Below are 55,724 nucleotides of genomic sequence, written 5' to 3' on the forward strand. Positions count from 1 at the left end.
CCTGTCAACGGTGTCTCGGGACATCACACCTCCGGGTACGTCACCAGCCGAACCTGCAGGGCCGCCACCTCGCCCTCGGGGTCGCGCAGGACGAGGCCCGCGTTCACCGTGTGGAGGAACGCCGTCGCGAAGCCCTCGTCGCCGAGGCCGTCCGTGTAGGCCCGGTCGACGAGGTCGCGCAGGCCTCCGAGCTCGAGGTGCACCACCTCGACGAGGCCGCCACCGACGTGGAGGTGGTCCTCCGGGCCCCACGCGGTCTCCTCGCGGACCTCACCTCCGTCGGCGAGAGGTGCGAGGGCGGCAGCGCGCTCGGGCCCGGGTGCGACCGAGCCCCGGTGGACGGCATACAGGTCGGTGTCGGAGCGAGCGTCGTCGACGCCGGTGGCGCGCGAGCCACCGAGGAAGACCGCCACCACGGAGTCGAGCCCGAGGAGCGCGTCGGCCAGCCGTTCGTCGTTCGGGCTGTCCAACCGGCCGTCCCGCTGTCCGTCCCGCTGTTTGTCTGCGTCGCCTCGAGTCATGGCGCCGAGCGTAGGGACGGCGGTCGCCTCCCGTCCCAGGGGTTTCTCACGCAGCGGGACGGAACCCCGGAAGCGACTGCCCGAGCCAGGTGAGCGCCTGCGGGACGTAGGGCAGGAACACCGAGACGCGGTGCCCACCGGTCTTCAGCATGACCGTCGTCACCGACAACGGCGGGCGGGCCTCGTGCAGGAACTGGGCCGTCGTCGGGTAGGCGAGCGAGTCGGACTTGCTCGCCATCACCCACATGGCGAGGGCCGGAGGGTTGGTGCGAGCCGTGTGGACGAGGTCGTAGCCGCGCGCGGCCGCCGAGCCCGCCGTGATCGGGTCGTAGGAGCGGGAGAAGTCCGGCCGGAAGTAGCCCTCGAAGACGATCGACGCCCCGAAGATGTCCGGGTGGCGCACGCCGAGCATCGCGGAGCACCAGCCGCCGAAGGAGTAGCCCATGACCGCCCACGACGACCGCGTCGTCTGGGCGCGGAAGTGGCCGACGACCCAGCTCGGGATGTCGCGGGCCAACCACGTCTCGTCCAGGGGACCGGAGAGCGCCGGCGCGTCCACGCACTCGGTGTCGAGCGAGCCGGGGTTGTTGATCTGGGGCATCACGACGATGGACGGCGCGATCTGGTGCGAGGCGATGAGCGCGTCCATCGTCTGGTCGATGTGGATCATCCCGAGGTAGGCGTCGGGGTGCCCTGGGTATCCGTGCAGTCCCATGATCACGGGGTACCGCTTCGGCGAGCTCGGGTCGTAGCCCGGCGGGAGGTAGACGATGACCGCTCCTCGTATGCCGCTGCGGGGCCCCATCACCGTGTAGCGCTGGATGCGCTGCCCGGGCGAGGGCAGGGGCGGCAGCACCGTGGGCGCGTGCAGCTCCGTCAGGCCGGCGCCGTGCACCTTCGCGTCGACGGCCTGGCGCGCCGTCCCACCGTTGTGCATCGACGTCGTGGTGGCGTTGGCTCCGAGAAGGTCGCTCCAGCTGATGTAGAACAGGTACTGGTCGTTGAGGACCGCCGCCGAGAGGATGACGACGGTGAGGCTGAGCGCGATCGCCTCGGCCCCCCGCGCTGCGATGCCGACCCAGCGCCGCCTCGCGCGCGGCAGGCCCAGGACGAGCACGAGGAAGAGGATGATGGCGACCGCCGCCAGTACGGCGAGGAGCGCGCCGCTCGTCAGCTCCATGGTTCCTCCTCGACGTGGGCGCTGATGGCGCCCGCGGTGTCCTGTCTGCGAGGTTAGGCAGGCAGCTTGTGAGGTTCGCGGACGGATGCTGGGAGTTGCCGGGGCCGTTCCTGAGCGCGGGTCGAGGTCACCCTGAGCCCAGTCCGAGGGCCCCGTCCCCGCCCGCGGCCTGGCCCCCGATGTGCGGAACCGTTCCGCGTCCCGTCGCAACGGAATAGGCTCTGATGTCGAAAGCAACCGACGGGTGGTCGGCCCCAGGCAGCGGGGGCCGGCCGCCCGTCGGCATGTTCCGCCCCTGCCCTCGTCCCTGAAGACCGTCGCCCGGACGGCCGGGCCGGAGTCCCCGCCCCTTCTGGTCCGCGGGTTCGTCGCGCGTGCCCGCCCGGCGGCATACTCACGGGGTGAAGAACCTCAACGAGCGGATCCCGCGGGACCCCGATCCCGACGCCCTCTACGAGGTGTTCACCGAGTGGACCTCCGAGCGGGGGCTCACGCTCTACCCGCACCAGGAGGAGGCCTTCCTCGAGGTCCTGAGCGGCAGCAACGTCATCCTCGCGACGCCGACGGGCTCGGGGAAGTCGCTCGTCGCGACCGCCGCCCACTTCACGGCGCTCGCCGAGGATCGTGTCAGCTTCTACACCGCACCGATCAAGGCGCTCGTATCGGAGAAGTTCTTCGCGCTCTGCGAGCAGTTCGGCGCCGACAACGTCGGGATGATCACCGGTGACGCGACGGTCAACGGCGACGCCCCGATCATCTGCTGCACGGCGGAGATCCTCGCCAACCTCGCCCTGCGCGAGGGCCCGGCCGCCGACATCGGGCTCGTCATCATGGACGAGTTCCACTTCTACTCCGAGCCCGACCGCGGCTGGGCGTGGCAGGTGCCGATCCTCGAGCTGCCGCAGGCGCAGTTCGTCCTCATGTCGGCGACCCTCGGCGACGTCACGATGTTCCGCGATGACCTCACCCGCCGGACCGGCCGCTCGACGGCCGTCATCGCCGGCACGGAGCGCCCGGTCCCCCTCGAGTTCTCGTATGCCGTGACGCCCCTCCACGAGACGATCGAGGAGCTGCTCGAGAAGGACCGCGCGCCGATCTACGTCGTCCACTTCACGCAGGCGGCCGCGCTCGAGCGGGCGCAGAGTCTCATGGGCGTCAAGATCACGAGCCGCGAGGAACGCGACGCGATCGCCGAGCGGATCGGCGGGTTCCGCTTCGGGGCCGGCTTCGGGCGGACCCTCTCGCGCCTCGTCCGGCACGGCATCGGCGTCCACCACGCGGGCATGCTGCCCAAGTACCGTCGCCTCGTCGAGCAGCTCGCGCAGGACGGCCTGCTCAAGGTGATCTGCGGCACCGACACGCTCGGCGTCGGCATCAACGTCCCCATCCGAACCGTCCTGCTCACCGGCCTGACGAAGTTCGACGGGACGAAGCAGCGCACGCTCAAGGCGCGCGAGTTCCACCAGATCGTCGGCCGGGCCGGCCGCGCCGGGTTCGACGCACGCGGCTGGGTCGTCGCCCAGGCCCCGGAGCACGTCATCGACAACCTCCGCGCCGTCGAGAAGGCCGGCGACGACCCCAAGAAGCAGAAGAAGATCCCGCGCAAGAAGGCGCCGGAGGGGTTCGTCGGCTGGTCCGAGGAGACCTTCGAGCGGCTCATCGCGGCCGAGCCCGAGCCGCTCCAGCCGCGGATGCGGGTGTCGCACTCGATGCTCGTCAACCTCCTTGCCCGAGAAGGCAACCCGGTCGCCCACGCAGTGCGGCTCCTGTCCGACAACCATCACGAGGCCAAGGACCAGCGGCGCCTCCAGCGGCACGCACTCGTCCTCGCGAAGGAGCTCATCACCTCCGGCGTCGTCGAGCGGCTCCCCACGGCCGAGGCGTCGGGGCGGCGCCACGCCCTCACGATCGACCTCCAGCGCGACTTCGCCCTCAACCAGCCGCTCGCGCCCTTCGCGCTCGCCGTCATGGACACCCTCGACCCCGACTCCGACACCTACGCCCGCGACATCGTCTCCGTCATCGAGGCGATCCTCGAGGACCCCCGCCAGGTTCTCTGGGCCCAGGAGTTCAAGGCCCGGGGCGAGGCCGTCGCCGCGATGAAGCTCGACGGGATCGAGTACGAGGAGCGGATGGAGCGGCTCGAGGAGGTCACGTGGCCCAAGCCGTTGGCCGACCTCCTCGAGGTGACGCTCACGGCATACCGCCAGACCCACCCGTGGCTCTCGGCGGACGCGCTCTCGCCGAAGTCCGTCGTCCGCGAGATGTACGAGCGTGGCATGACGTTCAACGAGTTCGTCTCCGCCTACGGGCTGTCGCGGTCGGAAGGGCTGCTGCTGCGCTACCTCACCGACGCCTATCGGACCCTGCGCCACACGGTGCCCGAGTCGGCGCGCACCGAGGAGCTCGAGGACATCATCGAGTGGCTCGGCGAGCTCGTCCGCCAGACCGACTCGAGCCTGCTCGACGAGTGGGAGGATCTCGTCAACCCGTCCGAGGCGCTCGCTCACCAGGCCGAGGTCGCGCCGCCGGCACGTCCGCTCACCGCCAACGAGCGCGCCTTCACCGTCATGATCCGCAACGCGATGTTCCACCGGGTCGAGCTCGCGTCGCGCGACCAGTGGGAGTCGCTTGGGGAGCTCGAGGCCCGGGTCGCCGAGCTGACCGACCCGCCCCGCAAGGTCGTCATGGACGCCGACGCGTGGAACGACGCCCTCGGCGCCTACTACGACGACCACGACGCCATCGCGACCGACCAGGAGGCCCGCTCCCCCGCGCTGCTCCAGGTCGAGAAGACCCCGACCGAGTGGCGGCTGCGCCAGGTCGTCGTCGACCCCGACGGCGACAAGGACTGGGGCATCGTCGCGACCGTCGACCTGCCGGCGAGCGACGAGGTCGGCGCGGCCGTCCTCACCGTGACCGGATTCGAGCGGCTCGGTGGGTGACCTTCCCGGCTCGGAGACGTTCGTCGCGACTCCCGACCGCGGCGGCAACGGCACCGGGGTGCTCGTCCTCTCGGGGTCGAGCGGACGGGTGGAGCGGGACCGCGCGGAGCTGCTCGCCGCCGCCGGGGTCGCCGCCCTGACCTACCGCTGGTTCGGCGGCTCGGATGGCCCCGATGGCATCTGCGAGCACCCCCTCGAGTCGTTCTCCTGGGCCGTGGAACGCCTTGCGGCGCAGTGCGACCGGGTCGTCCTCATGGGCGCCTCCAAGACGGCTGAGGCCTTCCTCCTATATGCCGCTGACGACCCTCGCGTCGACGCCGTCGTCGCGCTCGCGCCGAGTCACGTCGCGTGGGCCAACGTCGGCCCGGGGGCGGACGGTGCGGTGCGCCCGTGCCGGTCGTCATGGAGCCGTGGCGGGGTGCCGGTGCCCTTCGTCCCCTATGACGACGACATCGCCGTCGACACCGACCCACCGGCCTTCGAACCGGTCTACCGGGGCAGCCTGCGCACCTTCGCCGACCGGGTCGAGGCGGCACGGATTCCGGTCGAGCGGTTCTTCGGCGACGTGCTGCTCGTCGCCGGCGGTGACGACCGGGTCTGGCCGGCGCTCGACTTCGCTCGGGAGATCCAGGCCCGGCGAGCGGCATACGACCTGCCGACGACGCTGGTGACGCATCCCGGGGCGGGACACCGCGTGATCCTGCCCGGAGAGTCCGTGGCCGAAGGTGGGATGCGGATGGCGCGGGGCGGCACCGAGGCGGCCGACCGCGAGCTGGGCCGGCTCGCCTGGCCGCTCGTGCGACGCGTCCTCGATCTGAACTCCTGAGCCATTACGCCTGACCCCTGAGACCGCCCAGCCCCACCACCACACCAACTCCGCCCCGGCGGACTCGGCGGGCTCTCCGAGGCCCGAACCAACGCAACAACTCCGCCCCGGCGAAGAAGCAGGGTGCCGAGCCGTGAGGCGAGGCCCCGAAACGGGTATGCGTCCGGAGGGCCACGGATGCACCGTGGGCTGAGAGGATCGCGGGCATGGACACGTCGGACGTCAAGCAGATCTCGCGGCAGGCCAGCAACAACCCAGCACTCGAGACCCTCGCGCGGGTGGGTTACGCCGTCAACGGGGTCCTCCACATCATGATCGGCCTCATCGCGCTCCAGCTCGCGTGGGCCGCCTCCTCGACGAGCGCAGACCAGACCGGTGCTCTCGGGGCCCTCTCCGACAACACGTTCGGCCGGATCACGCTGTGGGTCGCGGTCATCGGCTGGCTCGGCCTCGCCGTCTGGCAGATCACCGATGCGATCTCCGGCTCGTTCGAGACGAGCGACCGGCTCAAGGCCGCAGCCAAGGCCGTCCTCTACCTCGCACTCTCGTGGACGGCGTTCCGGTTCGCGCAGGGCACGAAGTCGTCGGGCAAGCAGCAGACGACCGACTTCACGGCATCCCTCATGTCGAAGCCCTTCGGGGTGTGGCTCGTCGGGCTGGTGGGCCTGGTCATCATCGGCGTCGGCGTCTACCACGTCGTCAAGGGCTGGAAGCAGACGTTCCTGCGCGACCTCGAGACCCACCCGGGCGACTTCATTGTCAAGGCGGGTCGGTTCGGCTACATCGCGAAGGGCGTCGCCCTGGCGATCGTCGGCGGCCTCTTCGTCCTCGCCGCGATCCGCCACAAGCCGAGCGAGTCGCGGGGGCTCGACGGCGCCCTGCGCAACCTCCTCGGCGCGCCGGCAGGGCAGCTGCTCCTGACGCTCGTCGCGGTCGGGCTCATCGCGTTCGGTGTCTACTGCTTCGGCCGCGCGCGCCACGCGGAGGTCTGAGCGCACTCTGCCCTCGGGTCACGGCCCGGCGACACCGCGCGAGGCGGTGTCGCCGGGCCGCGCGGCTCGGGTGCAGGTGTCCGAGCGCCCTACGTCACTGCCCAGGATTGGTGAGCAGTGCCGTAGCGCGCGGCAGGCCCGCTCCCGGGGCCCTTACGTCACTGCCCAGCGTTGTTGGGCAGTGACGTAGCGCGCGGGGTGGGCCTACCCGCCTCCGCTGCCGCCCGAGCCGAAGCCGGCGACGAGGTTGATCGTGGCGGCGATGACGACCGTGCCGTAGAGGTAGGCGAGCATCGTGTGACCGAGGACGATGCGACGGATGTCCGAGGTCTTGAGGTCCGTGTCGGAGACCTGGTAGGCCATCCCGAGGTTGAACGAGAAGTAGGCGAAGTCCGAGAAGGTCGGGTCCTCGTCCTGGTTGAAGTCGATCGGCGGCCTGGGGCTCGCGTAATAGACCCGGGCGTAGCGCAGCAGGTAGACGGTGTGGACACAGAGCCAGCCCACCGCGACCGCGACGACGCCGATGAGGGCATCCACGACCTGCGCCGTCCCTTTGGCCGTGCTGCCGATGAGGAGGGCACCGACTCCGCAGAGGCTCGCGAGTCCCACGAGGATGACGACGACGTCGTACCAGGCAGCGTCACCGTCGCGACCAGCGACCTTCTCCCTCGTGGACGGCGCGTCATGGCGCATGACGTGCCTGAGCAGGGGCAGGGCGAAGACGAGGCCTCCCACGATGAACCCCGCGAGGCCGTGGGTGAGCGGCTCTCCCGCCTGGCCGAGCGGAAGCGCGAATCCGGCGATCATGCCGACGACGAGGGCGACTGCGAGCCGCCGGCGGATGGTGGGCACGTTCGGACGCTACTCCGCGTCGATCGGACCGCGCTGGACGCTCGCCGAACGCCAGCCGAGAGCGCGCCGGACGCGCGCCGGGTGTCGGCCACCGCGCCGACCCGGCCGTGGTCGGCAGGACCACCGATCGGGTATGTCGATCGGTGGTCGCGCATCCCCGTTGCCGCCCGCCCCGACCCTAGGATCCGAGACATGGCCGACCTTGCCGCACCCGTGCGCCGCAGCCTCACCGTCGTCGTCAACCCGACGAAGGTCGAGGAGCTCGACGCCGCCAAGAAGGTCGTCGCCGACGCGTGCGCCCTCCACGGCTGGGAGTCCCCCCGCTGGATCGAGACCACGGCGGAGGAGACCGGCGAGAAGCAGGGGCGCGAGGCCGTCGAGTCCGGCGCCGACGTCGTCGCGTCCCTGGGAGGCGACGGCACCGTCCGCGCCGTCGCCTCGGCGCTCGTCGGGACCGAGGTCGCCCTGGGGCTCCTCCCCGGTGGCACCGGCAACCTCCTCGCGCGCAACCTCGACCTGCCCATCGACACGCTCGAGAACGCCGTCGAGGCGCTCCTGACCGGCTCCGAGCGGCGCATCGACGTCGGTTACGCCGCAGTGGGGGAGCAGCCCGAGGAGGTCTTCCTCGTCATGACCGGCCTCGGTCTCGACGGCGAGATCATGGCCGGCACCAGCGAGAAGGTGAAGGCGGCCGTCGGCTGGGGCGCCTATGTCCTCGCTGCCGCGGGCAAGGTCTTCAGCCGTGGCTTCTCCGTCACGGTCGAGGGGGGCAGCGAGATCCCGCTCCGGCGGCACGCCCGCACTGTGGTCATCGGCAACTGTGGCACTCTTCAAGGCGGCATCGAGCTCCTGCCCGACGCGCAGCTCGACGACGGCCTCCTCGACGGCGTCATCATCGCGCCGAAGGGCGCCCTCGGCTGGGGCTCCGTCCTCGTCGACGTCGCGACCCGACACCGCGCCGGACACCGCCGCCTCGACCGGCTCAAGGGCGCACGTCTCCGGATCAGGGCAGCGGAGGCAGTCGAGGTCGAGATCGACGGCGACCCCATCGGCGAGCACCGCGAGCTCTCCGTGCGCGTCGAGCCCCGGTCACTGGTGGTGCGCGTTGGCTGAGGAGATCGCCCGGCAGGACCCAGCGGCATACGGCCCGACTCGTGCGGCGCAAGCCGAGGAGGGTCAGCGCGCCCGCGAGCAGGCGACGTCCGGCAGCAGCCGGTGGCGACGGATGCGCAAGGCGATCGGCTTCGGCCTGCTCTTCGCCGTTCCGGTGACGGCGCTCGCCTTCGTCGTGCGCGAGAAGCTCCTGCCGGTGATCGAGATCGACCAACGGGCGATCATCGCTGCCACCGACGTGACGCGGGCCAACCCCGGGCTCCGCACCGCCCTGCTCGTCTGGCAGGAGATGACCCAGCCGAGGTGGCTCTACATCCTCGCCACCCTCCTGTGTGTCTGGGTCTGGCGACGCTACGGCCTCACGAGCCGGGCGATCTGGGCGTTCGTCACGATGATGGTGGCCTGGAACCTCCAGCTCGTCCTCAAGGAGGTCGTCCGGCGCGCCCGACCCGTCGTCAGCGACCCGGTGTCCCACGCTCCGGGCTACAGCTTCCCGTCGGGTCACGCGGCCAACGTCGCGGCCGTCGCCACGGCTGTCATCCTGCTCGTCTGGCCGATCTGCTCGCCGCGGGCGCGCGGCGTGGTCATCGGCGTCAGCGCGGGGGTCGTCCTGGTCACGATGCTCGACCGGGTCTTCCTCGGCGTCCACTTCCCGTCCGACGTCGTCGGCGGACTCATGTTCGGAGTCGGGCTCGTCACGGCTTCGTACCTCGGCTACGTCGGATGGAACCCCGCCCGACCCAACGACACCCCTCCCCCCGAGGGGCACTCCGGCCCCGAATCGTCGAAAGGCCTCAGGTGAACCATCCCGTCCTGCACCGTTACGAGATCGACCCAACCCGGCCCGCCATCGGGTCCGCCCTGCGCGACCTCGGCCTGCGCGTCGCCGCACCCGCCGTCGTGCTCTTCGCCATCATCACCGGTCTCGGCTTCCTCATCGTCGGGCCGCTCGGTGACCTCAAGTCCGAGACCTCCGTCAACAAGACGCTCCAGGACACCCGGAGCGCCACGTGGGACGCCGTGACCGCCGTGTGGTCGCACATCGGCAACACCGAGATCATCATCGGCGTCTGCGTCATCGTCGTCGCCATCCTGTGGTGGCGGACCAAGCAGTGGTGGTATGCCGTCATCCCCGCCATCGCGATCGCGACCCAGGCGAGCGTCTTCGTCGCGGCGACCACCGTCGTCGGACGCGACCGGCCGCAGGTTCCGCACCTCGACCCGGCACCGCCCACGTCGAGCTACCCGAGCGGGCATGTCGGCGCCTCAACCGCGCTCTACGTCACCTTCGCACTCATGGCGCAGCGGATCGAGCGAGCCTGGCTGCGGCAGGTCGTCACGGTCGTCTGCCTCGTCGTGCCGTTCCTCGTCGCCTACGCCCGCCTCTACCGGGGCATGCACCACCTGTCGGACGTGCTCGTCGGCATGCTCAACGGGCTCGTCTGCGTGGTCCTGGCCTGGCTGTGGCTGCGACGTGACACCAGCCGCTCGGGTGCCGGCGTCAAAGCCGCCCGCACCGACCAGGTCGCCGAGCCGCGCTGAGGCTCACCCCGCGCCCCGCGCCCTACGGCACTGCCCAACCATTGTGGGCAGTGCCGTAGGGCTGTCATTCGATGCCGAGGCGCTGCTTCTCGTCCGCGACCCACAGCCGGATGAGTCCCTCGAAATGGGCGAGGAACACGTCGTGCTCGTGGGCCGGGTACGTCGTGACGACGGTCGAGTTGAGCAGGTGGTGGAAGGCCTCCGACTGGACCCACTCGAGGACCGCGCGGTCGAGGTGCGGCAGGTGGTGCTCGCACCAGGCCCAGTAGGCCTCGGTCTCGAAGTACTCGTCGGCGAGGGCGAGGTACGCGTCGAGCTTCGCCGCCTCGGAGAGGTCGTCCCGGTCGGCGATGTCGAAGTAGCGACGCATGGTGAGGTCGAGAGGAGGCCGCCGTCCGGTCACGAGGCAGTAGGCCGACCACCGCACGAGCGCCTTGATCGCCCACGGGAAGTAGTAGTGCAGCGAGGTCACCGCCACGTCCGGACAGGCGTTCGCATAGTCGATCGGGTAGACGTCATCACCCGTCACGAGCATCTCGGCCGAGTTGAACTCCCATCCGAACATCGCGTTGACGATCCGGCTGATCGCCGCGACCTGGTGGCCCGCCGAGGGCGACAGGAAACCGTGCGACACGGCATACCGGTTGTGCATCGGCTGCTCGGGACGGAAGTCCATGACCATCGTCTCGGGGCCGATCGACAGAGCCCGCGCGAAGTGCTCGTAGTCGACCGTCGACTGCAGGTGCATGAGCATCTCGCCGGAGTCGTCATACGCCCTGACGAGGTCGTGCTCGTCGTTGATGCGTGAGACGCCGCGCCAGCCTCCGCCGTCGAACGGCTTCATGTAGAGCGGGTAGCCGAGCCGGTTGGCGATCGTCTTGAGGTCGAAGGGGCGGTTGTACTTCGCCGACGTGTACGCCCACCGGACGTTGTCGACCGGGTTCTTGTACGGGACGAGCCACGTGTCGGGCACCTTGAGCCCCAGCCGCATGAGCGCGCAGTAGGCGCTGTGCTTCTCCATCGACTGGAACGTGAAGGGGCTGTTGAGCAGGTAGGTGTCGTTCATGAGAGCGGCCTTCTTGAGCCACTCGCGCGGGTGGTAGTACCAGTGCGCGAGCCGGTCGATGACGAGCTCGGTCCGCACCGGCTGGCGCAGGTCGAACGGCTCGATCGTGAGTCGCTCGCTCGTCAGCTCGTGGGTCACGCCGTCGTCGGACGTGATCGGCCCGACGAGGGCGAGGAGCTGCTCGAAAGCCTGCGGCCAGTCCTCCTCCGCCCCGAGCAGCAGCCCGATGAGATGGGTCCGGGTCGTCACCGGGGCCGTGTCGGACATCGTGCGTCTCCTACCTGGGTGAGGGGGTCAGCCGTCTGCGCTGATCCTTGCAGGACTTGCGCCTCCTGTCGCCGGATCGCACCCTGCCGAGAAGGCCGAGACCGAGCGTCGAGCTGGGCGGCATACGGCTCCCCATGCCGTATGCCGCCGTCCCCCGGTCTCGCAGTCGACTCCCCGACGACGGCGGCTCAGTCCGTCACGTCAGCGGCGCCGGCGACGCCCTTGGCGGACGCGTCCACATCCCCGAGGTGGAGCACGAGCTGCGTGCCCGCCGGTGCAGACTGGACGAGCCGCAGGCGCGCGAGCGCCGGGTGGGCGTCGAGCAGCCGGGCGCCGTTCGCGAGCGAGCGCAGGGCTGCCGTCTCAGCCCGGGCCAGCTCGAGCTGGGCCGCGCCCCGCTGCCGGGCCTGCACGAGCTCGGCGGCGGCGCCCCGCACCTCGGGCGGGAGGATGACGTCCTTGACGACGACCTCCGCGACGGCGATACCGACCGACGAGGCGACGGCGGCGGTCGCCGCAGTGATCTCCTCCCGCGGCAGCGCCGTCCCCCGCGTGACCAGCTCGTCGGCGGTGATGCGCGCGAGCGCCTCACGGAGCGCGACCTGCCCGGCCAGGTAGACACGGGCGACCGGGTCGTCCGAGACCTCGACGAAGGCGACCGGCTCGGCGACGGACCAGCGAACCGCCGCCGTCACCTTCGTGGAGATGCCGTCGGCGGTCAGCACCTCCTGCGGCGAGAGCGTCAGCAGGTGCTCGCGAAGGTCGACGCGGACGATCTTCGTGCGCCAGCCACGCCGGTGCCGTCCCGGCGTCAGGACCTGCTCGAGGAGCCCGCGGCGGTAGCGCAGGGCACACTCGCGCGGGCCGACGGTGACGGTGAGGACGGACATCGGGACGACCTCCTTCTGGGGCTGGGCGTACGACGGGCGGCGCACGCTGGGATCGGACGGTGGTGCGGTGGTGCGGTGGTGCGAGCGGCGCCGACCGGCGACGACCCCGGCGGGGGCCCGGACAAGCCGGACCCGCTGGCGAGGGACGACGACACCCGGCCGGCGCCGCTCCAGGGAGTTGAACCCCTCGGCGCCCGAGAGCGCCTTTTCCTGTCTGCTGTACAGGCAGCTGCACCTCGGGTGGGGACGACACGCAGGACCGGCTGTGGCACGCCACGCAGGCTGCTGACCCCACCTCTGTGCGGGACCAAGGATGGAACGAACGGAATGCGCCCGTCCACCGACTTTGTGGTGATGTCTGCCAGGAGACGGCCGAGGCTCCACAGACCCTGTTGACGTCCGGCTCCTGAGCCCTGCTGCCTCTGCTGCCTCTGCTGCCTCTGGTGCGAGACTGGTCCGGGTGAGCTCCCGACTCGTCGACATCACCGAGAGCCTGCTCCCCGTGCTTGGCCCCGCTACCGAGCTGCCCGAGGTCGCGTGGTCCGGCCCGCGGACATGGTGGGCCGGCCCGCTCGACGTCGAGGGCCTGGCGGCCGCGAGCGTCACCCTCGCCTCGGCCGCCGCGACCCGGCTCGCCGAGCGCCGCGGGAACCCTGTGCTGCTCGGGACCACGGCCGATCTCCTCGCCGCGAACTTCGGCTCGCTGGACCACCTGCGCATCGACGGGCGGGCCCCCGTCGGCTTCGCTCCCCTGTCCGGCTACTTCGAGACGGCGGACGGATGGGTCCGGTTGCACGGCAACTACCCGCACCATGCCGCAGCACTGGGCGAAGCACTCGGGGTCGGCGACCGCGACAGCCTCGCCGTCGTCCTGCGGGACCTGTCGGCCCTCGACGTGGAGCGCCGGGTGCGCGCCGCGGGCGGCATCGCGGGTGCGCTGCGGAGACCCGCTGCCTGGCGGACGAGCGAGCCGGCCCGGGCGGTCGACGCCTCCCCGTGGATCGCCGTCGACCTGCATCCCCGCCAGCGCCCACTGCCAGCTGCGAGCGGAAGCCCGCTGAGCGGCATACGCGTCCTCGACCTGACCCGCGTCATCGCGGGTCCGACCGGCTCCCGGCTGCTCGCCCTCCTGGGGGCCGACGTGCTGCGCGTGGACCCACCGCAGCTGCCGGAGCTGCTCGACCAGCACCTCGACACCGGGTTCGGCAAGCGCAGTGCCGTCGCGGACCTTCGCGACCCGGCCGTCGCCGCGCGCCTCCACGAGCTGCTCGACGGGGCCGATGTCCTCCTCACGGGGTATCGCCCCGGCGCGCTCGGAGGCCTCGGCCTCGACCCGGCGAGCCTGGCCGAGCGGCACCCGGACGTCGTCCACGTCAGCCTCTCGGCATGGGGCGAGACCGGGCCGTGGGGCAGCGAGCGGGGCTTCGACAGCATCGTGCAGTCGGTCACGGGGATCGGGCACGTCTACGGATCGAGTGACGGCACAGGGCGCTTCGTGCCTGGCGCGCTGCCGGTCCAGGCGCTCGACCACGCAACCGGGTACGGCATGGCGGCCGCGGCCATGGCGATGCTCGCGTCCGGGCAGGCCGGCACGGCGTCTCTCAGCCTGGCGCGCACGGCACACGTCCTCCTCGACGCCGGGCCGCTGCCGGGCGCGACCGCAGCGACTCTCGATGTCGACCTCGTGACGACGCCCTCGACCCACGGCCTGCTCGTGCACGCGCCGGCCCCGGTCACGCTCGACGGCGTGTCCATCCCGCAGCAGGCTCCGGGTGCCTACGGCCGGGCCGACCTCGCCTGGCTCACGCCCTCGGCGTCCTGATCCGCGCCGCGGCTGCGTTGCCGTGGACCTCCGTGGCGTGGACGACGGCGAGGAACACCGCGGCGACGGCGGCCGTGACGCCGCAGATCGCCCAGACGACGAGGTAGCCGCCGAGGGACGCATGGGCCGTCGCCTCGGAGTCGACCGAGCCGGTCGAGGCGAGCGCGATCGCGAAGACGCTCGAGGCGAAGGCGCCGCCGATCGTCTTCGTCGTGTTCGTCATCCCCGTCGTCAGCCCCGTGTGGGTCGGCGGGGCGGCGGCCGCTGCCGCAGCGGGCAGCCCCGCGACGAGCGCTCCCGAGCCGAGGCCGGCGATGACCATGTTCGTCAGTGTCTGGGCGAGCGAGCCGTGGAACGGCAGGAACAGCAGGTAGCCGATGGCGACGAGGACGGCCGCGCCGACCATCGCGACTCTGGTCCCGGTGCGCCGCCCGACGAGGTGCAGCAGGAGGGCCCCGGCGGCGAGCGACAGGACGTAGGCCCCGATGATGATCGACACCTTCCCGGCCGAGGCGCCGAGCCCGTAGCCCGTCACGGCCGGGTCGGTGCGGGCGAAGGTCGACAGCGGGATCTGCGCGCCGAGGACCGAGACGCCGAAGAGGAACGCCGTCGCCTGGACCGGCCACTGCCCGCGGCCGCCGAGGATGCGCAGGTCGACGAGGGGCTCGGGGTGGGCGAGCTCGACCCGGGCGAACGGCACGAAGGCCAGCGCCCCCGCCACGACGAGGACCCACGGCCACGCACTCCCCGGCCCGAGGACGCGGAGCATGACGAGCCCGGCCATGACGAGCCCGAGCGCGAGGGTGATGAGCCCGAAGCCGCGCCAGTCGATCGAGCCCGAGGCGAGCGCCGGCGACTCCTCGACGCCGAACCAGATCGCCACGAGGGCCAGAGTGACGACGACGGCCGGCAGGGCCAGCAGCGCGGTCATGCCGAGCGACTCGGCGAGCGCACCGCTCGTCAGCGCACCGACGATCACGCCGACCTCGAGCCCGGCGACGAGCAGGCCCGCGGCGCCCCGGACCCGGGACTCCTCGCCGCGGGTCCGCCGGTGGATGATGGCGACCTCCATCGGCAGCCACACGACGTAGAAGCCCTGCAGGGCCCACGCGACGAGGAACGTCCCGAAGGTCGGGGCGAACGCGACCCCCCAGGACGCGACCGCCGTGACGACGGTCGACAGGAGCAGCACCTTGCGGTGACCGATGAGGTCGCCGAGCCGCGCGAGCAGGGGCACGACGAGCGCCGAGACGATGAGCTGCGCCGCCTCGAACCAGTTGACGTCGGCGTCCTTGATCGACAGGTGCCGGGCGATGTCGGTGAAGATCGGCGTGTAGTAGCCCTGCAGGACGCCGCTCGCGAGCTCGACGCAGACGAGGAAGCCGACGATCTTCGTGATCGGGCTGCGGACGACGGCCATCGCGGCGTCGCCGAGGACCGGGGTGTGGACGGGGTCGGCGCTCACGGGGTCGGCGCTCACGGGGTCGGTGCCCACGGGGTCGGTGCTCACGGGTCAGAGCCTCTCGATGAGTCGGCGGTACCAGCTGACGGCATCGCGCAGGTCGTCGACGCCGATCCGCTCGTCGACGCCGTGGATCGCGCCGCGCTGGGCCTCGGTCATCCGGATCGGCGTGAACCGGTAGACCCGCGGCCAGACCCGGTGGAAGTGCCGCGAGTCGGTCGCGGCCATCATGACGTAGGGCACGGGGATCGTACCCGGGAACACGTCGGCGAGCGTGTCGGAGATCAGCTCGTATGCCGCGTCGTCCGTCGGCGAGACCGGGCTCGGTTCGTCGCCGCTGACGAGGGCGACCTCGATGCGAGGATCCTTGACGACCCGTCGGATCCGCTCGAGCGCACCGTCGACCGTCTCGCCCACCATGACGCGCATGTTGACGTGGGCCGTCGCGGTCGCGGCGAGGACGTTGGCGCCGGGTGACCCGCTCAGCTGGGTCACGGCGACCGTCGTCCGGGTCATCGCCGCGGTCTCGTGGCCGAGCCGGGTGAAGACGTGCGTGAGGACGGGGCGCAGGGCCCGCGCGTGGGCGAAGACCCAGCCCAGCGGCATACGGGCGTGGCCGCCGAGGCGCTCGAGCATGGTCACGGTCGGGTCGGGCAGGCGGGCCGGGAAGGGGTGCCTCTCGAGACGGAGGACCGCGCGGGCGATCCGGGCCGTGGCGCCCATCCGTTTCGGGGCGGAGGCGTGGCCGCCGTCGCCGCGGGCGGTGAGGCGGACGTCGACGGTGCCCTTCTCGGAGACGCCGATGACCGCCATGGGGTCGTCGACGCCGGGGAGCGCTCCGCGGACGATCGCCCCGCCCTCGTCCATGACGAACCACGGCTCGACCCCACGGCCGCGCAGGACGGCGACGGCGTCCTTGGCGGCATGGCCGGAGACCTCCTCGTTGCAGCCGAAGGAGAGCCACACGTCCCGACGAGGCGTGAACCCATCCTCGAGGAGCGACTCGACCGCGGCGCACGTCGCGACGAGCGAGCCCTTGCAGTCGAGCGCCCCGCGGCCCCAGACGAACCCGTCCTCGACCGCGCCGGAGAACGGCGGGTGCGTCCAGGCCGTTGCGTCGTCGACCGGGACGACGTCGAGGTGCGCCATGAGCACGACCGGCGCCTCGTCGGTCGTGCCGGGCCAGCGGACGAGGAGGGCGTCGCCGGCGATCCTATCGACCTCGCAGGCCTCGTGGAGGCGCGGGAACTGGGCGCGCAGCTCGTCGAGCAGGGCGCCGAACGCCGCCCGGTCCTCCCTGGCCGGGTCCCGGTCGGAGACGGTGGGGATGCGGATGCACGCGCTCAGGGCGCGGACGGCGACGTCGACGTCGGTGGTGCTCGACATGGACGGAGAGTATGCCGGAGGGCCGGGCCGGGTACGTCACCCCTATGACCGTCATCGGACCGCACTGCCCGCACGACCAGGTCGACCCGCTCGGGGCCGAGGAGGTGCCCTCATGAGGATCAGCGACACCGGCGACCTCTGGTGGAAGAGCGCCGTCATCTACTGTGCGGACGTCCAGACGTTCCTCGACTCGGACGGGGACGGGACCGGCGACCTCCGGGGCCTGGAGGACCGCCTCGACTACCTCAACGACCTCGGCGTCACGTGCCTCTGGCTCATGCCGTTCTACCCGACGGCCCGCGTCGACGACGGCTACGACATCACCGACTTCTTCGGTGTCGACCCGGTGCTCGGGACCCACGGCGACTTCGTCGAGCTCGTCCGCACCGCCCGCGGCCTCGGGATCCGTGTCGTCATCGACTTCGTCATGAACCACACCTCCGACCAGCACCCGTGGTTCAAGTCGGCCCGGCGCAGCAAGGACGACCCGTACCGCGACTACTACGTGTGGAGCCCGATCGAGCCTCCGTCGACCAAGAAGGACGTGGTCTTCCCCGACAAGGAGGACAGCATCTGGCAGCTCGACGAGAAGACGGGCGAGTGGTACCTCCACCACTTCTACAAGCACCAGCCGGACCTCAACGTCGCGAACCCCAAGGTGCAGGAGGAGATCTCGCGGACGCTCGGATTCTGGCTCGAGCTCGGGGTGGCCGGCTTCCGCGTCGACGCGGTGCCGTTCCTCTTCGCGCGCGACAAGGTGCCCGGTGTGAAGGAGCCCGAGGCGTTCAACCCCGACCGCTACCTCGGGGACGTCCGCAACTTCGTCACCCGCCGCGTCGGCGACGCGGTCCTCCTCGGCGAGGTCAACCTGCCCTACAAGGACCAGAAGACGTTCTTCGGGGGGCCCGACGGCGACGGGCTCAACATGCAGTTCGACTTCATCGGGATGCAGAACATCTACCTCTCGCTCGCGCGCGGGGATGCTCGTCCGATCGCGACGGCACTGCGCCGACGGCCCCGCCTCGACGTGACGAGCCAGTGGGCCAACTTCGTGCGCAACCACGACGAGCTGACCCTCGACAAGCTCACGGACGACGAGCGGCAGGAGGTCTTCGACGCGTTCGGCCCCGACCCGGACATGCAGCTCTACGGGCGCGGTCTGCGCCGGCGCCTGCCGTCGATGCTCGGCGGGGACGAGCGCCGGATCCGGCTCGTCTACTCGTTGATGTTCTCGCTGCCGGGAACACCGGTCCTCTTCTACGGGGAGGAGATCGGGATGGCGGAGAACCTCGACGTGCCGGGCCGCCTGGCGGTCCGGACACCGATGCAGTGGACGTCCGGGGAGACCGGCGGCTTCACGCGGGCGCCGAAGCGCCGGATGACGCGACCGATGCCCGGCGGGCTGTTCGGGCCGGACCAGGTCAACGCCGCCGACCAGCGGCACGACCACGGCTCGCACTGGTGGTTCATGCGCAACCTCATCTACACCTACCGGCAGCAGCCGGAGCTCGGCTGGTCCCACGCGGAGATCCTCAAGCAACCCCACCGCTCCGTCCTCGCGCACGTGTGCCGAGAGAAGGAGTCGGGGTGGGCGATGGTGGCCCTGCACAACTTCGGCGCGGACGGGTGCATGGTCCCGGTCGAGCTCGGCGACCTGCCCGCGGGGACCGTCCTTGTCGACCTGCTGGACGGGCTGCACGAGCACGAGCTCGACGCGCACGGCCGGATCGAGCTCGAGCTCCAGGGCTACGGCTACCGCTGGCTCCGGGTCCTCCGCCCCGAGGAAGGACCGCTCATCTGAGCGGGTGGCGTATGCCGCTGCTCCGGCTCGGCGTTGACGCGCGGTCCCGCGTGGGGTTCCTTTGGGCCATGGGGCAGGCCGACGACGTGACGGTCCGGCGGGTGACGGTCCGGTCGGACGGGCGGCCGTTCGGTGCGCTGGTCGTCGGACAGCACGGCCCCACCGACCCGGGGGCGATGTGCCCGGTCGTCGCGTTCGGCCACGGCTTCGCCCAGGACGCCGGCCGCTACCTCAGCATCCTCACCGGCCTTGCGGCGCGTGGCTACGTCGTCGTCGCGCCCGACAGCGAGACGCGGCTCTGGCCGAGCCACGCCCGCCTCGCCGACGACCTCTGGCGCGCGATCGAGTGGGCCAGGTCCTCGTCACCGCACGCCGATCCGGCGGCGTGCGCGGTGGCCGGCCACTCGATGGGCGCCGGGGCGGCGCTCCTCGCAGCCCAGCGGCATACGGACATCGACACCGTCGTGACGTTCGCCGCCGCGCGCACCCGGCCGTCGTCGGTCGCCGCGGCGGCCGCGATCCGCGCGGACGCGCTGTTCGTCGTGGGGTCGCTCGACCGGATCGTCCGGCCCGAGACGACGCGGACCATGTATGCCGCGAAGCCGACGCCCGCCACCTTCGTGACGATTACGGGTGGCTATCACTGCGGGTTCCTCGACTCGGCCGCGTGTCGCGGGCTCGGCTGCGACTCGGGCGATCTCACCCGTGACGCGCAGCTCGCGATCACCCGGCAGCTCCTCGGCGACTGGCTCGACTCGCGCCTTCGCGGACGTCCGCTGCCGCCCTGGCCCGACCACGTCGTCGTCGAGTCGCGCTAACGGGGAGTCAGCCGGTAGCCGGTGCCGTTGGCGGCCCCACGTCACTGCTCCATCTACGGGAGCAGTGGGACCCACTGCTCCGCGTAGGGGAGCAGTGGGTCCCACTGCTCCCGTAGATGGAGCAGTGACGTAGGGAGCCGGGTGTGGCACCCCCGCGCTCGGGGTATGACCGTGGCATGGCCCGCCTGCGCACGGTCTCGCCGAGCTCGACCGGATGGACCCGCCGCCGTGCCGGGCGCGGGTTCGTCTACCTCGACGCGGAGGGCCGGCGCCTCGACGCCGAGCAGGTCGACCGGATCCGCTCCCTCGCGATCCCGCCCGCGTGGAACGACGTGTGGATCTGCCCGCAGCCCAACGGCCACATCCAGGCCGTCGGCACCGACGACGCCGGACGGCGGCAGTACCTCTACCACCCGGACTGGCGCGCCAAGCGCGACCGGGCGAAGTTCGACCGGATCCTCCGGGCGGCCGAGAAGCTCCCGGCGGCGCGTCGTCGCGTCGCCCGCGACCTCGCTGCGGAGGGTATGCCGCGTGAGCGGGCGGCCGCTGCCGCCGTGCGCCTGCTCGACCTCGGCTACTTCCGGATCGGGAGCGACGCCTACACCGACGCGAACGGCTCGTTCGGGCTGACGACCCTCGAGAGGCAGCACGTGCGCCGACGCGGCGACAGCGTCGTGTTCGAGTTCGTCGGCAAGTCCGGCATCGAGCACACCGTCGAGATCAGCGACGAGGACGTCATCGCCGTGCTCGACCGGATGCGCTCGCGGCGGTCGCGCAGCCGCCGCGTCCTCGCCTACCGGGACACCGCGGGCTGGGTCGACCTCGACGCGACCGCCGTCAACGCCTACCTGTCCGACCTGCTCGGTGGTGAGCTCACGGCCAAGGACTTCCGGACCTGGCACGCCACCGTTATCGCCGCCACGGCGCTTGCCGCATCGGACGAGCCCGCGGACACCAGGGCGTCCCGTCGGCGCGCCGTCAAGGCAGCGATCGGGGAGGTGTCGACGTACCTCGGCAACACCCCGACCATCGCGAAGAACTCGTACATCGACCCGCGGGTCATCGACCTCTACGAGTCAGGGACGACGATCGGGGAGGTGGCGCGCCGCCGCCACCGCACCCCCGCGGCTCGCCAGGCCAGCCTCGAGAAGGCGGTCCTCGAGCTGCTCTCCTGAGCGCGCGCATTCCCCGACACGCCCACCCACCCCGTGATTCGATGGTCCGAGCGCCTGGCGACGGAGTGCTTGGCGACGGAGCCTGGCGACAAGGAGGACGCGTGAGGGACTACGGACACGACCTGCAGTTCGGGCTCTTCCCCAGCCCCGACGTGACGGCGCTCCACGCCACGCTCGAGCTGGCACAGCTCGCCGACGTCGCCGGTCTCGACCTCGTCACGATCCAGGACCACCCCTACCAGGCGAGGCACCTCGACACCTCGACACTGCTGTCGGTCATCGCCGCCCGCACGTCGACGGTCCGGGTCGCCGCCAACGTCGCCAACCTCCCGCTCCGCCCACCGGCCCAGCTCGCGAAGTCGATCGCAACCCTCGACATCATCACCGGGGGCCGGGCCGAGCTCGGGCTCGGTACCGGCGCCTTCTGGGACGCGATCGTCGCTGCAGGGGGCCCTCGTCGAACCCCCGGCGAGGCCGTCGCCGCTCTCGTCGAGGCGATCCGGATCATCCGCCGAGTCTGGGGCCAGGACCCCGAGCACGCGGACGAGCGGAGCGTCTCGGTCGAGGGAGAGCACTACCGCGTCATGGGGCTGCACGTCGGCCCGCGCCCGGTCCACCGCGTCGAGATCTGGCTCGGCGCCTACCAGCCCCGGATGCTCCGGGTCACGGCGCGGTACGCCGACGGATGGCTGCCGAGCCAGGGATACGCCCCGCCCGAGAGCCTGGCCGGCCTCAACGCGGCCATCGACGAAGCAGCCGACCGCGCCGGCCGCGGGCCCCAGGCGATCCGACGGATGTACAACATCTCCGGCCACTTCGGAACCGGCGCCGGCTTCCTCCAGGGCACGGCCGACGACTGGGCCGAGCAACTCGCCGAGCTGACGCTGACGGAGGGGATGAGCACCTTCATCCTCGGCACGGACGACCCCGACGACGTGCGGCGCTTCGCCGAGGAGGTGGCCCCCGCGGTCCGGGAGCTCGTCGAGGTCGAGCGGGCGCGCCGAGCCGTCGAGGGTGGCAGCGGCGGGGTCGGCGGGGCACGGCCGGGGAGTCAGGACCTGCCTTTGCGCCTCCCCTCCCCCGACGCCCACCCGCTCACCGTCCAGCCCACGCCCGACGACGGCACGCGGCTCTCGCCGTCGATGCCCTGGCCCGAGGACGACCGCCCGGTCGCGGCGAAACCCGAGTCAGCGGCATACACCGCCCACGAGCAGGCGGTGCCCCAGCACCTCGTCGACATCCACGACCACCTGCGGAGCGAGCTCGCGCAGGTGCGCGACGTCGTGGGGCAGGTGCGCCAGGGGCTGATGAGCGCAGGCGCGGCGCGCTCGGTCATCAACACGATGGCGATGCGCCAGAACAGCTGGACCCTCGGCGCATACTGCGAGTCCTACTGCCGCGCCGTCACCGGCCACCACACGCTCGAGGACCGAAGCGTCTTCACCCACCTGCGCCGTGCACAGCCTGACCTCGCTCCGGTCCTCGACCGCCTGCAGGAGGAACACCACGTCATCGCCGACGTCCTCGAGCAGGTCGACCGCGCCCTCGTCGGCATCGTCTCCGCCGACCCCTACGGGGCGTCCGGGCACGCCGCTCTCGACGAGCTCCAGCGGGCCCTCGACCTGCTGACGGACACGCTCCTGTCCCACCTCGCCTACGAGGAGCGAGAGCTGCTCCACCCTCTCGCCCGCCACGGTTTCGGCTGAGCCGACCCCCGCGCAGACGAGCCCGTATGCCGCTGGGCCCGCTGCCGCTGCGCGCCGGCGCACGGCCAGCAGATCAGGCGCTGGCGGCCGCCGCCCCGTGCTCCAGGGCCTCGACCAGCGCGCCGCAGAACTGCGGCAGGTCGCCGGGCTTGCGGCTCGTGATCAGGTTCCCGTCGACGACGAGGGGCTCGTCGGTCCACTCACCCCCGGCGTTGCGGATGTCGGTCTGCAGGCTCGGCCACGACGTCAGGCGACGACCGCTGAGGACCCCCGCCTCGACGAGCGTCCACGGCGCGTGGCAGATGGCGGCCACCGGCCGCCCCGACGTCAGGAACTCCCTGACGAGGGCGACCGCGGCCGCATCGAGTCGCAGGGCGTCCGGGTTCGCGACGCCGCCGGGCAGGACGAGAGCGTCGAAGTCGTCGACCTTCGCGTCCGCGACGGTCAGGTCGACCGGGCGCTTCTCGGCCTTGTCGAGGTGGTCGAACGTCTGCACCTCGCCCGGCTTCGGGCTGACGAGGACGGCCTCGTGTCCCGCGTCGAGGACGGCCTGCCACGGCTCGGTCAGCTCGACCCGCTCGATGCCTTCGGACGCGACGAGGAACGCAACCTTCTTGGACACGGTGTGACTCCTTGATGCCGGGAAACGCTGCGAGGCAGCGACGTGCCCATGTCCCGTACCCCCGCGCCGGCCGATCGCCACACCCTTTTGGTTACGTCGAGCGGTCTACCGGCCCCCGGCCGAACCGGTCAGGCGGCGGTCTGGACCCGGGCGCGCCGGGTGATGTCGGCGCAGTCGAGGCAGACCTCCTCGGGCACGACCCCGAGGCGCATGAGCACGGCGAAGAGCTTGCAGCCGACGCAGAGGCCGAGGATCGACTCCAGCGCGGGGAAGAGGACCATGATCGCGGCGATGACCACCACCGCTGCGAGGGCGGCCGACCCGCCGGTCACGAGGCTGACGACCCAGAGGATGGTCGCCGCAGACGTCATGACGGCGCCGATGGCCGCCGCGAAGCGTTTCGGGGCTCCAGCCGTCGGTCGCGGGGCGGTGGCGACGGCGGGACGGATCCACCGCTGGACGAGCCGAGCGATCGGGCTCGCCTTGGGACCGACCGACGCACGCAGGGTGAAGTCGACGGCGAGCACGGCGTAGAGCCACCACTGCTGGGTCGCGAGGGCGATGACGCCCACGACGAGGACGACAGCCGCGATGAGACGGGCGTTGACGTCGTCGACGGTTGCCGGGAAGCGCGAGGAACTCATGCCTACATTATTGATCACATAAGGCTGGCTTATACAAGCCCGCTCACGATGCGGACCCTCCCCCTCGGGCGCCCCAACGACGCCGGTCCGTTCACGCGCGCTCGCGCAGGACGTGCCACGCGGCGACCGCGACCACCACGAAGACGAGGGCGCCGACCCCGGCGACGACCTCGAGGCTCGTCGTGAAGGCTTCCCGGGCCGCCTCGAGCAGACCGCGCCCGACCCCGCCCGGGACCGAGACGGCCCCGTGCACGGCACCGGCGAGGCTGTCGAGCGCGACCGAGCCGGCGTCGGACGGGTGCTGGGCGGCATACGGAGCGAGCTGGTCGCGGTAGACGAACGTGGCGAGCGAACCGAGCCCGGCGACGCCGACAGCGACACCGAGCTCGCCCGACGTCTCGGACAGCGAGGCGACCGAGCCCGCCCGCTCACGGGGCGCAGACTCCATCATGACCGACATCGTCAACGTCGACGGGAGCATGATCCCGAACGACGCGAGCGCCATGCCGACGACGAGCAGCCCGACCCCGGCCAGCACCCCGACCTGCGTCTGGATGGCGAGGCCCGCAGCGCAGATCATCAGGCCTAGGGCCATCGTCCGGCCGGCGCCGAGGCGACGCCCGATCGCCGCGCTCGACGCCGAGCCGAGGAGGAGGGCGAGGTTCGCCGGCAGCATCCACAGGCCGGCGCCGAGCGGGTCGAGCCCCGCGACGAGCTGGAGCCACTGCGAGCTGACGAACGAGATCCCGGCCATGACGACCCCACCGACGAGCATGACCGCGAGCGCCGTCGAGAACACCCGGCCGCGGAAGAGCGTCAGGTCGACGAGCGGGTTGGCGATGCGCCGCTGGCGGCGGAGGAAGAGCCCTCCCATGACGATGCCGTATGCCGCTGAGCCCGCAGCCGCCCAGAGGTTCCCTCCGCGCGCGACCTCCTTGAAGGCGTGGATCACCGGCAGGATCGTCAGCAGGGACAGCACCGAGCTCGCGATGTCGACCGGGCCGCCGACGTGGCGATCGGACTCCGGGAGCAGCCGCGGACCTGCGACGAGGAGCACCACCATGAACGGGATGCCCAGGAGGAACGCCGAGCCCCACCAGAAGTGCTCGAGGAGCACGCCCCCGACGAGCGGTCCCGCAGCCATGCCTCCCATGAAGCAGCTGAACCACACGCCGATCGCCGTCGTGAGGGAGCGCTCCGTCGTGAAGATCGTCCGGAGCAGACCCATGGTCGAGGGCAGGAGGGTCGCCCCCGCGATGCCGAGCACGGCCCGCCAGAGGATCAGCTGGCCGGGCGAGGTGGCGTAGGCCGCGCACGCCGACGCGATGCCGAAGCCTGCCGCGCCCGCGAGGAGGAGCCTTCGACGGCCGATCCGGTCGCCGAGCGCTCCCATCGTGACGAGGAACCCGGCCAGGACGAACGAGTAGATGTCGAGGATCCACAGCTGCTGGGTCGTGGTGGCGCCCAGGTCGGCGGAGAGCTCCGGCAGGGCCAGGTAGAGCACGCTCACGTCGAGCGAGAGGAGAAGTGCGGTCAGGGCGAGGACCCCGAGGGCGAGCCACTGACGCGGGCTCGTGGCCGGGGCGGTCGGCGCGACCGCGGTCGGCGCGGCGGCCGCGATGGGGTCCCGGTCCGTGGTGCTCATGTCGTCCTCCAGGTGGTCCGAAGCGGTGTCTCACCACGACGTCGAACGGCACCAGGTCGTCTCGACACCAGACAGCGGCGTCGGCCCCGCGGCATACAGTGGGCCGCATGGCCACCCTGCACATCGGAGCGCACGTCGACCAGGAGGACCCCATCGCCGAGGCGAAGGCGCGGGGCGCGACGCTCTCGCAGTTCTTCCTCGGTGACCCCCAGAGCTACAAGGGGCCCGTCGTGCGCTACGCCGGAGGAGCGGAGGCGCTCAAGTCCGACGCGGAGGCCGCAGGCATCGACCTCTACGTCCATGCGCCCTACCCGATCAACGTCGCCGCGACCAACAACCGGATCCGCATCCCCGGACGCAAGCTCCTCCAGCAGCACCTCGTCGCCGCCGCCGAGATCGGCGCCAAGGGGGTCATCGTCCACGGCGGCCACCTCGGCAAGGACGAGGACGCCGCGGTCGGCTTCGACAACTGGCGCAAGTGCATCGACGGCCTCGACATGCCCGTGCGCCTCCTCATCGAGAACACCGCCGGCGGCGACAACGCGATGGCCCGCAGGCTCGAGGCGATCGCGCGGCTCTGGGACGCGATCGGCCGGGCCAAGGGGGGCGACACCGTCGGGTTCTGCCTCGACACGTGCCACGCCCACGCCGGCGGCAACGACCTCGGCTCCGTCGTCGACGAGATCCGGGCCATCACCGGCCGGATCGACCTCGTCCACGCCAACGACTCGCGCGACGAGTTCGACTCCGGCGCAGACCGGCACACCAACTTCGGGTCCGGCCACATCGCCGGAGACGCCCTTGCTGGTGTCATCCGGGCGGCCGGCGCACCGGTCGTCTGCGAGACCCCGGGTGGCCTCGAGGGCCAGCGCGCCGACATCGCCTGGCTCCGTTCGCAGGTCGAGTGAGCCCGGCGCCCTACCCCTGCTGAGGCGAGCTCGGGCCGGGGCTGCTTCGGCTCCGACCCCCACCTGAGGGACCGGCCCGCAGCACCTGGCCGGCGAGGAGCACCGCGGCCCGAAGCTGGTCCGGGGTCGGACGGACGACCCGCGAGGCGGCGGCGACGCGGAAGTACCCCACGGTCCGGCCGGCCTCGTCGACGGGGACCGCCGTCCACGAGTCGGTCGGCAGGCCAACCACCCCGACGCGCAGGTCGTGTCCGCGGACCGTCACCCGGCCCTGGCTGTCGACGACCGCGTCGTCGGGCGACGGCGTTCCCTCGACCCACTCGCACCGGTCGACGTCGAGCAGGCTCGTCATCGACTTCGCCACGGCCCGGGGCAGCGCCCTGCCCTCCGAGTCGGGAGCGATCGCGAGCAGCTCGAGCATCCCGGCGAGGTAGCCGTCTCGGCGCTGGGCAGCGGCCTGCGCCCGATGCCCCCACAGCGCCAGCTCGGTCACGGCGAGGCCGACCACGACGAGCGCGACGGCCAGCACGAGATCGTCCCGCTGGTGGATCGAGAGGCTGAGGTAGGGAACGGTGAGGAAGAAGTCGAACCCGCCCGCGGCAGCGAGCGCGGAGATGACGCCGGCGACGCGGTCGCCGGTCGCGGCCGCCGCAACGACGGGCAGCACGAGGAGCATCGCCTGGGTGCTCTGCGACATCGAGTCCCGGAAGAGGGCGAGCAGCCCCGCCAGGGCGAGCGGGACCAGCGCGGCAGCCCACCGGACGGCACCCCGGTGGAGAGTGAGCCACTCGGTTGTCATGCCTCCACGCAACCACGGCGAAGTCGCCCTGGGGCTCGAAACACCGATCCCGTTCGGCGTCTTGACGGCATCTTGACGCTGTCGGGAACCTTCAAGCGCCTCCCTGCCCGGCGGCATACTGTCGCGTCATGACGAGCAGCGCGACCTTCACGACGTCCGACTTCGACGTCACCGACTACGTCCCCGCGATCACGACCGGCCTGCCGACCGGCCACCTGCGCATGAGCAAGACGTATGCCGGTGACGTCGTCGGGCGGAGCATCACGCAGTTCACGTCGGCGTTCGACCAGAGCACCGGGGTCGGGACGTACGTCGCCATGGAGTCCTTCGAGGGGACGGTCGACGGCAGGCGGGGCGCGTTCAACTTCGTCCACGCCGCCTCGACGAGCGGCTCCGACCGGGCGAACGAGTACGGCCTCATCGTGCCGGGAAGCGGCACCGAGGAGCTCGAGGGGATCACGGGGACGGTCGCCCTCCGGATCGATGCCGACGGGACGCACCACATGGACTTCCACCACAACCTCTGACGCCGAGGCCACCCGTCCGGGCCACCCGTCCGGGCCACCAAGGGGCCTCTGACGGGCACGTCCCGGGGACACGGTCCCCGGGACGTGCGCTCCGTCGCGGAGGGGTCAGCCGTGGCGCTGCTCCTGCACGACGTCCCTCGACTCAGCGGCGCTGGCGCGGACGTCGTCGGCCGCCTGCCGCCCCTCGTCCGTGACGTTCTCGACCGCGGCCTGGGCGCGGTCCTTGACCTCGGCGACGGCCGCCTGGGCCGGCTCACGGAGGTGCTCCGCGGACTCCTTCGCCACGCTCTTGGCCTCGTCCAGTGCGGGCTGGGCCCGGTCCTTGACGGTTTCGCTCAGCTCGCGCTCCTTCGCGGAGGCGGGCAGGAGACTGCCGACGAGCCAGCCGACCCCGAGGGCGACGAACCCCGCGGCCAGCGGGTTGCCCCTCGCGCGCCGGGCCGCCGCCTGCTTCGCGTCGTGGGCGGCATCGCCGACGCCCGATGCGGCTCCCGAGGCCATCCCGGTGGCCGAGTCGCCCAGGTCGGAGGCCGAGCCCATGACGTGGTCCTTCACGCTGCCCGCCGCGTCGCGGACCTTGTCGACCTGACGGCGTGCGACGTTGCCCGGGGTGACGGCCTCGCCGAGCGCGTTGACGTCCCGGCTCAGCTCGCTCCGGGTCCGCTCGATGTCGGCGCGGATCGCATCCGGGTCGGTCCGCATGCCCGTCGTCGCCAGCACGTCATCTCGGTCGGTCGTGCGGCCGCCGGTCGGGCTGCTCATCTCGGTGCTCACAGCTGCTCCTCGTGTCCCTTGAGCGCACCGGGGACCTGCTTGGCGGTCTCCACGGTGCGCGGCATTCCCTGGATCTGCTTGATGTCGCGGCGCCCGACCATGGCGAGCACGGCTGCGACCACGGCCCAGATGACCATGACGATGACGGCGGCCCAGCCGCGGTCGTCGATGGCGCGAGACAACCACTCCCACACGGCCAACGAGAGGAAGAGCAGGGTGAACCACCCGGCGGCGGCGGCGCCGCTCAGCATCCCCGCCCCCCGGCCGGCCCTGGTGGCGGTCTCCCGCGCCTCGGCCTTGGCGAGCGCGACCTCCTGGTGCAGGAGCGTCGAGAGCCCGCTGGTGATGTCGCCGACGAGCTCGCCGATCGAGGCGCTCTGCGCCTTCTCCTCGGCCGTCTCCATGCCCAGGTGCGTGCCCATCGAGCCGGTGCCCATCGAGCCGGTGCCCATCGAGTCAGTCGGATAGGTCTCCGACTGCACCGGGTCCGATGGCAGGGTCCCGGCGGGGTAGGACTCCGGCGGTGGGACGGGTTGGCCGCCGCTCCATGTGCTGGTCATCGGCGCTCCTCGTCGAAGATGCCGAGGCTGTCGTCCTCGTCGACGGCCGGATACGTCGCTGTCGCGGGGTAGGCGTTCTCCGCGGTGTAGGTGCTCGAGGCCGGGTACGCGTCCTCGGCGGTGTAGGTGCTGGGCGCCGGGGTGCCACCCGTGGTTGCGTAGGGGTCCGTTCCCGCGTAGGGGTCGGTGCTCGCATAGGGGTCCGTTGCCGCGTAGGGGTCGGTGGCCCCGTAGGTGCCTGCAGCGGGGTAGGACCCCGTCGCTCCGGAGGTCCCCGAGCCGGTGGTCGGCTCGTCCCCGTCGGCGGTGAGGCCGCGGGTCAGCCGGCCTCCGATGACGCCGACCGCGGCCGCCGCGAGGAGGAAGGTGCCCGGCCGGCGGCGCGCGAAGGACCGCACGTCGTCGAGCAGCTCGGCGGGCTCACGGCGCTCGAGCCAGCCGGCCAGCTCACGGGCCTTCGACGAGGCCTGCTCCGCCAGGTCGGTGGCGATGCCGCGCTGCTCGACGCTCGTGCCGGAAGCCATCTGGCCGAGCTCGTCGGCGAGGGAGCGAAGGCCCCCGACCGCCCGACCGCTCTGCGTGGAGGCCTGGTCGTTGAGCTCGGTGCGCAGCTGCATGAGCAGCTGCTTCACCTGTGCGGTCGTCTCGGCGGCGACGTCCTTCACCTCGGACTTCGCGGTGTCGGCCACCCGCGCCGTTCCGGCCTTCGCGTCCTGCGCCACCGAGGCGGCCTCGTCCTTGACGACGGCCGCGGTGCCCTCTCCTGCCGGCGGCTGCGCGGTGGCAGTCGCCGCCTCCGGGTACTCCCGCGTCACGTGGGGCGCAGTGTCGGTGCGGCCACCCGCCGGGTACTCCGCCGGGTACTCCGTCGGGTGTGCCGTCGAGTATGCCGTCGAGCCGCCTTGCGCTGCAGGCATGCCGGTGTCGTCGACCGGGTCCCACGTCGAGACCTGCTGCGTGGATTCCTGCGTCTCGTGGTGTCGTTCGGTCATGGGCGTGAGCCCCTTTCAGGCCGGGCGTCGGACCCGAGATGCGCGCCCTCGGTTGGGCGAGCACGGGGCCAACGCGGATGTCCGTCCCCCGTGCCCTACCCATCGGGCGGGATGCCAACCACATCCGGCCGACGCCGCCACTACGCTGCCGCCATGCGTGACGACGCCGACGGGCCTCTCTCGCGCCACATCCGGACGCTCGCCGCGTCGTGGCGCGCCATGGCGGCCCCGCATCCGGGGTCGTGGGTCGTGGAGGACGAGGGTGTCGTCGCCTCGCGCGTCCCGGACCACCCCGTGCTCGACAACGCGATCCTTCTCGAGCCGGGTGCGTTGCCGTGCCTGCGCGAGCTCTATCCGCCGACGAGCGCGTATGCCGTGTGGACCCATTCGCCCGGGTGCGCGGCGGTTGTCGAGGCGGCCGGGTTCGCCCGCTCCGAGGTGACGCACCCGATGGTGTGCCGGATCGAGGACGCGCCGCCCCCGACAGAGGCGGACCGGTCAGCCGTGGTCGGCGGCCGGCCTGTCGACGTGGTCGACGAGCTCAACGGGCTCGACCCGGACCTGCTCGCGGGCGTCGAGGGCCTCGAGGTGTGGACCGACCGAGGTGGCGACTCGTGTGCCGCCCTCTTCCGCTGCGACGACGACGTCAACGTCTCGATGGTCGCGACACGACCGGAGGCCCGGAGGCGCGGCCTCGCCTCCGCGGTCCTGCGGGTCGCGCTCGCCGATGCGCGGGCGCGAGGTGCCGTGACGGCGAGCCTCCAGTCGTCCGAGATGGCCGTGGGCCTCTATGCGGGGCTCGGCTTCCGCCAGGTCGCGACGTGGCAGGAGTGGCAGCTCCCGAGGTGACGCACGAGGCGGCCGGCCACTCGCTCCCCCGATGCGAATGGCCGGCCGCCTCGGCCCCCGGTCAGTCCTCCGTGCGCTTGACGAACGCGCGGATCGCGAGCGGCGCGAACACGATCGCGAGCCCGACCGACCAGACCACGGTCACGAGCACCGGGTGCTGGAGCGGCCACGCGGCATCGGGCCCGGCGGCCGGAGCGTTGCCCCACAGCTCTCGCAGCGCCTGGACCAGGGCGCTGATCGGGTTCCATTCGGCGATGGTCCGCAGCCATGGGGTCATGTTGTCGGTCGGCGCAAAGGTGTTGGCGAGGAAGGTGATCGGGAACATCGTCGTGAACATGAACCCGTTGACGCCCTCGACGGAGGTGAACTTCGATCCGACGAGGATCCCGAGCCAGATCATCGCGAACCCGAAGAGGAGCAGCAGGCCGAAGGCGAGGACGGCCTTGGCGAAGCCCTCGTGGATGCGCCAGCCGATCGCGAGACCGGTGACGGACATGACGACGATGCCGATGCTCGAGTGGAGCAGGCTGGAGATGCTCCGCCCGACGAGGACGGAGGAGCGAGAGATCGGCAGGGACCGGAACCGGTCGACGATGCCGCGGCCGATGTCGGCCGTCAGGCCGATCGCGACGACGAAGGACGAGAAGGCCATCGTCTGGGCCATGATTCCGGGCAGCAGCCACTCGCGGTATCCCGAGCCGGGCGTCTGGATCGAGCTGCCGAAGACGAACGCGAAGAGCAGCACGAACATGATCGGCTGGATCGTGACGTCGGCGAGCATCTCGGGCTGGCGCCGGATGTGCTTGAGGTTGCGCCAGACCATGGTGCGCACCTCGCGCAGGCGGCTCGGCGCGTGGAGGTGCGGTGCGGTGACGGCGGGGGCCGCGGTGGACCGCGGGACGTCGGTGGCCGTCCGGGACTCGTCGCGAATCGCGGTGGCGGCGGTGGTGTAGTCGGTCATCGTGACTCCTCGGCGGTGTCGCCGTCTGCGTGGGCCCGGTCCGTCTCGGCCCGGTGCCCGGTGAGGTTGAGGAAGACGTCGTCGAGGCTCGGCCGCTTGAGGCCGAGGTCGTCGAGGACGATGTCGGTGCCGGCGAAGACACCGGCGATGCGCGTCATGTCCGCCAGGCCGTCCGCTGGTGCGGTGAGCTGGCGGGCGGCCTCGTCGACGTGGACGCCGGAGGTGTGGGCCGCGAGCAGACGCCTGGCCTCCTCGAGCTGGTCGGCGTGCGAGACGGTGAGGACGATGCTGGCGCGGCCCGACTGGTCCTTGAGCTCGAGCGGGGTGCCCTCGGCGATGATCCGGCCGTGGTCGACGACGACGATCCGGTCGGCGAGCTGGTCGGCCTCCTCGAGGTACTGGGTCGTCAGCAGCAGGGTCGTCCCGTCGCGGACGAGCCCCCGCAGGACCTCCCAGAGCTCGACGCGGCTGCGGGGGTCGAGGCCCGTCGTCGGCTCGTCGAGGAAGAGGACGGGCGGCGCGGCGATGAGGCTCACGGCGAGGTCGAGGCGCCGTCGCATGCCTCCGGAGTAGCTCTTGATGACCTTGTCGCCGGCGTCTGCGAGGGAGAACCGCTCGAGCAGCTCGTCGCCCAGCCGGGCGATGTCGGCCCGGGAGAGGCCGTAGAGCGACCCGATGAGCCGGAGGTTCTCGCGGCCGGTCAGGAACTCGTCGACGGTGGCGGCCTGTCCGGTGAGGCCCATGCTCCGGCGGACGGCGTCCGGGTCGGTGAGGACGTCGTGCCCGGCGACCCGGGCGGTGCCGCTCGTCGGCCGGGTGAGCGTCGTCATCATCCGCACCGTCGTCGTCTTGCCTGCACCGTTGGGCCCGAGGAGGCCGAGGACGCTGCCCTGCGGAACGGTGAAGCTGACGTCGTCGACGGCGGTCATGTCGCCGAAGGTCTTGACGAGGTGCTCGGCCTCCATGGCTGGCCCGGAGTACTCCTTCCGCGCCGGACGGAGAGGGTCGCGGAGGGTGTCGGTGATGGTCATTGCTGTGGTTCCCCCGATCGGTGGTCTGCGTGGTCCGACGCTACGGCCCACCCCTGACAGCCTAGATCGCGTGTGGACACTGTCAACATCTTTTTCGACGACGGTGGTCTTTCGCCGAGGGCGTATCCCGACTGAGCGACGGACCCCACCGTGGCGTGCGAGTCTGGGGAGACGCCCAGCCCCCAGCCTCACGATCGGAGACGGCCATGACCCAGCTCGCCCGACACCCGGGGCCCTCCGGGCAGCGGCATCCGTCGCGACCGACCCCCCGACCCGCGACCAGGCCAACCCCGCTTCTCCGGGTCGTCTACGGCCGGCTCATCCGCCGCCTGCGCCAGCGCCAGGGACGGACCCTGGCGCAGGTGGCCGCCGAGGCCGGGGTCTCGATCGCCTATCTCTCCGAGATCGAGCGCGGGCTCAAGGAGCCGTCGTCCGAGGTGCTCGCCGCGGTCTGCGTGGCGCTCGGGTCGAGCATCACCGGTCTCGTCGGAGCCGCACACGTCGAGCTGCGCGACGGCTCCGCGGACCGGTCGGGCGACACCGCCTACGGCGTGCTCGACCTCACCGTCGACCGCCCCGTCACCTCTCTCGCGTCGATCCCGGCCTCGCCTGCCCGGTCGTCGGAGCCGAGCCTTCTCGCGGCCTGAGCACCCTGCCGCGCGCCGACGGCGCCGACCTCGCCCGCGCGCTCGATGACGTCGTCGACGACCCCGAAGTCGAGTGCCTCCACCGCGGTCAGCACATGGTCGCGGTCCGTGTCGCGGCGCAGCTGCTCGACCGTCCGACCCGTGTGGTGGCTCAGCACCTCCTCGACCTGGGACCGCACCCGGAGCAGCTCGCCCGCCTGCAGCGCGAGGTCGGACACGGTCCCCTGGCCGCCTCCCGAAGGCTGGTGGAGCAGCACCCGTGAGTGCCGCAGCGCGAAGCGCCGGCCGGGCTCCCCGGCCGCGAGGAGCACCGCGGCGGCCGAGGCCGCCTGGCCGAGGCAGTACGTCGCGACCGGCGTCGGCACGAACTGCATCGTGTCGTAGATCGCCATGAGGGCCGTGAAGGAGCCGCCCGGCGAGTTGATGTAGAGCGAGACCTCCCGCTCGGGGGCGACGTGCGCGAGGTGGAGGAGCTGGGCCATGACGACGTTGGCCACGCCGTCGTCGATCTCCGTCCCGACGAAGATGATCCGTTCCTGGAGCAGCCGGCTGTAGATGTCGAAGCTGCGCTCCCCTGCGGGGGTCCGTTCGACGACGTACGGAATCGTGTAGCTGCTCATCGCAGTCCGACCCGCCGCTCGACGCCGACCGGGCGGACGTCCGTGAGCGAGCTCATGACGTGGTCGACGATGCCGTATGCCGCTGCCTCCTCGGCGCTGAACCAGCGGTCCCGCTCGCTGTCGAGGGTGATCTGCTCGACGGTCTGGCCCGTGTTGTCGGCCTGGAGCTCGTTGACACGCCGCTTGACGGCCGCGAGGTTCGCCGCCTGCACCTCCACGTCGGCCGCGGTTCCCTGGATCCCGGCCGAGGGCTGGTGCATCATGACCCGCGCGTTGGGCAGGGCGTAGCGCTTGCCGGGGGTCCCGGCCCCGAGGAGGAACTGCCCCATGCTCGCGGCGAGCCCCAGCGCGAGCGTGCTGACGTCGTTGGGGATGACGCGCATCGTGTCGTAGATCGCGAGGCCGGCCGTGACCGAGCCGCCGGGCGAGTTGATGTAGAGGCTGATGTCGGCCCGGGGGTCACGGGCCGAGAGGAGCAGCAGCTGGGCGGTGATCCGGTTGGCGACGGGGTCGTCGACCTCTGCGCCAAGCACGATGATCCGCTGGTGGAGCAGCTGCATCGACAGCTGGTCGTCGAGCGGGCCGGGGGCGAGTGTCTCTGTCATCACCCCAGCGTGCGACCACCGGGCCGGGACCGGCCAGGAGGATCTGCCGGGGGCGAATCCGCCCACGGCAGAAGCGGACCCGGCCACGCGCTCAGGCGAGGGCGATCGTCAGCTCGAGGATCGTCTGGGGATCGTCGAGCCGGTCGCCGTAGAGCTCGCGGAGCTGCCCGAGCCGGTAGCGCACCGTCTGCGGGTGGACGAAGAGCTCGGCGGCGATGTGGTCGCGGCGCCCGTGGTTGAGCAGCCATGAGCGGAGCGTCTCGGTCAGCTTGTCGGCCACGGTCGGCCGCAGCGCGGACAGCGGCGCGAGCACCCGGGCGCGCAGGTCGGCGAGCGCCAGGGGGTCAGCGGCGAGGAGCAGGCTCGCGAGGTGCTCGTCGGTGTCGACGGGTCGTCCCCCGGCCTGGTCGCCGCCGAGGCCCAGCCGCCGGGCCCGGACCGCGCGGTCGAAGGAGGCCGAGACGCTCGCCCAGGGCGAGGCCGGGCCGACGACGGCGTCGCTGCCCTGCAGGTCGGACCGCAGCCGGGCGCGGGCCGCACCCCCGGCGTCGGGGACGAGGAGGACGACGTCGCCCTCGGGCAGCCCGGGCACGTCGTCGCCGGGGGCGAGCGTGCGGGGGTCGAGGCGCGCGAGCAGACCGCGGACCCGCCGTTCGGGCACGAGGACGGCGGTGAGCGAGCGGGGCGGCACCCACTCGGCCCGCTGGGCGGCCGCGCCGAGGACGTCGGCCGGGGCACCCCCGATGAGCGACTGGGCGAGGCGCTCGAGGTGACGGGCGCGCACGCGTCCGCTCTGGGCGAGCTCGTCGGCGTGGCCCGACACGCTCGCGGCGGAGAGCTGGTCGATGTAGGCGAAGACGAGCTCGGCGAAGCGGGCCACGGTCCCCGAGTCGAGCCCGCCCGCGACTCCGGCCGATGAGAAGTGCTGCCAGGACACCCGCGCCCCGACCCGGTAGGCCGCGAGGAGCGCGTCGAGCGACCGGCCGCTCCGCGCCTCTCCGCGCCCGAGCCGGTAGGCGCCCTCGAGGGCGGGCCCGACGGGACGCGACGGGCCGGACCCGCTCGGCCTCGAGGCGAGGTCGAGGAAGCCGCCGAGGGCGAGCTGGACCGCGCTGGCGATCGTCTGCCCCATGGCGCCGCGCAGCGCCCCCGCGTAGCCGGGGACCTCGGCCGTGATCGCCTCGACCGTGCGGTCGGCCACGGCGGGCAGCTCGGCGCGCAGCGTCGCCATGACGGCGGGGTCGAGGGCGAGCTCGGCCCCCTTGCCCAGCTCGGAGGGGCGACCATCGGTTCCACGTGCCTTCGCCGGTGTCATGTCATCTCCATAGTTGTTCCCAGCGAACAAAACAGTCGATCCGATTCACGCCGATAGCGCAGGTCTTGCACCACCGAGCGTAAGACGATGGATCCATGACCACAACCGTCGGGCGACCGGGCACCTTGGCCGCCACCCTGGCCGACACCGAGGCCTTCACCGACAGCGCCGTCAACGGAGCCGACACTGCGGCCGACACTGCGGCCGACACTGCGGCCGACACTGCGGCCGACACTGCGGCCGACACTGCGGCCGACACTGCGGCCGACACTGCGGCCGACACTGCGGCCGACACTGCGGCCGACACTGCGGCCGACACTGCGGCCGACACTGCGGCCGACACTGCGGCCGACACTGCGGCCGACACTGCGGCCGACACTGCGGCCGACACTGCGGCCGACACTGCGGCCGACACTGCGGCCGACACTGCGGCCGACACTGCGGCCGACACTGCGGCCGACACTGCGGCCGACACTGCGGCCGACACTGCGGCCGACACTGCGGCCGACACTGCGGCCGACACTGCGGCCGACACTGCGGCCGACACTGCGGCCGACACTGCGGCCGACACTGCGGCCGACACTGCGGCCGACACTGCGGCCGACACTGCGGCCGACACTGCGGCCGACACTGCGGCCGACACTGCGGCCGACGCGACCCGGCGGCCGACCCTTCGTCTCCGCGACCGGCTCGTGCGCCTCGCCGAGCTCGCGGTGACGCCCCTGCTCCCGAGCGACTTCCTCGACGTCGTCGACCCTCTGCTCTCGGGTGCCGACCTCCGCGGCCGCATCGAGGCGATCGAGCCCGAGACCGCCGACGCCGCGACGATCACGATCCGTCCGGGTCGCGGCTGGCGCGGCCACGTCCCCGGTCAGTACGTCCGCATCGGCGTCGACGTCGACGGGGTCCGGCAGTGGCGCGCCTACTCCGTCACCTCCCCGGCCGACCGCTCCGACGGCCGCTTCACGATCACCGTCAAGGCGATCCCCGACGGCGTCGTCAGCAACCACCTCGTCCGCGAGGCTCGCGCCGGCACCGTCATCCAGCTCGACCAGGCGACGGGCGAGTTCGTCCTCCCGACGCCGGCTCCCCGCCGCCTCCTTTTCGTCACCGCCGGGAGCGGCATCACCCCCGTGATGGGCATCCTCCGGTCGTATGCCGCCGAGCTGGCCGACGTCGTCGTCGTCCACTCCGCGCCCTCCCGCGCCGACGTCATCTTCGGGGCCGACCTCGCCGAGCTCGCCGCCGACGACCGCATCACCCTGACCACGATCCACACCGACGCCGAGGGCCTGCTCGACACCGAGCGCCTCGAGCGGCTCGTTCCCGACCTCGCCGAGCGTGAGACGTGGGCGTGTGGCCCGACGGGGCTGCTCGACCTCCTCGAGGAGCACTGGGCCGCACGCGGTTTCGCCGACCGGATCCACACCGAGCGGTTCCGTCCGACGATCGTCGTCACCGGCGAGGGCGGCCGGGTGAGCTTCACGCGCAGCGGCACCACCGTCGAGGCCGACGGGGCGACGCCGATCCTCGACGCCGCCGAGGCCGCCGGGGTCCTCATGCCCTCCGGGTGCCGGATGGGCATCTGCTTCGGCTGCGTCCTGCCGCTGCGCGAGGGCGCGGTCCGCGACCTGCGCAACGGCGAGCTGACGACAGCCGTCCCCGGAGACGGCGTCCGCATCCAGACCTGCATCTCGGCCGCCGCCGGCGCCTGCCACATCGACCACTGAGCCGCCCCCGGGCCGGCCTCCGAGCCACGCGCCGACCGGGCCGGGCAGCGAGAGCCGGCACAGCGGCATACCGAACCTGTTGAACCCGAAGGGAACCCACATCGTGACCGTCCTCCAGAAGAAGGCCGACAACCCCATCGCCCACCTCACGCCCGAGGACATCGAGCAGATCGGCATCGAGCTCGACGCGATCCGGCAGGACGTCATCGACACGCGCGGCGCCCGCGACGCGGAGTACATCCGCAAGGTCATCAAGACCCAGCGCACCCTCGAGATGGGCAGCCGCGCGATCCTGCTCGTCTCGCTCTTCCCGCCGGCGTGGGTCGTCGGCACGGTCGGCCTGTCGATCGCGAAGATCATCGAGAACATGGAGATCGGCCACAACGTCATGCACGGCCAGTGGGACTGGATGCGTGACCCGAAGATCCACTCGACGACGTGGGAGTGGGACAACGCGAGCCCGTCCGAGCAGTGGAAGCACTCGCACAACGAGCTCCACCACACGTACACCAACGTCATCGGCAAGGACAACGACCTCGGCTACGGCATCATGCGCGTCGACGAGGACCAGCGCTGGGTGCCGATGCACCTCGGGCAGCCGCTGTGGAACTTCCTCAACGCGTGCTTCTTCGAGTACGGCATCGCCGCCTACGACCTCGAGCTCGGCAAGAACCTCGCGACCCCCGAACGCCGTCGCGACCCCGAGTTCCGGGCCCGCGCCAAGCAGGTGCTGCGCAAGATCCGGCGTCAGGCGACGAAGGACTACGTCATCCACCCGATCCTGTCCGGGCCGTCGTTCCTGCACACCATCGCGGCGAACTTCACCGCCAACCTCGTGCGCAACCTCTGGACGCACTCGGTCATCATGTGCGGCCACTTCCCCGAGGGCGTCGAGACCTTCGAGCGCAGGTCGATCGTCGGCGAGACCCGCGGCGAGTGGTACCTGCGCCAGATGCTCGGCTCGGCCAACATCAGCGGCAGCACGGCGATGCACTTCATGACCGGCAACCTCAGCTTCCAGATCGAGCACCACCTCTTCCCCGACCTGCCGAGCAACCGCTACCAGGAGATCGCGCCCAAGGTGAAGGCCCTCTTCGACAAGTATGACCTCACGTACACGACCGGCGCGCTGCCCGTGCAGGTCGGCTCGGCGTGGCGCAAGATCATCCGGCTCTCGCTGCCCAACGACTTCTCCGTCGCCGCCCTCGTGCGCCGCACCCCCACGAGCCGCGCAGCCGCCTGACCGGGCCTGACCAGCCCGAACCTGCCGGAACCTGTTGTCGCGACCCGGGACGCGAGGCAGACTGCAAGAGAGCCCACGAGCTCGCATCTCGAGCGCCTGCTGGGGCCGGGCCCCGCGCGAGGCGTCCGCGGCTGACCGGGCTTTCCCACCACAGGAGAGGACCGACGTGTCTGAGACCGGCAGCGACAGCGAAAGCCCCGTACTCGCATCCCCCACCCCAGCCCCGACCCGGCCGAGGACCAACCAGGACTGGTGGCCCAACCAGCTGGACCTGCACGTCCTCCACCAGCGCTCACCCCTGGCCAGCCCGATGGGCGAGGACTTCGACTATGCCGCGGAGTTCGCGACGCTCGACGTCGAGGCGCTCAAGCGGGACCTCGTGGAGGTGATGACGACCTCCCAGGACTGGTGGCCGGCCGACTACGGCCACTACGGGCCGCTCTTCATCCGGATGAGCTGGCACGCCGCCGGCACGTACCGCATCGCCGACGGCCGGGGCGGGGCCGGGGACGGCGCACAGCGCTTCGCCCCCCTCAACAGCTGGCCCGACAACGCCAACCTCGACAAGGCGCGACGGCTCCTGTGGCCCGTCAAGCAGAAGTACGGCCGCACGATCTCGTGGGCCGACCTGCTCGTCCTCGCCGGCAACGTCGCGATGGAGTCCATGGGCTTCACGACCTTCGGGTTCGGCTTCGGTCGGGAGGACATCTGGGAGCCCCAGGAGGTCTTCTGGGGACCTGAGGACACGTGGCTCGGAGACGAGCGCTACAGCGGCGACCGCGAGCTCACCGGCCCCTTCGGCGCGGTCCAGATGGGCCTGATCTACGTCAACCCCGAGGGCCCCAACGGCAACCCCGACCCGCTGGCCGCCGCCCGCGACATCCGCGAGACCTTCCGCCGGATGGCGATGAACGACGAGGAGACGGTTGCGCTCATCGCCGGGGGGCACACGTTCGGCAAGTGCCACGGCGCGGGCGACCCCGGCCTCGTCGGCCGCGAGCCCGAGGGCTGCCCGGTCGAGCACCAGGGCCTCGGGTGGAAGAACACCCACGGCACCGGTGTCGGCACCGACGCGATCACGAGCGGCCTCGAGGGCGCGTGGACGCCGACCCCGACGACGTGGGACAACGGCTACTTCGAGACGCTCTTCGGGTACGAGTGGGAGCTCACCGAGAGCCCGGCCGGCGCGAAGCAGTGGAAGCCCAAGGACGGTGCGGGTGCCGACGCGGTGCCGGACGCCCAGGACCCGTCCGTCCGGCACGCCCCGATGATGCTGACGACGGACCTCGCACTGCGCCTCGACCCGGTCTACGAGCCGATCTCGCGACGCTTCCTCGAGCACCCCGACGAGCTCGCGGACGCGTTCGCCCGGGCGTGGTTCAAGCTGCTGCACCGCGACATGGGTCCGATCACGCGCTACCTCGGCCCGTGGGTTCCCGAGCCCCAGATCTGGCAGGACCCGGTCCCGGCGGTCGACCACGAGGTCGTCGGGGACGACGACGTCGCCGCCCTCAAGGCCAGCCTCCTCGCGTCGGGGCTGAGCGTCCCGCAGCTCGTCCGCACTGCCTGGGCCTCGGCATCGACCTTCCGCGGCACCGACAAGCGCGGCGGCGCCAACGGGGCGCGGATCCGCCTCGAGCCGCAGCGCAGCTGGGAGGCCAACGACCCGGCCGCTCTCGCCACCGTGCTGCAGACCCTCGAAGGGATCCAGGAGCAGTTCAACGCAGGACAGTCCGGGAAGAGGGTGTCACTCGCAGACCTCATCGTCCTCGGCGGGTGCACCGCCATCGAGAAGGCCGCACGGGACGCGGGGCACGAGGTGCACGTGCCGTTCTCGCCCGGACGGACGGACGCCTCCCAGGACCAGACCGACGTGGAGTCGTTCGAGGTGCTCGAGCCCAAGGCCGACGGCTTCCGCAACTACCTCCGCGCCGGGGAGAAGCTCTCTCCCGAGGTCCTGCTCCTCGACCGAGCCAGCATGCTCACGCTGACCGCTCCGGAGATGACCGTCCTCGTCGGCGGGATGCGAGCCCTCGACGCCAACCTGGGGGGCGCCCGGCACGGCATCTTCACGGACCGGCCCGGCACGCTGACGAACGACTTCTTCGTCAACCTGCTCGACATGGGGACGGAGTGGAGGGCCTCCACCTGGGACGAGAACGTCTTCGAGGGCCGCGACCGCGCCACGGGCGAGGTCATCCGGACCGCGACCGCCGTCGACCTCGTCTTCGGCTCGAACTCCCAGCTGCGTGCGCTCGCGGAGGTCTACGCCGCCGCCGACGCGCAGGAGCGGTTCGTCCGCGACTTCGTCGCTGCGTGGGTCAAGGTGATGAACCTCGACCGGTTCGACCTCGCCTGACCGGGCGTGAGTGAGGCCCCGGACGTGGTGGATGCGTCCGGGGCCTCACTCACCGTCCGGGCCCTGTCCTCACCGCTTGCGGGCCACGGTCAGGCCGTCGAAGGCGGTCAGCACGACGGCCTCGACCCGCGCGTCGGCCGCGACGAGGTCGTTGAAGGCGCGCAGCGCCTCGGTGTTCGCGTCGTCGGCGTCGGGCTCGACGACCCGACCGCTCCACAGCACGTTGTCCACGACGAGCAGCCCTCCGGGGCGCACCCGGGGCACGAGCTCGGCCCAGTAGGCGGCATACCCCGGCTTGTCGGCGTCGATGAAGGCGAGGTCGATCGTCGGCTCCGTCGGGAGGGAGCGGAGCGTGTCGAGCGCGGGCGCGAGGCGCAGCTCGATCCGCTCCGCGAGGCCAGCCGCCGCCCAGGCGCGCCTGCCGACGGCGGTCCACTCCTCGCTGATGTCGCAGCACAGCAGGGAGCCGCCCTCGGCCAGGCCGCGGGCGATGCAGAGGCTCGAGTAGCCGGTGAAGGTCCCCACCTCGACGGCGCGTCGTGCGCCGACCAGCCGGGTCAGCATGGTGAGCAGCTGGCCCTCGTCCTCACCGACCTGCATGCCTGCGGGGTCGCCGAGGGCCGCCGTCTCGGACCGGAGCCGCCGCATCACCTCGTCCGTCCGCCAGCTGCCGTGCTCGACCGCGTAGGCCCTGACCTCGTCCGTCACCGTGAAGCTGCGCATGACACCGACGCTACGGCAGCACGCAGCGGGATCGGCCGAACGGGCGCCGCCCGCCCGATCCGTGAGGCCGACACACCGCTCCCGGCCCGAATCGGCCGTTTCGCGTGGTAGGAACACGCATGGACTGGTTCGCCCCGCCGCGTGCGTTCGCCCCGCTCGTCCGCCCGGCCGCAGCCCTCCTGCTCTGCGCCGGGGCCGTCACGGCGGTCGCCGCAGCGGTCGACGGCTACCAGCGGTCCAGCGCCGACTTCGTGGCGATCCCGCAGTACCGCGTGGAGTCGCTGCTCGCGCGCTACGTGCTCGGCCGCGCGCCCGACGGCTCGGCCCGGCTCGACGCGACCGACCTCGTCCGCCTCACCTTCCTCTCGTCCGACCCGGCCACCCCGGAGGGCCGGCGCGAGCACGCCTTCGTCCGCGTCCTCCCGACGACACTCGACGGGCTGAGGCGCCCGGTCCAGGTTCTCGGTGTCGAGGACGGCTCCGGACGGGTGCTTCCCTGGACCACGACCGTCGACGGCGAGGGCGTCCACGTCCGCGTCGTCGACCCGGACCCCACCCCCGGACAGCCGGCCACCTACGTCATCCACTACACGGCCGACGGCGTGGCCCGGAGCGACGGCGGCGGGCAGGTGCTCGAGTGGGACGTCACGGGTCGCGACTGGGCCCGCTCGATCCCGGAGGTGAGCGCCCAGCTCACGACCTCGGCCGAGCTCACCGGGGTGCTCGACGACGCCGACGGCTCCACGCCTCCGGTGACGGTCAGCGCGAGCGGGGTCGGTCCGCACGAGGCCGTCCTGCTGCGAGCCGGCATCCACGGCACGCGTTTCACCGAACCTGCCGCCGACCCGCAGGACGAGCAGGCCCGGGCCACCGTGCTCGCGATCGGCGGCGCAGCCCTCCTTCTCGCGGGAGCCACCGCGGCGCTGGCCGCCGCTCATCACCGCCGTCGACGCGTCGGCCCCGCCGCGGCCCGGCCCTCGGTCCCGGGCGGGCTGTCGCCCGCCCTGGCCGGGAGCCTGCTCGGGCGCCCCGCCCGCGGCATCGTCGGCCAGCTCCTCGACGCCGCCGTCACGGACCACGTCCGGCTGCGGCCCGGCGACCAGGACGTCCTCGTCGAGACGGTCGCCCTCCCGCAAGACCTCAGCCCCGAGGCCGAGCTCGCCCTGTCGGTCCTGGCCCCGCCGCGACCCGGGCGGCCGCAGTCGGTCCGTGCGGGGCTGGACGTCGCCGACAGCGACGCCCTGACCCGGGTCCGCGACGCCGCGATCGGTGCGGGCCTGCTCGAGCGGCCCGACGTGGCCCGGGCCGACCGCTCGCTCGTCCTCGTGGGACTGGTCGCGGCCGTGGGCATCTCCTGGCTCGCGCACTCGACCGGCGTGAGCTTCGCCGTGGGCGCGACCGCCCTCGTCATGGTGCTCGGCGCCCTCGGTGTGGTCCACGGCGTGCTCCACGCCTGGCGGTCGGTGACCCCGCGAGGCGTCGAGACGCTGCGGCAGCTCCGAGGGCTGACGGCCTACCTCACGAGCGCGCAGGACGACCGGATCGCGGCTCTCCAGGAGGCCGTGGTCGATGACCACGACGTCACCGCCGCCGAGGAGGCCGACGTCCACGCGCGACTCCTGCCGTATGCCGTCGTGCTCGGTGTCGAGGACGCCTGGCTCCGCGCGACCGACACGAGCGGAGTGAGGGGCCTGGCGTGGCTGCCCGAGGGCCGACTGCGCGACATCCTCCGCGCGCTGACCGTGGGCGAGATCCCCGCACGCCTCGACCGTCGCATCCCCACGACCCCCGGGCCGGTCAGCGCGAAGGCCCCCAGGACCTCCGGCGCCCCGGTGCAGGTCGTCACCTCCGACGCCGCAACCGGCGGCTGAGGGCGCCTGCCCCACACCCCGGTTCACCTTCGTCTGCGAGCATGCCGCCATGACCGGCATCACCGACCTCGACCAGCTGCTCGCGAGCCTCGAGCCCGAGCTGCACCCCGAACCCTGGGTCGTCGCCGTCGTCGAGCGCGTGCCGGACGACTGCACACCGTTCGCCACGGTCGACGAGGACGAGGGCACGACCGTCGTCGTCACGGCGGCCGAGGCCGACCGGCTCGGCCTCGCCCACGACTACGTCGCAGCCCGCATCACGCTCCGCGTCCACTCGGCCCTCGAGGCCGTCGGCATGACGGCCGCCTTCTCCCGGGCGCTCGCCGACGCGGGCATGAGCTGCAACGTCATCGCCGGCTTCCACCACGACCACCTCCTCGTGCCCTGGGAGCGCGGCGCCGAGGCGGTGACCATCCTCCGGTCGCTCGGCCGTGGCCCCGACGTCTGAGCCCCGGGAGAGCGGGGGCCCACGTGCCGTGCGGAAGCGGGTGAGCGGCATACCCTTGCCCTGATCTCCGCCGCAGAGGGAAGGGACCCATGGAAGCCGACGTCGTCGTCGTAGGAGCCGGCCTGGCCGGGCTCGTCGCCACCGCCGAGCTCGCCGACGCGGGCAAGAGGGTCGTCCTCGTCGATCAGGAGGGCGAGCAGAACCTCGGCGGCCAGGCCTGGTGGAGCTTCGGCGGCCTCTTCCTCGTCGGCAGCCCCGAGCAACGCCGGATGGGCATCAAGGACAGCCTCGAGCTCGCCCGGCAGGACTGGATGGGGTCGGCGCAGTTCGACCGCGACGAGGACCTGTGGCCGCGGCGCTGGGCCGAGGCCTACCTCCACTTCGCCGCCGGGGAGAAGCGCGCCTGGCTCCACGAGCAGGGCCACCGGCTCTTCCCCGTCGTCGGCTGGGCCGAGCGCGGCGACGGCCGCGCCGACGGCCACGGCAACTCCGTGCCGCGCTTCCACATCACCTGGGGCACCGGTCCCGGGATCGTCGAGCCGTTCGAGCGCCGGGTCCGCGAGGGCGTGGCCAAGGGCCTCGTGACCTTCGCCTTCCGGCACCGCGTCGACGAGCTCGTCATGACGACCGGGCGCGTCACCGGCGTCCGCGGACGCCTTCTCGAGCGTGACGACGTCGAGCGCGGCAGGGCCAGCAGCCGCACCGAGATCGGCGACTTCGAGATCGGCGCCCAGGCGGTCATCGTCACGAGCGGAGGCATCGGCGGCAACCACGACCTCGTCCGCCGGGCGTGGCCCAAGCGGCTCGGCCGCCCACCCCTGACGATGGTCGCCGGCGTCCCGGCCCACGTCGACGGGCGGATGCTCGGCATCACCGAGGCCGCAGGCGGCCGGGTCATCAACCCCGACCGGATGTGGCACTACACCGAGGGGCTGCGCAACTGGAACCCCGTCTGGGACAACCACGGCATCCGGATCCTTCCCGGCCCGTCGTCCCTCTGGATCGACGCGCTGGGCCGCCGTTTCCCCGCCCCCTACTTCCCCGGCTTCGACACCCTCGGCACGCTCGGACACATCATGCGCAGCGGCTACGACTACTCGTGGTTCGTCCTCACCCAGCGGATCATCGAGAAGGAGTTCGCGCTCTCCGGCTCCGAGCAGAACCCCGACCTCACCGGAAAGGACGTCCGGCAGGTGCTCGGCCGAGCCCGCAAGGGCGCTCCCGGCCCCGTCGAGGCGTTCAAGGAGCGCGGCGAGGACTTCGTCGTCGCTCACACCCTCGACGCTCTCGTCCGGGGCATGAACGAGCTGACGGGCGACGGGCTCATCGACGTCGACGCCCTGCGCCAGACCATCACGGCCCGCGACAACGAGATCGACAACGCCTTCTCCAAGGACGCTCAGGTGACCGCCGTCCGCGGCGCCCGGAACTACCGCGGCGACCGGCTCATCCGCGTCGCCGCGCCGCACCGGCTCCTCGACCCCGAGGCGGGGCCCCTCATCGCGGTCCGGCTCAACATCCTCACCCGCAAGACGCTCGGCGGCCTCGAGACGGACCTGTCCGGACGGGTCCTCCGCGCCGGCGGCGAGCCGCTCGAGGGCGTGTATGCCGCAGGCGAGGTGAGCGGGTTCGGCGGCGGCGGGATGCATGGGTACAACTCGCTCGAGGGCACATTCCTCGGCGGCTGCCTCTTCAGCGGCCGGACCGCCGGGCGGGCCGCGGCCGCCGCACTCTGAGCGTCGCGGCGCGCAGCACCCGCGCGGCGCGCTCACCGAGAGCCGGCGACGGGTTGAGCCTCCGGTGCGAAACCCCACCGCCGGGGTCGGGTGGGACTACGGTCAGGGCGTGGGGGAACGCGCCCAGCGAGTGGGGTGGAGCCGGCTCACGTTCCTGCGCGAGCCGGCCGTCCCCCTCCTGGTGCTCGCGACGGCCGTCATGGTCACCAGGGGGTATGCCGCCGACATCCTGCTCTGCGTCGGCACGCTCGCGCTCGTGGTCCGTGAGGGCCTCCGCTGGCGCGGACGCACGGCGGACGCCACGCCGGCACCCCTGCGGTGGAGGAGCGTCGCGGGTGGCTGCGCGATCGCGACCGTGCTCGGCGTCGGCCTCTCCCTCATCCCGCGCACCGAGCGCTGGCTCGACGTCGCGCTCGCCGCGGTCGGTGTGCTCGCCCTCTGGCTGTCGCTCGCCGTCGGCCCAGGTGGCGACGGCCATCTCGACGACGCCCCGGAGCCGGTCCCTGCGTCGCCGCCGCGGTGGTGGGTCTGGCTCGGTATCGGGGCCCTGCTCGTCCTCATCGAGCTCGTCTCGTTCCTCTCCCAGTCCGACGCGCGGACCGACAACCCCGACCGGCCGACCATCAGCACCCTCCTCGAGCCGACCCTCGCCGCCGGCGTGCCGCGAGCGGCCGGGCTGACCCTCTGGCTGCTCGCCGGCTGGTGGCTCGTCCGGCGCACGCGGGCCTGGTCCGGTTCACGGGCCGGTGCCCCGTGAGCGGCTGGGAGGGCACGGTCACGGCATACGGGCTCGTGCTCGCGGCCGCCGTGGTCGCGAGCCTCGTCGCGCGGAGGCGGCCCGACGTTCTCGGCGGGCTCGGCATGGTCGTGACGTGGGCCATGCGCCGCCGCTCGACCCAGCTCTTCCTCCTCCTCACGTGGTGGTGGCTCGGCTGGCACCTCGTCACCTCCCGCTGAACGCCCCAAGGTCGGGACCTTCAGCCCTGTCGAGCCTCCCGGTCCGCCCCGCACGGTGGAGAGCGAGGCCGGCGACGCCGGCACGAAGGAGGGGTCATGACACTCGACGAGGTCCTCAGCAAGGCGAAGGACACGATCACGGTGCGGCGCGTCTACGGCGAGCCGTACGAGAAGGACGGCCTCACGGTCATCCCGGCCGCGATGGTCGCCGGTGGCGGAGGCGGTGGCTCCGGCCACGACCAGAGCGGAGGAGAGGGCGAGGGCGGCGGGTTCGGCATGGGCGGTCGGCCGGCCGGGGCCTTCGTCATCAAGGGCAGCGACGTGAAGTGGATGCCGGCCGTCGACCCGAACCGCATCATGACGATGGCCGGCATCGTCACCGTCGCCTGGCTGCTCATGCGGCCGCTGCTCGCGCGGGCCCGGGCCAAGGGAAAGGCGCTCGTGGTGGAGGCCGAGGCCGGCGAGTAGCCCTGCGAGACGGCTGAGCGGTCCGCCACGGTGGGCCGCCGCTGGGCTGCGCCCTGGAGGCGGACCGGCGAGGGCCCGGGAGGCGCCGCGAGCCGACCCGGACCTAGAGACGGCCGCGGATCGGGGTGCGCTCGACAGGGTCGCCGCCCTCGGGCATGACCATCTCCGCGCGGACGCCGAGGAGGCGCACTTCGCGGTCCGGGTCGAGCTGGCCCGCAAGGGTGACCGCAGCGGCGATCACCTCGGCTCGGTCATGGGTCGGGGCCGGGAGTTTGCGCGCCTTCGTCTGCGTGAAGAAGGGCGCATAGCGGACCTTGAGGGTGACCCGGAAGACGGGCCGGCCCTCGGCGACCGTGTCCGCGAAGGCCTGGGCGGCGAGCTCGCGCACGGCGGCCTCGACCTCGGCAGGACTCGTCAGGTTTTGCTGGAAGGTCGTCTCCCGGCTGTGGGCGCGCGCGATCCAGGGGCTGTCGTCGACGACGGCCGACCCGATGCCGCGTCCGAGCTGGCCGTACCAGACCCCCATCCGCGGCCCGAACTCGCCGACGAGAACCTCCTCGTCGGCGTGGGCGAGCTGACGGACGGTCTCGATGCCGTGTGCTGCAAGGCGTTTGGAGACCTTGGCACCGACGCCCCAGAGCTCGATCGTCGCCCGGTCGCCCATGACGTCGAACCAGTTGTCGCGGGTCAGCCGGAAGACGCCGCGCGGCTTGCCGAATCCGGTCGCGATCTTGGCCCGGACCTTGTTGTCGCCGATCCCCACCGAGCAGTGCAGGTCCGTCGCATCGAGGACCGCCGCCTGCGCCCGGCGCGCGAAACCCTCGGGGTCGTCGGTCTCGACCCCGAGGAACGCCTCGTCCCAGCCGAGCACCTCGACGACGACGCCGAGCCCGCGCAGGGTTTCCATGACGTGCTCGCTCGCCTCCGTGTAGGCCGGGGCGTCGACGGGGAGGATGACGGCGTCGGGCACCTTCCGCGCGGCGAGGCGGAGCGGCATACCGGAGCCGACACCGTGCGCGCGGGCCTCGTACGACGCCGTCGACACGACCGCCCGCTCGGTCGGGTCGCCTCGGCCGCCGACGATGAGCGGCCGCCCGGCGAGCTCGGGATGCCTCAGCACCTCGACGGCGGCGATGAACTGGTCGAGGTCGACGTGCAGCACCCACGGCGCGGCCGGGCCCATTCCGCCATTGAACACCCCGTATGCCGCTCGGCGACGTCCGGACGTGACCCTCGTCCCAGCCGGCTCCGACCCGCCTCCGGGCGCCCGGGCCCCGGCCTAGCATGAGGGCGTGGGTCACATCAGCGGGAGCCTCCACATCGAGGCAGCACCGGAACGGGTCTTCGACACGGTCGCCGACACGCGCAACGAGCCGTCCTTCAACCCAGCGATGACCCAGGCCGAGCTGCTCACGGCTCCGCCGATCGGGCTCGGCACCCGATTCAAAGCGCGGATGGGCAGGGCCGGCACGGAGATGATCGTCGAGCTCACCGACTTCGAGCGTCCCGCCCGGCTCGGCTCTCGCACGACGAGCGTCACGATGGAGACGACGGGCGGGCTCACCTTCTCTCCCGAGGGTGACGGGACGCGGATGCGCTGGGACTGGGAGGTGCACCCGAAGGGGTGGTTCCGGCTCACCGGACCGCTCGTCGGACCCGTGGGCAGACGCATGGAGCGCCGGATCTGGACTGGGCTCAAGCGCCGGCTCGAAGCCGACGCCAACGGGCGGACAACCGGCTGACGGGAGCCGCCGGCGGGTGCGAGACTGCGCGCCATGCTGCGACTGGACGACCACTGGGTCTGGGACGCGTGGGTCGTCGACGACGGCTCGCTCTACCACCTCTACTACCTGCAGGCACCGCACTCCCTCGGCGACCGGGAGAAGCGCCACGTCAACGCCACGATCGGGCACGCGACCTCCCGCGACCTCGTCGACTGGGAGGTCCTCGGGACGACGTTCGGGCCTGCGGAGGCAGGCTTCGACGACCTGGCGATCTGGACGGGCTCGGCGATCCACGACGGCAGCCGGTGGCGCATGTTCTACACCGCCGTCTCGACCGCGGGTCACCACATCTACGACCAGCGGATCGGCTCGGCGGTCTCCGACGACCTCCATCACTGGGTCCGCGTCTCCGACGAGCCGGTGCTCCGCGTGGACCCGCGCCACTACAAGACCCTGTCGTCGCATCCGGGCCCCACGACCGGCCCCGACCTCGAGGGCAGCAGCGAGACCTGGCGCGACCCGCTCGTCCTCGCCGACCCCGACGGCGACGGCTGGCACCTGCTCATCACGGCCCGTGCCCTCGGCGCGGCGAAGAACGACGACGGCGTCATCGCGCACGCGTGGAGCCGCGACCTCGAGACGTGGGAGGTCCGCGAGCCGCTCTGCGAGCCGGGGGCCGGTTTCGGGCAGCTCGAGGTCCTGCGGAGCATGGTCATCGACGGCCGGCCTGCGCTCGTCTTCACCTGCCACCCCGACGAGATGACGCCCGAGCGGCGGGCCATGTCGGGCGAGTGCTGCACGTGGTCGGTTCCCTCCCCGGGCCTGCTCGGGCCGTGGGACATCACGAAGGCTCGTCCGTTCACCGCCGACCCCGCGCTCTTCGCCGCCCCGGTCGTGACCCGCCGCGACGGGACCACGGTCATCTTCGGCTTCCACCACGTCCCGGGGGACGACTCGCTCTGGATCGGCGACCCGATCGAGGTCACCCTCGACGAGGAGGGCTACCTCGTCGCCCGCTGACCCCCTGCCGGACGTCAGCGGGGAGCTCACCAGCGATCTCACCGGGCGATGTAGCCGCCGTCGATGTAGAGCTCGAGCCCGGTGACGAAGGAGGCGTCGTCGCTCGCCAGGTAGGCGACACCGGCGGCGATCTCCTCCGGCCTGCCGAGCCGGCCCATCGGCGTGAGGTCGATCATGACCTGCATGAACGGCGTCTCGCGTGAGGTGTCGAGGATCGGTGTGTCGACGAAGCCCGGGTGGACGGAGTTGACCCGGATCCCTTCGGTGGCCCAGTGGACCGCGGCGTTCTTCGTCAGGGTCCGGACCGCGCCCTTGGCCGCGTGGTAGGCCGGGGAGTTCCCGAAGCCGCCGCTCGTGCCGAAGATCGAGCTGATGTTGATGACGGCTGCATGCTGCGACTTGCGGAGGTACGGGGCGGCGATCTTCATCCCGAGGAAGACGCCGGTCTGGTCGATGGCGACGGTGCGCTCCCACTCCTCGAGCGTCGTCTCCTCGATCGTCTTGAGGTCACCCATTCCCGCGTTGTTGACGAGGATGTCGAGTCCGTCGAACTCGTCGACGGCCCGTTCGCACGCGACGTGCCAGTCGGCTTCGCTCGTCACGTCGTGATGCACGAAGGTCGCTTCCGTCCCCGCGTCGAGCAGCTCGTCGGCCGTCGCCTGGCCGCTCTGCTCGTTGATGTCGGTCACGACGAGTCGGGCCCCTTCCTCCGCGAGCCGCCTGGCCGTCGCCTTGCCGATGCCGCTGCCGGCGCCCGTGACGAGCGCGACTCGGCCTTCGAGCCTTCTCATGACCACTCCTTGGCTGGGTCCGGGCGGCACGAGTGCGCCCCCCTTCAGTCTGCGCCCGTGCCGGACTGGCGTCGGAGTTCTTTCGGTCACAGGGTCATTCGCGGACCTTGGGCCTCCGGGAGCGGTCCAGGGCCCGCTCCGGGTCGTGCCGCGAGCCCCGGGTCGACCGGCGCGTCGGGCTCGCCCCGGCCCCGCGCTCGGACCGGGCCGCGGCGGCGTCCTGCTCGGCGGCGGCGACCATGAGTCCGTGGTAGAGCATGAGGGCCGAAATCGCCACGAGGACCCAGACGGCGATGGTGAGCTGGGTCGCCAACGTGGTCCCCGCCGTCCTCGGGACGAGCTGGACGGCACCGGCTGCGACGGCGAAGAGCGCGGAACCGACGAACCAGATGATCGTGGCCCGAGTGAATGTGTGCCCCACGGGCTCACTGTGGCACATGCGGACGCGCTCCAACGGGAGGTTCGTCGGGTCCGGAAGGGCCCCGCCGCACTAGCGTGGTCCCATGGCACCCACTGCGTCTCGGAGGAACCGATGAACCGCTCGCTCCTGCTCGTCCTCGGTGGCATCCTCTTCGTCATCGGCTGCCTCTGGACGCTCCAGGGCCTGGGCATCGTCGGGGGCAGCGTCATGTCGGGCGTCACCTTCTGGGCGATCGCCGGTCCGATCGTCGCCCTGTTCGGGATCTTCGTCGCCTATCGCGGCTCCCGCCGCTGAGCCCGGCCCCCCTCCGACCCCCCTCCGGCCCCCTTCCGGTTCGATGTATGAGGGCGTCGTAGACGACGCCCTCATACATCGAACCGCGGGTGTGAAGTGCCGTCGACGCGGTGGAGCCGACCCGACAGCCAAGCGTCGAGCTGGTCGCCGCCGTGCTCGTCGTCCGGCGCGCCCGACGCGCCACCGGGGACGACCCAGCGGCTCGCGTCGCGGTCGGCGAGGTCCCAGACGTAGCGCGCGACCGGTCCCTTGGAGCACCGGTCCGTGACGCCGGGCGCGCTTCCCGCAGCGAGGACGCACCCCGTGTCGCCGGGCACCGCCGCGCGGGGGAGCATCGGCGCGCCGGGCAGCCCCTCGAGCGCGTGGATCGCGCCGAACCAGTGGCGGTCTCCCCATGTCGACACCCGATCCCCTTGCGCCGCAACGCGTTCCAACGCCACGCGAACGCCTTCGGCGACGTCGACACCCATCCGGTCGACGCCTCGCGCCATCGGCCCCCAGGTCAGCCCGATCTGGAGCGGCACGTCGAGCCAAGACTCGAGGAGCACGGAGTGCCCGGTCGGCGCGAGGAGGGGCGCGAGCCGGGGGTGCTCGGCGAACCACCCGACGAGCTCGTGCCGCCACGCCGCGAAGACGGCCGCTCCCCGGCTGTCCGGGTCGCTGTGCCCGTCCCACCCGAGCAGGACGTCGCGGACGGCGGCCGCGTCACCGTCCACCACCGCGGCCGACACGAGCTCGCGCGCGAGCCGGGCCTGGCCGTTGAGGGTGTCGACGTGGATCGCGGCGCAGTCGTCGGCCGTGAGGTCGGTGCGCTCCGCGATGAGCTCGCGGATCCGCGTCGCGCGGTGGGGCGTGGAGTACTCCACGCCGAGCCCGCCACCGCTCGCACGGTCGTTGGCGCTGACCATGACGTCGTCGACGTCGGTGACCGTGCCCGGGAGCCAGCCCTCCCACCGGTGGCACGGGTCCCACGCAGGGACCGGACGAACCCGGTTGGCGCCGTTGCGCCGCGCGACCTTCCCGACGACGAGGTGCCGCATCGCACCCGACGTGTCGGCGACGACCGCGCTGTTGACCGGCTCGACCCATCGGGCGAGCGCCGACGTCACGTCATCGACGGTGCGCGAGCGCAGGAGCGGCAGCAGCGCGCCGAACCCGAGGTCCCCTGTCACCTGTGACGGGGTCCGGAGGCTGTATGCCGCCGGGCGGGCTTCCGTGGTCACCGTCCCCTCGCCGACGTGGCTGGCCTCGCGACCGAGTGCGGCCAGGGCCTGTTCGAGGCCGGTGACGATGGGCCCGCGTGCGGTGACGACGACGGGCACCGCGACGCGGTCCGGGTGCTCGAGCCCGTCGGCGCCCTCGCCGCGGACGCAGACCGTCTCGATCTCGTCGTCGACGGGCTCCCATCCGTCGACCCCGCGGGCCTCGAGCCTGCCGTCCTGCCTGCGCAGCTGCTCGGTCGTCAGGTCCTGGTAGTCGGCCATCGCGTTGGTGATCGCCCAGGCGACCCCGCCGGCGTGCCCGAAGTGCTGGATCCCGGGCACCCCGGGGAACGTGAACCCGACGACGTCGAACTCGGGGCACGCGAGCCCGACCTGCTGGTAGGCGTTGGGCAGCTCGATCGTCCGGTGCGGGTCTCCCGCGATGAGGGGCCGGCCGCTCCGGGTCCGGTGGCCGCCGATGACCCAGGCGTTGCTCCCGGAGTGCCACGGTCCGCCCTCGGTGTGGAAGAGGTCGAGCCACTCCTCCCCGAGGCGGTCGGCGACGTGGGCGTTGAAGAGCTTGCCGGGGAACGTCCCGAAGAGCAGGTGGATCGCCCAGAAGACGCCGAGCGGTGTCCACGGCTCCCACGGGCGCGGCCGGCCGGCATACGCCCCCAGTCCGAGCAGGGCCGGCTCGGGGGCACCCGCGAGGCCGAGCGGCATACCCTCGTTGACCCCTTCGACGTAGGCGTCGACGAACGCCCGGGTCTCCGGGTCGAGGCCGGCGTGGAAGTCCCGGGCCGTCGGCTCGAGGCGTACCTGTTGGGCGAAGCGGTCCCAGGCCAGGCCGTCGGGCCCGAGGTACTCGGCCGTACGGCCCTCCATCCGCCAGCGCGCGAGCTCCATCTGCCACGCGCGGTCGCGCGCGGCCTCACGGCCCTGCAGGTGGGCGAGCGCGAGCACGTCGTCCGCGCGCAGGTGGGGGATGCCCCACCGGTCGCGGCGCACCTCACCGGTCATGGGTTCGCGGCCGGGCTCAGGCGAGGAGCTCGCGCTCGATCTCGCGGAAGAAGGCTCCCGCGAGCCGGCGGTACTGGTCCTGGGTGAGGCGGATCGGGTCGCCGACGGCGAGGCCGAGGACCGAGCGTTGCTGGTCGAAGGGGAAGTCCGGGTCCTCGAGGACCGTGCCGCCGCCATCCAGGAGCGACCGGGCAAGGACGCGCACCTCGGCGACCGCGCCTCCCGGTCGGGTCCGGGCGCTGCCCGTGGCGTCGGGGGTGAGGTGGGGGGTGAGGTCGGGGCGCTGGGCGAAGTACCCGTCGAGGACGAGGAGCATGTTGTTGAAGTACTCGGACTCGAGGGAGGCGAGGGCGCTCTCGAGCTCGCTCACGTCGGCGTCGCCGTGGTCGCGCGCGGCGCCGGCGACCTCCCGCCACATGGCCACCTGGGTCTCCGACCGGGACTGGCAGGCATCGAGGTAGTCCCGGTCGTAGGCCCATGTGTCGCGCATGACCCCAGACTAATCAGCGAGTCCGTGGATGCGGGGCACTCCCGGGTACAGGGTCGCACTAGCGTTGGGCCATGGCGCGTGGAGAACGCAACGTGCTCGGTGGCGAGCTCGAGGAGTGCGGTACCGACCCGATGACGGGCTTCTACCGCGACGGGTGCTGCACGAGCGGTCCGGAGGACCGTGGGAGCCACACGGTCTGCGCGATCATGACGTCCGAGTTCCTCGCCCACCAGAGCAGCGTCGGCAACGACCTGTCGACACCCCGTCCGGAGTGGCGCTTCCCGGGGCTCGTGCCGGGCGATCGCTGGTGCGTCGTCGCGGCGCGCTGGCTCGAGGCGCAGCAGGCCGGGGTCGCCGCGCCCGTCATGCTCGTGGCGACGCATGAGCGGGCGCTCGACGTCATCCCGCTCCAGCTGCTCCAGGCGTATGCCGCCGACGTCCCCGACGACCCGAGCTCGCTCCTCTGAGGGCTGGGCCGGTCCCCAGCCGGGCGGCGCGGGTGTGCGCCAGGAGGCGTTCGGGCGCGGGCGAAAGCCGGCCCGGCGGCATACGACGGCATACTGGCGGGCATGGCGGGGACGGGCGACGGCGACGCGGGCGGGCGGCTCTCCCCCGCTCCGGCACTGACTCCCGACTGCGCCCGGTGCTTCGGGCTGTGCTGTGTCGCACTGCCCTTCGCGCGCTCGGCCGACTTCCCCGTCGACAAGCCAGGCGGCGAGCCGTGCCGCAACCTCCTCGACGACTTCCGCTGTGGGATCCACGACCGGCTTCGCGCCGACGGCTGGAAGGGCTGCACGGTCTTCGACTGCTTCGGCGCGGGCCAGCAGGCGTCGCAGGTGACCTTCGGCGGGGTCTCGTGGCGGGACGCTCCGGCGACCGCCGCTCGCATGTATGCCGTCCTGCCCGTCATGCGGCAGCTGCACGAGGTCCTCGCCCTCCTGCGCGAGGCCGTGGGCCTGGCACCCGGCGACGCCCTCGAGGCGGCCCTGGGTGACGTGCACGACGACGTGGTCGCGCTCACGGCGGCCCCGGTCGAGATGCTCCTCTGCGTGGACCTTCGTGAGCTCCGCGGCCGCGTCGGTGACCTGTTGCAGCGCACGAGTGCAACCGTCCGCGAACGGGTGCGGGCGGCAGCCACGATCCCGACGCCGCCTCGGGGGGCCCGCCCCGGCGCGGACCTCGTCGGTGCCGACCTCCGCGGGCTCGACCTGCGCACGGCGGATCTTCGCGGGGCGCTGCTCATCGCCGCGGACCTGCGCGGCGCCCGGCTCGGCGCGGCCGACCTGCTGGGCGCGGACCTGCGCGACGCGGACCTGCGTGGGGCCGACCTGGAGGGCGCCCTGTTCCTCACGCGCCCCCAACTC

54 protein-coding genes (1 of these 54 running past the window's edge) are annotated in these 55,724 nt (G+C 72.2%); 29 read left to right on the plus strand and 25 right to left on the minus strand.

All coding sequences use genetic code 11. The features are described from left to right. Nucleotides 1-23 precede the first annotated feature (23 nt). Together N865_RS01630 and N865_RS01635 are read right to left on the minus strand one after the other, a co-directional pair. On the minus strand, nucleotides 24-521 hold the full coding sequence (locus N865_RS01630; protein ID WP_157557510.1) for a hypothetical protein: 498 nt from the start codon (nucleotides 519-521) through the stop codon (nucleotides 24-26). A 46-nt stretch (nucleotides 522-567) separates the two neighbouring features. Beyond that, entirely contained in the window at nucleotides 568-1,701 is a 1,134-nt protein-coding gene (locus N865_RS01635) for an alpha/beta hydrolase (RefSeq protein WP_034800848.1), read from the minus strand. A 401-nt stretch (nucleotides 1,702-2,102) separates the two neighbouring features. Here N865_RS01635 and N865_RS01640 point away from each other — a divergent pair, with 401 nt between their 5' ends. The 3 genes from N865_RS01640 to N865_RS01650 all read left to right on the plus strand — a co-directional run bounded on the left by N865_RS01640 (nucleotide 2,103) and on the right by N865_RS01650 (nucleotide 6,464). Continuing rightward, nucleotides 2,103-4,646 (plus strand): DEAD/DEAH box helicase, encoded by a 2,544-nt coding sequence (locus N865_RS01640; protein WP_034800850.1) that lies wholly within the window; start codon nucleotides 2,103-2,105, stop codon nucleotides 4,644-4,646. Beyond that, complete coding sequence (locus N865_RS01645) at nucleotides 4,639-5,472, plus strand: acyl-CoA thioester hydrolase/BAAT C-terminal domain-containing protein (protein WP_211244829.1); 834 nt, start codon at nucleotides 4,639-4,641, stop codon at nucleotides 5,470-5,472. The genes N865_RS01640 and N865_RS01645 overlap by 8 nt, the downstream gene beginning before the upstream one ends. A gap of 206 nt (nucleotides 5,473-5,678) precedes the next feature. Further along, on the plus strand, nucleotides 5,679-6,464 hold the full coding sequence (locus N865_RS01650) for a DUF1206 domain-containing protein (protein WP_034800853.1): 786 nt from the start codon (nucleotides 5,679-5,681) through the stop codon (nucleotides 6,462-6,464). A 204-nt stretch (nucleotides 6,465-6,668) separates the two neighbouring features. On the opposite strand, the gene N865_RS01655 is transcribed toward N865_RS01650, so the two are convergent. Next, entirely contained in the window at nucleotides 6,669-7,316 is a 648-nt protein-coding gene (locus N865_RS01655) for a DUF1345 domain-containing protein (protein WP_034800855.1), read from the minus strand. Between the two features lie 192 nt (nucleotides 7,317-7,508). On the opposite strand from N865_RS01655, the gene N865_RS01660 reads away from it, so the two are divergent. Genes N865_RS01660 through N865_RS01670 form a run of 3 tightly spaced genes read left to right on the plus strand, consistent with a single transcriptional unit; the run spans nucleotide 7,509 to nucleotide 9,971 of the window. After that, nucleotides 7,509-8,429, plus strand: a complete 921-nt coding sequence (locus N865_RS01660; RefSeq protein ID WP_034800857.1) for a diacylglycerol/lipid kinase family protein — start codon at nucleotides 7,509-7,511, stop codon at nucleotides 8,427-8,429. Next, a complete protein-coding gene (locus N865_RS01665) occupies nucleotides 8,422-9,231 on the plus strand; it encodes a phosphatase PAP2 family protein (RefSeq protein WP_245603628.1) in 810 nt (269 codons plus the stop codon). Before N865_RS01660 ends, N865_RS01665 begins: the two co-directional genes overlap by 8 nt. Further along, entirely contained in the window at nucleotides 9,228-9,971 is a 744-nt protein-coding gene (locus tag N865_RS01670) for a phosphatase PAP2 family protein (RefSeq protein ID WP_034800859.1), read from the plus strand. The genes N865_RS01665 and N865_RS01670 overlap by 4 nt, the downstream gene beginning before the upstream one ends. A 64-nt stretch (nucleotides 9,972-10,035) precedes the next feature. Here the strand turns inward: N865_RS01670 and N865_RS01675 are convergent, their stop codons facing one another. Both N865_RS01675 and N865_RS01680 read right to left on the minus strand, forming a co-directional pair. After that, on the minus strand, nucleotides 10,036-11,304 hold the full coding sequence (locus tag N865_RS01675; protein WP_034800862.1) for an ATP-grasp domain-containing protein: 1,269 nt from the start codon (nucleotides 11,302-11,304) through the stop codon (nucleotides 10,036-10,038). Between the two features lie 188 nt (nucleotides 11,305-11,492). After that, on the minus strand, nucleotides 11,493-12,239 hold the full coding sequence (locus N865_RS01680) for a slipin family protein (protein ID WP_211244830.1): 747 nt from the start codon (nucleotides 12,237-12,239) through the stop codon (nucleotides 11,493-11,495). Nucleotides 12,240-12,654: 415 nt separating this feature from the next. Between N865_RS01680 and N865_RS01685 the strand changes: the two genes are divergently transcribed. Beyond that, complete coding sequence (locus tag N865_RS01685) at nucleotides 12,655-14,016, plus strand: CoA transferase (RefSeq protein ID WP_245603629.1); 1,362 nt, start codon at nucleotides 12,655-12,657, stop codon at nucleotides 14,014-14,016. On the opposite strand, the gene N865_RS01690 is transcribed toward N865_RS01685, so the two are convergent. After that, nucleotides 13,997-15,526, minus strand: a complete 1,530-nt coding sequence (locus N865_RS01690) for an MFS transporter (RefSeq protein WP_245603630.1) — start codon at nucleotides 15,524-15,526, stop codon at nucleotides 13,997-13,999. The genes N865_RS01685 and N865_RS01690 overlap by 20 nt on opposite strands. A gap of 3 nt (nucleotides 15,527-15,529) precedes the next feature. Next, nucleotides 15,530-16,864: a M20/M25/M40 family metallo-hydrolase gene (locus N865_RS01695; RefSeq protein WP_051509848.1), complete on the minus strand. Its 1,335-nt coding sequence runs from the start codon at nucleotides 16,862-16,864 to the stop codon at nucleotides 15,530-15,532. A gap of 112 nt (nucleotides 16,865-16,976) precedes the next feature. Between N865_RS01695 and N865_RS01700 the strand changes: the two genes are divergently transcribed. From N865_RS01700 to N865_RS01715, 4 genes are all read left to right on the plus strand, one after another. Next, nucleotides 16,977-18,665: an alpha-amylase family protein gene (locus tag N865_RS01700; protein WP_034800867.1), complete on the plus strand. Its 1,689-nt coding sequence runs from the start codon at nucleotides 16,977-16,979 to the stop codon at nucleotides 18,663-18,665. Between the two features lie 68 nt (nucleotides 18,666-18,733). After that, nucleotides 18,734-19,483 (plus strand): dienelactone hydrolase family protein, encoded by a 750-nt coding sequence (locus N865_RS01705; RefSeq protein WP_169735681.1) that lies wholly within the window; start codon nucleotides 18,734-18,736, stop codon nucleotides 19,481-19,483. A gap of 176 nt (nucleotides 19,484-19,659) precedes the next feature. Further along, a complete protein-coding gene (locus N865_RS01710; RefSeq protein WP_034800869.1) occupies nucleotides 19,660-20,658 on the plus strand; it encodes a DNA topoisomerase IB in 999 nt (332 codons plus the stop codon). Nucleotides 20,659-20,759: 101 nt separating this feature from the next. Further along, nucleotides 20,760-22,364: an LLM class flavin-dependent oxidoreductase gene (locus tag N865_RS01715; RefSeq protein WP_034800871.1), complete on the plus strand. Its 1,605-nt coding sequence runs from the start codon at nucleotides 20,760-20,762 to the stop codon at nucleotides 22,362-22,364. A gap of 73 nt (nucleotides 22,365-22,437) precedes the next feature. Here N865_RS01715 and N865_RS01720 read toward each other — a convergent pair whose 3' ends face one another. The 3 genes from N865_RS01720 to N865_RS01730 form a co-directional block, all read right to left on the minus strand. Continuing rightward, nucleotides 22,438-22,986 carry a type 1 glutamine amidotransferase domain-containing protein gene (locus tag N865_RS01720; RefSeq protein ID WP_034800873.1) on the minus strand — a complete coding sequence of 183 codons (549 nt, stop codon included), beginning with the start codon at nucleotides 22,984-22,986 and terminating at the stop codon, nucleotides 22,438-22,440. Nucleotides 22,987-23,114: 128 nt separating this feature from the next. Beyond that, nucleotides 23,115-23,630 (minus strand): DUF4395 domain-containing protein, encoded by a 516-nt coding sequence (locus N865_RS01725; RefSeq protein WP_034800875.1) that lies wholly within the window; start codon nucleotides 23,628-23,630, stop codon nucleotides 23,115-23,117. A 91-nt stretch (nucleotides 23,631-23,721) separates the two neighbouring features. Next, a complete protein-coding gene (locus N865_RS01730) occupies nucleotides 23,722-25,275 on the minus strand; it encodes an MFS transporter (protein WP_034800878.1) in 1,554 nt (517 codons plus the stop codon). Between the two features lie 107 nt (nucleotides 25,276-25,382). Here N865_RS01730 and N865_RS01735 point away from each other — a divergent pair, with 107 nt between their 5' ends. Next, nucleotides 25,383-26,183 (plus strand): deoxyribonuclease IV, encoded by an 801-nt coding sequence (locus N865_RS01735; RefSeq protein WP_034801075.1) that lies wholly within the window; start codon nucleotides 25,383-25,385, stop codon nucleotides 26,181-26,183. A 10-nt stretch (nucleotides 26,184-26,193) separates the two neighbouring features. Here the strand turns inward: N865_RS01735 and N865_RS01740 are convergent, their stop codons facing one another. Beyond that, nucleotides 26,194-26,982 carry a DUF4118 domain-containing protein gene (locus N865_RS01740; protein WP_051509853.1) on the minus strand — a complete coding sequence of 263 codons (789 nt, stop codon included), beginning with the start codon at nucleotides 26,980-26,982 and terminating at the stop codon, nucleotides 26,194-26,196. Nucleotides 26,983-27,110: 128 nt separating this feature from the next. On the opposite strand from N865_RS01740, the gene N865_RS01745 reads away from it, so the two are divergent. Then, entirely contained in the window at nucleotides 27,111-27,509 is a 399-nt protein-coding gene (locus N865_RS01745) for a DUF3224 domain-containing protein (protein WP_034800880.1), read from the plus strand. A gap of 105 nt (nucleotides 27,510-27,614) precedes the next feature. On the opposite strand, the gene N865_RS01750 is transcribed toward N865_RS01745, so the two are convergent. Genes N865_RS01750 through N865_RS22945 form a run of 3 tightly spaced genes read right to left on the minus strand, consistent with a single transcriptional unit; the run spans nucleotide 27,615 to nucleotide 29,835 of the window. Beyond that, the gene (locus tag N865_RS01750) at nucleotides 27,615-28,283 is read right to left on the minus strand and encodes a DUF3618 domain-containing protein (RefSeq protein WP_245603631.1); all 669 of its coding nucleotides are present in this window, start codon (nucleotides 28,281-28,283) and stop codon (nucleotides 27,615-27,617) included. Further along, the gene (locus N865_RS01755; RefSeq protein ID WP_322786049.1) at nucleotides 28,280-28,843 is read right to left on the minus strand and encodes a phage holin family protein; all 564 of its coding nucleotides are present in this window, start codon (nucleotides 28,841-28,843) and stop codon (nucleotides 28,280-28,282) included. The genes N865_RS01750 and N865_RS01755 overlap by 4 nt, the downstream gene beginning before the upstream one ends. Next, nucleotides 28,840-29,835, minus strand: coding sequence for a hypothetical protein (locus N865_RS22945; protein ID WP_051509854.1), 996 nt, complete (start codon nucleotides 29,833-29,835; stop codon nucleotides 28,840-28,842). The genes N865_RS01755 and N865_RS22945 overlap by 4 nt, the downstream gene beginning before the upstream one ends. 153 nt (nucleotides 29,836-29,988) lie before the next feature. On the opposite strand from N865_RS22945, the gene N865_RS22950 reads away from it, so the two are divergent. Continuing rightward, nucleotides 29,989-30,684 (plus strand): GNAT family N-acetyltransferase, encoded by a 696-nt coding sequence (locus N865_RS22950; protein WP_051509856.1) that lies wholly within the window; start codon nucleotides 29,989-29,991, stop codon nucleotides 30,682-30,684. Between the two features lie 61 nt (nucleotides 30,685-30,745). Here the strand turns inward: N865_RS22950 and N865_RS01770 are convergent, their stop codons facing one another. Both N865_RS01770 and N865_RS01775 read right to left on the minus strand, forming a co-directional pair. Next, a complete protein-coding gene (locus N865_RS01770; RefSeq protein WP_034800883.1) occupies nucleotides 30,746-31,645 on the minus strand; it encodes an ABC transporter permease in 900 nt (299 codons plus the stop codon). Beyond that, entirely contained in the window at nucleotides 31,642-32,610 is a 969-nt protein-coding gene (locus tag N865_RS01775) for a daunorubicin resistance protein DrrA family ABC transporter ATP-binding protein (RefSeq protein WP_034801091.1), read from the minus strand. Before N865_RS01775 ends, N865_RS01770 begins: the two co-directional genes overlap by 4 nt. 272 nt (nucleotides 32,611-32,882) lie before the next feature. Here N865_RS01775 and N865_RS21485 point away from each other — a divergent pair, with 272 nt between their 5' ends. Further along, entirely contained in the window at nucleotides 32,883-33,323 is a 441-nt protein-coding gene (locus N865_RS21485) for a helix-turn-helix domain-containing protein (protein ID WP_051509861.1), read from the plus strand. On the opposite strand, the gene N865_RS01785 is transcribed toward N865_RS21485, so the two are convergent. The 3 genes from N865_RS01785 to N865_RS01795 form a co-directional block, all read right to left on the minus strand. After that, on the minus strand, nucleotides 33,221-33,943 hold the full coding sequence (locus N865_RS01785) for an ATP-dependent Clp protease proteolytic subunit (RefSeq protein WP_084327861.1): 723 nt from the start codon (nucleotides 33,941-33,943) through the stop codon (nucleotides 33,221-33,223). The two genes, N865_RS21485 and N865_RS01785, sit on opposite strands and share 103 nt — an antisense overlap. Further along, nucleotides 33,940-34,548, minus strand: a complete 609-nt coding sequence (locus tag N865_RS01790) for an ATP-dependent Clp protease proteolytic subunit (RefSeq protein ID WP_034800885.1) — start codon at nucleotides 34,546-34,548, stop codon at nucleotides 33,940-33,942. The genes N865_RS01785 and N865_RS01790 overlap by 4 nt, the downstream gene beginning before the upstream one ends. A 91-nt stretch (nucleotides 34,549-34,639) precedes the next feature. Continuing rightward, nucleotides 34,640-35,863: a PucR family transcriptional regulator gene (locus tag N865_RS01795; protein WP_051509864.1), complete on the minus strand. Its 1,224-nt coding sequence runs from the start codon at nucleotides 35,861-35,863 to the stop codon at nucleotides 34,640-34,642. A gap of 95 nt (nucleotides 35,864-35,958) precedes the next feature. Between N865_RS01795 and N865_RS23810 the strand changes: the two genes are divergently transcribed. The 3 genes from N865_RS23810 (at nucleotide 35,959) to katG (ending at nucleotide 41,195) form a co-directional block, all read left to right on the plus strand. After that, nucleotides 35,959-37,593: a ferredoxin reductase gene (locus tag N865_RS23810; protein WP_084327862.1), complete on the plus strand. Its 1,635-nt coding sequence runs from the start codon at nucleotides 35,959-35,961 to the stop codon at nucleotides 37,591-37,593. Between the two features lie 79 nt (nucleotides 37,594-37,672). Continuing rightward, nucleotides 37,673-38,836, plus strand: coding sequence for a fatty acid desaturase family protein (locus N865_RS01805; RefSeq protein ID WP_245603632.1), 1,164 nt, complete (start codon nucleotides 37,673-37,675; stop codon nucleotides 38,834-38,836). A 166-nt stretch (nucleotides 38,837-39,002) separates the two neighbouring features. Beyond that, on the plus strand, nucleotides 39,003-41,195 hold the full coding sequence (gene katG, locus N865_RS01810; protein WP_034800887.1) for a catalase/peroxidase HPI: 2,193 nt from the start codon (nucleotides 39,003-39,005) through the stop codon (nucleotides 41,193-41,195). A gap of 69 nt (nucleotides 41,196-41,264) precedes the next feature. On the opposite strand, the gene N865_RS01815 is transcribed toward katG, so the two are convergent. Continuing rightward, nucleotides 41,265-41,918: an O-methyltransferase gene (locus N865_RS01815; RefSeq protein ID WP_034800889.1), complete on the minus strand. Its 654-nt coding sequence runs from the start codon at nucleotides 41,916-41,918 to the stop codon at nucleotides 41,265-41,267. A 119-nt stretch (nucleotides 41,919-42,037) separates the two neighbouring features. Between N865_RS01815 and N865_RS01820 the strand changes: the two genes are divergently transcribed. The 6 genes from N865_RS01820 to N865_RS01845 all read left to right on the plus strand — a co-directional run bounded on the left by N865_RS01820 (nucleotide 42,038) and on the right by N865_RS01845 (nucleotide 47,398). Continuing rightward, on the plus strand, nucleotides 42,038-43,789 hold the full coding sequence (locus N865_RS01820; protein ID WP_034800891.1) for a DUF2207 family protein: 1,752 nt from the start codon (nucleotides 42,038-42,040) through the stop codon (nucleotides 43,787-43,789). A 49-nt stretch (nucleotides 43,790-43,838) separates the two neighbouring features. Beyond that, a complete protein-coding gene (locus N865_RS01825) occupies nucleotides 43,839-44,237 on the plus strand; it encodes an ACT domain-containing protein (protein WP_034800893.1) in 399 nt (132 codons plus the stop codon). Between the two features lie 89 nt (nucleotides 44,238-44,326). Beyond that, entirely contained in the window at nucleotides 44,327-45,973 is a 1,647-nt protein-coding gene (locus tag N865_RS01830; protein ID WP_034800895.1) for an FAD-binding dehydrogenase, read from the plus strand. 109 nt (nucleotides 45,974-46,082) lie between these two features. After that, the gene (locus N865_RS01835) at nucleotides 46,083-46,730 is read left to right on the plus strand and encodes a hypothetical protein (protein WP_157557511.1); all 648 of its coding nucleotides are present in this window, start codon (nucleotides 46,083-46,085) and stop codon (nucleotides 46,728-46,730) included. After that, the gene (locus N865_RS01840; protein WP_034800901.1) at nucleotides 46,727-46,930 is read left to right on the plus strand and encodes a DUF6186 family protein; all 204 of its coding nucleotides are present in this window, start codon (nucleotides 46,727-46,729) and stop codon (nucleotides 46,928-46,930) included. The genes N865_RS01835 and N865_RS01840 overlap by 4 nt, the downstream gene beginning before the upstream one ends. Before the next feature lie 96 nt (nucleotides 46,931-47,026). Continuing rightward, nucleotides 47,027-47,398, plus strand: a complete 372-nt coding sequence (locus tag N865_RS01845) for a sporulation protein (protein ID WP_034800903.1) — start codon at nucleotides 47,027-47,029, stop codon at nucleotides 47,396-47,398. A 103-nt stretch (nucleotides 47,399-47,501) separates the two neighbouring features. Here N865_RS01845 and N865_RS01850 read toward each other — a convergent pair whose 3' ends face one another. Continuing rightward, complete coding sequence (locus N865_RS01850) at nucleotides 47,502-48,581, minus strand: DNA polymerase IV (protein WP_034800905.1); 1,080 nt, start codon at nucleotides 48,579-48,581, stop codon at nucleotides 47,502-47,504. Between the two features lie 109 nt (nucleotides 48,582-48,690). Here N865_RS01850 and N865_RS01855 point away from each other — a divergent pair, with 109 nt between their 5' ends. Further along, nucleotides 48,691-49,140 carry an SRPBCC family protein gene (locus N865_RS01855; protein ID WP_051509866.1) on the plus strand — a complete coding sequence of 150 codons (450 nt, stop codon included), beginning with the start codon at nucleotides 48,691-48,693 and terminating at the stop codon, nucleotides 49,138-49,140. Nucleotides 49,141-49,173: 33 nt separating this feature from the next. Continuing rightward, entirely contained in the window at nucleotides 49,174-50,142 is a 969-nt protein-coding gene (locus N865_RS01860; RefSeq protein ID WP_034800908.1) for a glycoside hydrolase family protein, read from the plus strand. Between the two features lie 38 nt (nucleotides 50,143-50,180). Here N865_RS01860 and N865_RS01865 read toward each other — a convergent pair whose 3' ends face one another. After that, the gene (locus N865_RS01865) at nucleotides 50,181-50,933 is read right to left on the minus strand and encodes an SDR family NAD(P)-dependent oxidoreductase (RefSeq protein WP_034800910.1); all 753 of its coding nucleotides are present in this window, start codon (nucleotides 50,931-50,933) and stop codon (nucleotides 50,181-50,183) included. Nucleotides 50,934-51,027: 94 nt separating this feature from the next. Continuing rightward, on the minus strand, nucleotides 51,028-51,354 hold the full coding sequence (locus N865_RS01870; RefSeq protein WP_034800911.1) for a hypothetical protein: 327 nt from the start codon (nucleotides 51,352-51,354) through the stop codon (nucleotides 51,028-51,030). 111 nt (nucleotides 51,355-51,465) lie between these two features. On the opposite strand from N865_RS01870, the gene N865_RS01875 reads away from it, so the two are divergent. Next, nucleotides 51,466-51,648, plus strand: a complete 183-nt coding sequence (locus tag N865_RS01875; protein ID WP_034800914.1) for a hypothetical protein — start codon at nucleotides 51,466-51,468, stop codon at nucleotides 51,646-51,648. Nucleotides 51,649-51,719: 71 nt separating this feature from the next. Here the strand turns inward: N865_RS01875 and N865_RS01880 are convergent, their stop codons facing one another. Together N865_RS01880 and N865_RS01885 are read right to left on the minus strand one after the other, a co-directional pair. Continuing rightward, nucleotides 51,720-53,870, minus strand: coding sequence for a penicillin acylase family protein (locus N865_RS01880; RefSeq protein ID WP_034800916.1), 2,151 nt, complete (start codon nucleotides 53,868-53,870; stop codon nucleotides 51,720-51,722). A gap of 16 nt (nucleotides 53,871-53,886) precedes the next feature. Beyond that, nucleotides 53,887-54,360, minus strand: coding sequence for a hypothetical protein (locus tag N865_RS01885; protein ID WP_034800919.1), 474 nt, complete (start codon nucleotides 54,358-54,360; stop codon nucleotides 53,887-53,889). 71 nt (nucleotides 54,361-54,431) lie between these two features. Here N865_RS01885 and N865_RS01890 point away from each other — a divergent pair, with 71 nt between their 5' ends. After that, entirely contained in the window at nucleotides 54,432-54,827 is a 396-nt protein-coding gene (locus N865_RS01890) for a DUF2237 family protein (RefSeq protein WP_034800921.1), read from the plus strand. A 102-nt stretch (nucleotides 54,828-54,929) separates the two neighbouring features. After that, nucleotides 54,930-55,724 carry the 5' portion of a pentapeptide repeat-containing protein gene (locus N865_RS01895; protein ID WP_051509868.1) on the plus strand. The gene runs 18 nt beyond the window's last position, so the window shows 795 of its 813 coding nt (coding positions 1-795); the start codon lies at nucleotides 54,930-54,932; the stop codon falls past the right edge of the window.

Source organism: Intrasporangium oryzae NRRL B-24470 (assembly GCF_000576595.1).
Taxonomy (GTDB): domain Bacteria; phylum Actinomycetota; class Actinomycetes; order Actinomycetales; family Dermatophilaceae; genus Intrasporangium_C; species Intrasporangium_C oryzae.

Excerpts from the sequence above, each read along its gene's own strand:
- N865_RS01630 (WP_157557510.1), bottom strand. The coding sequence starts at position 521 with ATGACTCGAGGCGACGCAGACAAACAGCGGGACGGACAGCGGGACGGC.
- N865_RS01635 (WP_034800848.1), bottom strand. The coding sequence starts at position 1,701 with ATGGAGCTGACGAGCGGCGCGCTCCTCGCCGTACTGGCGGCGGTCGCC.
- N865_RS01650 (WP_034800853.1), top strand. The coding sequence starts at position 5,679 with ATGGACACGTCGGACGTCAAGCAGATCTCGCGGCAGGCCAGCAACAAC.
- N865_RS01660 (WP_034800857.1), top strand. The coding sequence starts at position 7,509 with ATGGCCGACCTTGCCGCACCCGTGCGCCGCAGCCTCACCGTCGTCGTC.
- N865_RS01675 (WP_034800862.1), bottom strand. The coding sequence starts at position 11,304 with ATGTCCGACACGGCCCCGGTGACGACCCGGACCCATCTCATCGGGCTG.
- N865_RS01695 (WP_051509848.1), bottom strand. The coding sequence starts at position 16,864 with ATGTCGAGCACCACCGACGTCGACGTCGCCGTCCGCGCCCTGAGCGCG.
- N865_RS01700 (WP_034800867.1), top strand. The coding sequence starts at position 16,977 with ATGAGGATCAGCGACACCGGCGACCTCTGGTGGAAGAGCGCCGTCATC.
- N865_RS01705 (WP_169735681.1), top strand. The coding sequence starts at position 18,734 with ATGGGGCAGGCCGACGACGTGACGGTCCGGCGGGTGACGGTCCGGTCG.
- N865_RS01710 (WP_034800869.1), top strand. The coding sequence starts at position 19,660 with ATGGCCCGCCTGCGCACGGTCTCGCCGAGCTCGACCGGATGGACCCGC.
- N865_RS01725 (WP_034800875.1), bottom strand. The coding sequence starts at position 23,630 with ATGAGTTCCTCGCGCTTCCCGGCAACCGTCGACGACGTCAACGCCCGT.
- N865_RS01730 (WP_034800878.1), bottom strand. The coding sequence starts at position 25,275 with ATGAGCACCACGGACCGGGACCCCATCGCGGCCGCCGCGCCGACCGCG.
- N865_RS01735 (WP_034801075.1), top strand. The coding sequence starts at position 25,383 with ATGGCCACCCTGCACATCGGAGCGCACGTCGACCAGGAGGACCCCATC.
- N865_RS01740 (WP_051509853.1), bottom strand. The coding sequence starts at position 26,982 with ATGACAACCGAGTGGCTCACTCTCCACCGGGGTGCCGTCCGGTGGGCT.
- N865_RS01745 (WP_034800880.1), top strand. The coding sequence starts at position 27,111 with ATGACGAGCAGCGCGACCTTCACGACGTCCGACTTCGACGTCACCGAC.
- N865_RS01755 (WP_322786049.1), bottom strand. The coding sequence starts at position 28,843 with ATGACCAGCACATGGAGCGGCGGCCAACCCGTCCCACCGCCGGAGTCC.
- N865_RS22945 (WP_051509854.1), bottom strand. The coding sequence starts at position 29,835 with ATGACCGAACGACACCACGAGACGCAGGAATCCACGCAGCAGGTCTCG.
- N865_RS22950 (WP_051509856.1), top strand. The coding sequence starts at position 29,989 with ATGCGTGACGACGCCGACGGGCCTCTCTCGCGCCACATCCGGACGCTC.
- N865_RS01770 (WP_034800883.1), bottom strand. The coding sequence starts at position 31,645 with ATGACCGACTACACCACCGCCGCCACCGCGATTCGCGACGAGTCCCGG.
- N865_RS01775 (WP_034801091.1), bottom strand. The coding sequence starts at position 32,610 with ATGGAGGCCGAGCACCTCGTCAAGACCTTCGGCGACATGACCGCCGTC.
- N865_RS21485 (WP_051509861.1), top strand. The coding sequence starts at position 32,883 with ATGACCCAGCTCGCCCGACACCCGGGGCCCTCCGGGCAGCGGCATCCG.
- N865_RS01785 (WP_084327861.1), bottom strand. The coding sequence starts at position 33,943 with ATGAGCAGCTACACGATTCCGTACGTCGTCGAACGGACCCCCGCAGGG.
- N865_RS01790 (WP_034800885.1), bottom strand. The coding sequence starts at position 34,548 with ATGACAGAGACACTCGCCCCCGGCCCGCTCGACGACCAGCTGTCGATG.
- N865_RS01795 (WP_051509864.1), bottom strand. The coding sequence starts at position 35,863 with ATGACACCGGCGAAGGCACGTGGAACCGATGGTCGCCCCTCCGAGCTG.
- N865_RS23810 (WP_084327862.1), top strand. The coding sequence starts at position 35,959 with ATGACCACAACCGTCGGGCGACCGGGCACCTTGGCCGCCACCCTGGCC.
- N865_RS01815 (WP_034800889.1), bottom strand. The coding sequence starts at position 41,918 with ATGCGCAGCTTCACGGTGACGGACGAGGTCAGGGCCTACGCGGTCGAG.
- N865_RS01820 (WP_034800891.1), top strand. The coding sequence starts at position 42,038 with ATGGACTGGTTCGCCCCGCCGCGTGCGTTCGCCCCGCTCGTCCGCCCG.
- N865_RS01825 (WP_034800893.1), top strand. The coding sequence starts at position 43,839 with ATGACCGGCATCACCGACCTCGACCAGCTGCTCGCGAGCCTCGAGCCC.
- N865_RS01830 (WP_034800895.1), top strand. The coding sequence starts at position 44,327 with ATGGAAGCCGACGTCGTCGTCGTAGGAGCCGGCCTGGCCGGGCTCGTC.
- N865_RS01845 (WP_034800903.1), top strand. The coding sequence starts at position 47,027 with ATGACACTCGACGAGGTCCTCAGCAAGGCGAAGGACACGATCACGGTG.
- N865_RS01850 (WP_034800905.1), bottom strand. The coding sequence starts at position 48,581 with ATGGGCCCGGCCGCGCCGTGGGTGCTGCACGTCGACCTCGACCAGTTC.
- N865_RS01860 (WP_034800908.1), top strand. The coding sequence starts at position 49,174 with ATGCTGCGACTGGACGACCACTGGGTCTGGGACGCGTGGGTCGTCGAC.
- N865_RS01865 (WP_034800910.1), bottom strand. The coding sequence starts at position 50,933 with ATGAGAAGGCTCGAAGGCCGAGTCGCGCTCGTCACGGGCGCCGGCAGC.
- N865_RS01875 (WP_034800914.1), top strand. The coding sequence starts at position 51,466 with ATGAACCGCTCGCTCCTGCTCGTCCTCGGTGGCATCCTCTTCGTCATC.
- N865_RS01880 (WP_034800916.1), bottom strand. The coding sequence starts at position 53,870 with ATGACCGGTGAGGTGCGCCGCGACCGGTGGGGCATCCCCCACCTGCGC.
- N865_RS01885 (WP_034800919.1), bottom strand. The coding sequence starts at position 54,360 with ATGCGCGACACATGGGCCTACGACCGGGACTACCTCGATGCCTGCCAG.
- N865_RS01890 (WP_034800921.1), top strand. The coding sequence starts at position 54,432 with ATGGCGCGTGGAGAACGCAACGTGCTCGGTGGCGAGCTCGAGGAGTGC.